This window comes from Phenylobacterium sp. (genome assembly GCF_030645195.1).
Lineage (GTDB): Bacteria > Pseudomonadota > Alphaproteobacteria > Caulobacterales > Caulobacteraceae > Phenylobacterium.
The window spans coordinates 1-54,082 of sequence record NZ_JAUSLW010000030.1 but is presented as its reverse complement, the minus strand read 5'-3'; the positions used below and the strand labels follow the sequence as shown (position 1 = coordinate 54,082).

General features: G+C 69.9%; 56 protein-coding genes and 1 tRNA gene (1 of these 57 cut by a window edge). 35 read left to right on the top strand and 22 right to left on the bottom strand.

Annotated elements, in window-relative coordinates; translation table 11 throughout:
- Positions 1 to 294, bottom strand: partial view of a 2-amino-4-hydroxy-6-hydroxymethyldihydropteridine diphosphokinase gene (gene folK / locus Q7T09_RS02830; RefSeq protein WP_304697450.1) — the 5' portion only. It extends 240 nt beyond the left edge of the window; only the first 294 of its 534 coding nucleotides appear in the window; its start codon is at positions 292 to 294; the stop codon falls past the left edge of the window.
- A 35-nt stretch (positions 295 to 329) separates the two neighbouring features.
- Here folK and Q7T09_RS02825 point away from each other — a divergent pair, with 35 nt between their 5' ends.
- From Q7T09_RS02825 to Q7T09_RS02815, 3 genes are read left to right on the top strand one after another with little or no spacing between them, the layout of a single operon-like run.
- The gene (locus Q7T09_RS02825) at positions 330 to 923 is read left to right on the top strand and encodes an NYN domain-containing protein (RefSeq protein WP_304697449.1); all 594 of its coding nucleotides are present in this window, start codon (positions 330 to 332) and stop codon (positions 921 to 923) included.
- Positions 923 to 1,570 carry a uracil-DNA glycosylase gene (locus tag Q7T09_RS02820; RefSeq protein ID WP_304697448.1) on the top strand — a complete coding sequence of 216 codons (648 nt, stop codon included), beginning with the start codon at positions 923 to 925 and terminating at the stop codon, positions 1,568 to 1,570. Before Q7T09_RS02825 ends, Q7T09_RS02820 begins: the two co-directional genes overlap by 1 nt.
- Before the next feature lie 11 nt (positions 1,571 to 1,581).
- Positions 1,582 to 1,989 carry a GFA family protein gene (locus Q7T09_RS02815; protein ID WP_304697447.1) on the top strand — a complete coding sequence of 136 codons (408 nt, stop codon included), beginning with the start codon at positions 1,582 to 1,584 and terminating at the stop codon, positions 1,987 to 1,989.
- Here the strand turns inward: Q7T09_RS02815 and Q7T09_RS02810 are convergent, their stop codons facing one another.
- Genes Q7T09_RS02810 through dapA form a run of 3 tightly spaced genes read right to left on the bottom strand, consistent with a single transcriptional unit; the run spans position 1,990 to position 4,078 of the window.
- Entirely contained in the window at positions 1,990 to 2,739 is a 750-nt protein-coding gene (locus Q7T09_RS02810) for a GNAT family N-acetyltransferase (RefSeq protein ID WP_304697446.1), read from the bottom strand.
- Positions 2,739 to 3,194: an SsrA-binding protein SmpB gene (smpB, locus tag Q7T09_RS02805; RefSeq protein ID WP_304697445.1), complete on the bottom strand. Its 456-nt coding sequence runs from the start codon at positions 3,192 to 3,194 to the stop codon at positions 2,739 to 2,741. Before smpB ends, Q7T09_RS02810 begins: the two co-directional genes overlap by 1 nt.
- Entirely contained in the window at positions 3,194 to 4,078 is an 885-nt protein-coding gene (gene dapA / locus Q7T09_RS02800) for a 4-hydroxy-tetrahydrodipicolinate synthase (protein ID WP_304697444.1), read from the bottom strand. The genes smpB and dapA overlap by 1 nt, the downstream gene beginning before the upstream one ends.
- A 128-nt stretch (positions 4,079 to 4,206) precedes the next feature.
- Between dapA and Q7T09_RS02795 the strand changes: the two genes are divergently transcribed.
- Positions 4,207 to 6,360 (top strand): lytic transglycosylase domain-containing protein, encoded by a 2,154-nt coding sequence (locus Q7T09_RS02795; RefSeq protein ID WP_304697443.1) that lies wholly within the window; start codon positions 4,207 to 4,209, stop codon positions 6,358 to 6,360.
- Between the two features lie 103 nt (positions 6,361 to 6,463).
- Here Q7T09_RS02795 and Q7T09_RS02790 read toward each other — a convergent pair whose 3' ends face one another.
- From Q7T09_RS02790 to Q7T09_RS02770, 5 genes are read right to left on the bottom strand one after another with little or no spacing between them, the layout of a single operon-like run.
- On the bottom strand, positions 6,464 to 6,976 hold the full coding sequence (locus tag Q7T09_RS02790) for a hypothetical protein (protein ID WP_304697442.1): 513 nt from the start codon (positions 6,974 to 6,976) through the stop codon (positions 6,464 to 6,466).
- Positions 6,973 to 7,734: an ABC transporter ATP-binding protein gene (locus Q7T09_RS02785; RefSeq protein WP_304697441.1), complete on the bottom strand. Its 762-nt coding sequence runs from the start codon at positions 7,732 to 7,734 to the stop codon at positions 6,973 to 6,975. The genes Q7T09_RS02790 and Q7T09_RS02785 overlap by 4 nt, the downstream gene beginning before the upstream one ends.
- Positions 7,731 to 8,717, bottom strand: coding sequence for an iron ABC transporter permease (locus tag Q7T09_RS02780; protein ID WP_304697440.1), 987 nt, complete (start codon positions 8,715 to 8,717; stop codon positions 7,731 to 7,733). The genes Q7T09_RS02785 and Q7T09_RS02780 overlap by 4 nt, the downstream gene beginning before the upstream one ends.
- Positions 8,714 to 9,490, bottom strand: a complete 777-nt coding sequence (locus tag Q7T09_RS02775) for an ABC transporter substrate-binding protein (protein WP_370689192.1) — start codon at positions 9,488 to 9,490, stop codon at positions 8,714 to 8,716. Before Q7T09_RS02775 ends, Q7T09_RS02780 begins: the two co-directional genes overlap by 4 nt.
- An 11-nt stretch (positions 9,491 to 9,501) precedes the next feature.
- Positions 9,502 to 10,134: a TetR/AcrR family transcriptional regulator gene (locus Q7T09_RS02770; protein ID WP_304697439.1), complete on the bottom strand. Its 633-nt coding sequence runs from the start codon at positions 10,132 to 10,134 to the stop codon at positions 9,502 to 9,504.
- A gap of 159 nt (positions 10,135 to 10,293) precedes the next feature.
- Here Q7T09_RS02770 and Q7T09_RS02765 point away from each other — a divergent pair, with 159 nt between their 5' ends.
- Positions 10,294 to 11,196: a class I SAM-dependent methyltransferase gene (locus Q7T09_RS02765; protein ID WP_304697438.1), complete on the top strand. Its 903-nt coding sequence runs from the start codon at positions 10,294 to 10,296 to the stop codon at positions 11,194 to 11,196.
- A complete protein-coding gene (locus tag Q7T09_RS02760; protein WP_304697437.1) occupies positions 11,193 to 11,984 on the top strand; it encodes an RNA methyltransferase in 792 nt (263 codons plus the stop codon). The genes Q7T09_RS02765 and Q7T09_RS02760 overlap by 4 nt, the downstream gene beginning before the upstream one ends.
- Before the next feature lie 11 nt (positions 11,985 to 11,995).
- Here the strand turns inward: Q7T09_RS02760 and hrpB are convergent, their stop codons facing one another.
- Entirely contained in the window at positions 11,996 to 14,431 is a 2,436-nt protein-coding gene (gene hrpB / locus Q7T09_RS02755; protein WP_304697436.1) for an ATP-dependent helicase HrpB, read from the bottom strand.
- A gap of 125 nt (positions 14,432 to 14,556) precedes the next feature.
- Here hrpB and Q7T09_RS02750 point away from each other — a divergent pair, with 125 nt between their 5' ends.
- The 8 genes from Q7T09_RS02750 to Q7T09_RS02715 all read left to right on the top strand — a co-directional run bounded on the left by Q7T09_RS02750 (position 14,557) and on the right by Q7T09_RS02715 (position 22,979).
- Positions 14,557 to 16,098, top strand: coding sequence for an amino acid permease (locus Q7T09_RS02750; RefSeq protein WP_304697435.1), 1,542 nt, complete (start codon positions 14,557 to 14,559; stop codon positions 16,096 to 16,098).
- 75 nt (positions 16,099 to 16,173) lie between these two features.
- Positions 16,174 to 16,845, top strand: a complete 672-nt coding sequence (locus Q7T09_RS02745) for an MBL fold metallo-hydrolase (RefSeq protein ID WP_304697434.1) — start codon at positions 16,174 to 16,176, stop codon at positions 16,843 to 16,845.
- A 52-nt stretch (positions 16,846 to 16,897) separates the two neighbouring features.
- Positions 16,898 to 17,629 carry a response regulator gene (locus Q7T09_RS02740; protein WP_304697433.1) on the top strand — a complete coding sequence of 244 codons (732 nt, stop codon included), beginning with the start codon at positions 16,898 to 16,900 and terminating at the stop codon, positions 17,627 to 17,629.
- Positions 17,626 to 18,981 carry a cell wall metabolism sensor histidine kinase WalK gene (locus Q7T09_RS02735; RefSeq protein ID WP_304697432.1) on the top strand — a complete coding sequence of 452 codons (1,356 nt, stop codon included), beginning with the start codon at positions 17,626 to 17,628 and terminating at the stop codon, positions 18,979 to 18,981. Before Q7T09_RS02740 ends, Q7T09_RS02735 begins: the two co-directional genes overlap by 4 nt.
- A 169-nt stretch (positions 18,982 to 19,150) precedes the next feature.
- On the top strand, positions 19,151 to 20,707 hold the full coding sequence (locus tag Q7T09_RS02730; RefSeq protein WP_304697431.1) for an efflux RND transporter periplasmic adaptor subunit: 1,557 nt from the start codon (positions 19,151 to 19,153) through the stop codon (positions 20,705 to 20,707).
- 10 nt (positions 20,708 to 20,717) lie between these two features.
- Positions 20,718 to 21,401, top strand: a complete 684-nt coding sequence (locus Q7T09_RS02725) for an ABC transporter ATP-binding protein (protein ID WP_304697430.1) — start codon at positions 20,718 to 20,720, stop codon at positions 21,399 to 21,401.
- The gene (locus Q7T09_RS02720) at positions 21,398 to 22,648 is read left to right on the top strand and encodes an ABC transporter permease (RefSeq protein WP_304697429.1); all 1,251 of its coding nucleotides are present in this window, start codon (positions 21,398 to 21,400) and stop codon (positions 22,646 to 22,648) included. Before Q7T09_RS02725 ends, Q7T09_RS02720 begins: the two co-directional genes overlap by 4 nt.
- A 115-nt stretch (positions 22,649 to 22,763) precedes the next feature.
- A complete protein-coding gene (locus Q7T09_RS02715; RefSeq protein WP_215340069.1) occupies positions 22,764 to 22,979 on the top strand; it encodes a general stress protein in 216 nt (71 codons plus the stop codon).
- Positions 22,980 to 23,082: 103 nt separating this feature from the next.
- Here Q7T09_RS02715 and egtB read toward each other — a convergent pair whose 3' ends face one another.
- Positions 23,083 to 25,305: an ergothioneine biosynthesis protein EgtB gene (gene egtB / locus Q7T09_RS02710; RefSeq protein ID WP_304697428.1), complete on the bottom strand. Its 2,223-nt coding sequence runs from the start codon at positions 25,303 to 25,305 to the stop codon at positions 23,083 to 23,085.
- Positions 25,306 to 25,534: 229 nt separating this feature from the next.
- On the opposite strand from egtB, the gene Q7T09_RS02705 reads away from it, so the two are divergent.
- Positions 25,535 to 26,071, top strand: coding sequence for a sigma-70 family RNA polymerase sigma factor (locus Q7T09_RS02705; protein WP_304697427.1), 537 nt, complete (start codon positions 25,535 to 25,537; stop codon positions 26,069 to 26,071).
- A gap of 8 nt (positions 26,072 to 26,079) precedes the next feature.
- Here the strand turns inward: Q7T09_RS02705 and Q7T09_RS02700 are convergent, their stop codons facing one another.
- Complete coding sequence (locus Q7T09_RS02700) at positions 26,080 to 26,943, bottom strand: alpha/beta fold hydrolase (RefSeq protein ID WP_304697426.1); 864 nt, start codon at positions 26,941 to 26,943, stop codon at positions 26,080 to 26,082.
- A gap of 118 nt (positions 26,944 to 27,061) precedes the next feature.
- Here Q7T09_RS02700 and Q7T09_RS02695 point away from each other — a divergent pair, with 118 nt between their 5' ends.
- Entirely contained in the window at positions 27,062 to 28,681 is a 1,620-nt protein-coding gene (locus Q7T09_RS02695; RefSeq protein ID WP_304697425.1) for a peptide ABC transporter substrate-binding protein, read from the top strand.
- A 12-nt stretch (positions 28,682 to 28,693) separates the two neighbouring features.
- On the opposite strand, the gene Q7T09_RS02690 is transcribed toward Q7T09_RS02695, so the two are convergent.
- Positions 28,694 to 28,783, bottom strand: a tRNA-Ser gene (locus tag Q7T09_RS02690).
- Between the two features lie 175 nt (positions 28,784 to 28,958).
- Between Q7T09_RS02690 and Q7T09_RS02685 the strand changes: the two genes are divergently transcribed.
- Genes Q7T09_RS02685 through Q7T09_RS02670 form a run of 4 tightly spaced genes read left to right on the top strand, consistent with a single transcriptional unit; the run spans position 28,959 to position 33,732 of the window.
- The gene (locus tag Q7T09_RS02685; RefSeq protein WP_304697424.1) at positions 28,959 to 30,503 is read left to right on the top strand and encodes an exopolysaccharide biosynthesis polyprenyl glycosylphosphotransferase; all 1,545 of its coding nucleotides are present in this window, start codon (positions 28,959 to 28,961) and stop codon (positions 30,501 to 30,503) included.
- 30 nt (positions 30,504 to 30,533) lie between these two features.
- Complete coding sequence (locus tag Q7T09_RS02680; protein ID WP_370689191.1) at positions 30,534 to 32,045, top strand: polysaccharide biosynthesis C-terminal domain-containing protein; 1,512 nt, start codon at positions 30,534 to 30,536, stop codon at positions 32,043 to 32,045.
- Positions 32,042 to 32,968 (top strand): glycosyltransferase family 2 protein, encoded by a 927-nt coding sequence (locus tag Q7T09_RS02675; RefSeq protein ID WP_304697423.1) that lies wholly within the window; start codon positions 32,042 to 32,044, stop codon positions 32,966 to 32,968. The genes Q7T09_RS02680 and Q7T09_RS02675 overlap by 4 nt, the downstream gene beginning before the upstream one ends.
- Positions 32,968 to 33,732, top strand: a complete 765-nt coding sequence (locus Q7T09_RS02670) for a polysaccharide deacetylase family protein (protein WP_304697422.1) — start codon at positions 32,968 to 32,970, stop codon at positions 33,730 to 33,732. The genes Q7T09_RS02675 and Q7T09_RS02670 overlap by 1 nt, the downstream gene beginning before the upstream one ends.
- Here Q7T09_RS02670 and Q7T09_RS02665 read toward each other — a convergent pair.
- The 3 genes from Q7T09_RS02665 to Q7T09_RS02655 form a co-directional block, all read right to left on the bottom strand.
- The gene (locus tag Q7T09_RS02665; RefSeq protein WP_304697421.1) at positions 33,729 to 34,997 is read right to left on the bottom strand and encodes an O-antigen ligase; all 1,269 of its coding nucleotides are present in this window, start codon (positions 34,995 to 34,997) and stop codon (positions 33,729 to 33,731) included. The two genes, Q7T09_RS02670 and Q7T09_RS02665, sit on opposite strands and share 4 nt — an antisense overlap.
- Positions 34,994 to 35,695 carry a sugar kinase gene (locus Q7T09_RS02660; protein ID WP_304697420.1) on the bottom strand — a complete coding sequence of 234 codons (702 nt, stop codon included), beginning with the start codon at positions 35,693 to 35,695 and terminating at the stop codon, positions 34,994 to 34,996. The genes Q7T09_RS02665 and Q7T09_RS02660 overlap by 4 nt, the downstream gene beginning before the upstream one ends.
- 81 nt (positions 35,696 to 35,776) lie before the next feature.
- Positions 35,777 to 37,198: a GumC family protein gene (locus Q7T09_RS02655; protein ID WP_304697419.1), complete on the bottom strand. Its 1,422-nt coding sequence runs from the start codon at positions 37,196 to 37,198 to the stop codon at positions 35,777 to 35,779.
- 261 nt (positions 37,199 to 37,459) lie between these two features.
- On the opposite strand from Q7T09_RS02655, the gene Q7T09_RS02650 reads away from it, so the two are divergent.
- Complete coding sequence (locus tag Q7T09_RS02650; RefSeq protein ID WP_370689193.1) at positions 37,460 to 38,155, top strand: polysaccharide biosynthesis/export family protein; 696 nt, start codon at positions 37,460 to 37,462, stop codon at positions 38,153 to 38,155.
- A gap of 42 nt (positions 38,156 to 38,197) precedes the next feature.
- On the opposite strand, the gene Q7T09_RS02645 is transcribed toward Q7T09_RS02650, so the two are convergent.
- Complete coding sequence (locus Q7T09_RS02645; RefSeq protein WP_304697417.1) at positions 38,198 to 38,467, bottom strand: sel1 repeat family protein; 270 nt, start codon at positions 38,465 to 38,467, stop codon at positions 38,198 to 38,200.
- Positions 38,468 to 38,816: 349 nt separating this feature from the next.
- Here Q7T09_RS02645 and Q7T09_RS02640 point away from each other — a divergent pair, with 349 nt between their 5' ends.
- On the top strand, positions 38,817 to 39,302 hold the full coding sequence (locus Q7T09_RS02640; RefSeq protein ID WP_304697416.1) for a hypothetical protein: 486 nt from the start codon (positions 38,817 to 38,819) through the stop codon (positions 39,300 to 39,302).
- A 175-nt stretch (positions 39,303 to 39,477) separates the two neighbouring features.
- The gene (locus tag Q7T09_RS02635; protein WP_304697415.1) at positions 39,478 to 39,900 is read left to right on the top strand and encodes an RcnB family protein; all 423 of its coding nucleotides are present in this window, start codon (positions 39,478 to 39,480) and stop codon (positions 39,898 to 39,900) included.
- Between the two features lie 72 nt (positions 39,901 to 39,972).
- Here the strand turns inward: Q7T09_RS02635 and gatB are convergent, their stop codons facing one another.
- Positions 39,973 to 41,469 carry an Asp-tRNA(Asn)/Glu-tRNA(Gln) amidotransferase subunit GatB gene (gatB, locus tag Q7T09_RS02630; protein ID WP_304697414.1) on the bottom strand — a complete coding sequence of 499 codons (1,497 nt, stop codon included), beginning with the start codon at positions 41,467 to 41,469 and terminating at the stop codon, positions 39,973 to 39,975.
- 108 nt (positions 41,470 to 41,577) lie between these two features.
- Here gatB and Q7T09_RS02625 point away from each other — a divergent pair, with 108 nt between their 5' ends.
- Positions 41,578 to 41,892 (top strand): hypothetical protein, encoded by a 315-nt coding sequence (locus tag Q7T09_RS02625; protein ID WP_304697413.1) that lies wholly within the window; start codon positions 41,578 to 41,580, stop codon positions 41,890 to 41,892.
- 60 nt (positions 41,893 to 41,952) lie between these two features.
- Here the strand turns inward: Q7T09_RS02625 and gatA are convergent, their stop codons facing one another.
- On the bottom strand, positions 41,953 to 43,425 hold the full coding sequence (gene gatA / locus Q7T09_RS02620) for an Asp-tRNA(Asn)/Glu-tRNA(Gln) amidotransferase subunit GatA (protein ID WP_304697412.1): 1,473 nt from the start codon (positions 43,423 to 43,425) through the stop codon (positions 41,953 to 41,955).
- 4 nt (positions 43,426 to 43,429) lie between these two features.
- Positions 43,430 to 43,717, bottom strand: a complete 288-nt coding sequence (gatC, locus tag Q7T09_RS02615; protein WP_304697411.1) for an Asp-tRNA(Asn)/Glu-tRNA(Gln) amidotransferase subunit GatC — start codon at positions 43,715 to 43,717, stop codon at positions 43,430 to 43,432.
- A 113-nt stretch (positions 43,718 to 43,830) separates the two neighbouring features.
- Here gatC and ruvX point away from each other — a divergent pair, with 113 nt between their 5' ends.
- Positions 43,831 to 44,304: a Holliday junction resolvase RuvX gene (gene ruvX / locus Q7T09_RS02610; protein ID WP_304697410.1), complete on the top strand. Its 474-nt coding sequence runs from the start codon at positions 43,831 to 43,833 to the stop codon at positions 44,302 to 44,304.
- Between the two features lie 90 nt (positions 44,305 to 44,394).
- Here ruvX and Q7T09_RS02605 read toward each other — a convergent pair whose 3' ends face one another.
- Positions 44,395 to 44,577: a hypothetical protein gene (locus tag Q7T09_RS02605; protein WP_304697409.1), complete on the bottom strand. Its 183-nt coding sequence runs from the start codon at positions 44,575 to 44,577 to the stop codon at positions 44,395 to 44,397.
- A gap of 252 nt (positions 44,578 to 44,829) precedes the next feature.
- Here Q7T09_RS02605 and Q7T09_RS02600 point away from each other — a divergent pair, with 252 nt between their 5' ends.
- The 9 genes from Q7T09_RS02600 to dprA all read left to right on the top strand — a co-directional run bounded on the left by Q7T09_RS02600 (position 44,830) and on the right by dprA (position 51,609).
- Entirely contained in the window at positions 44,830 to 45,333 is a 504-nt protein-coding gene (locus Q7T09_RS02600; RefSeq protein WP_304697408.1) for a MarR family winged helix-turn-helix transcriptional regulator, read from the top strand.
- Positions 45,330 to 46,007, top strand: coding sequence for a hypothetical protein (locus Q7T09_RS02595; RefSeq protein WP_304697407.1), 678 nt, complete (start codon positions 45,330 to 45,332; stop codon positions 46,005 to 46,007). Before Q7T09_RS02600 ends, Q7T09_RS02595 begins: the two co-directional genes overlap by 4 nt.
- Positions 46,008 to 46,099: 92 nt before the next feature.
- Positions 46,100 to 47,077, top strand: coding sequence for an aspartate carbamoyltransferase catalytic subunit (locus Q7T09_RS02590; protein WP_304697406.1), 978 nt, complete (start codon positions 46,100 to 46,102; stop codon positions 47,075 to 47,077).
- Positions 47,077 to 47,658 (top strand): TIGR00730 family Rossman fold protein, encoded by a 582-nt coding sequence (locus Q7T09_RS02585; RefSeq protein ID WP_304697405.1) that lies wholly within the window; start codon positions 47,077 to 47,079, stop codon positions 47,656 to 47,658. Before Q7T09_RS02590 ends, Q7T09_RS02585 begins: the two co-directional genes overlap by 1 nt.
- Positions 47,655 to 48,947: a dihydroorotase gene (gene pyrC / locus Q7T09_RS02580; protein ID WP_304697404.1), complete on the top strand. Its 1,293-nt coding sequence runs from the start codon at positions 47,655 to 47,657 to the stop codon at positions 48,945 to 48,947. Before Q7T09_RS02585 ends, pyrC begins: the two co-directional genes overlap by 4 nt.
- Positions 48,948 to 49,006: 59 nt before the next feature.
- Positions 49,007 to 49,309 carry a helix-turn-helix transcriptional regulator gene (locus tag Q7T09_RS02575; RefSeq protein ID WP_304697403.1) on the top strand — a complete coding sequence of 101 codons (303 nt, stop codon included), beginning with the start codon at positions 49,007 to 49,009 and terminating at the stop codon, positions 49,307 to 49,309.
- Positions 49,310 to 49,321: 12 nt separating this feature from the next.
- Positions 49,322 to 49,855 (top strand): AAA family ATPase, encoded by a 534-nt coding sequence (locus tag Q7T09_RS02570; protein ID WP_304697466.1) that lies wholly within the window; start codon positions 49,322 to 49,324, stop codon positions 49,853 to 49,855.
- A gap of 24 nt (positions 49,856 to 49,879) precedes the next feature.
- Positions 49,880 to 50,521: a glycerol-3-phosphate 1-O-acyltransferase PlsY gene (gene plsY / locus Q7T09_RS02565; protein ID WP_304697402.1), complete on the top strand. Its 642-nt coding sequence runs from the start codon at positions 49,880 to 49,882 to the stop codon at positions 50,519 to 50,521.
- Positions 50,518 to 51,609 (top strand): DNA-processing protein DprA, encoded by a 1,092-nt coding sequence (gene dprA / locus Q7T09_RS02560; protein ID WP_304697401.1) that lies wholly within the window; start codon positions 50,518 to 50,520, stop codon positions 51,607 to 51,609. The genes plsY and dprA overlap by 4 nt, the downstream gene beginning before the upstream one ends.
- Here the strand turns inward: dprA and Q7T09_RS02555 are convergent.
- On the bottom strand, positions 51,606 to 51,803 hold the full coding sequence (locus Q7T09_RS02555; RefSeq protein WP_304697400.1) for a hypothetical protein: 198 nt from the start codon (positions 51,801 to 51,803) through the stop codon (positions 51,606 to 51,608). The two genes, dprA and Q7T09_RS02555, sit on opposite strands and share 4 nt — an antisense overlap.
- A gap of 160 nt (positions 51,804 to 51,963) precedes the next feature.
- Here Q7T09_RS02555 and topA point away from each other — a divergent pair.
- The coding region (gene topA / locus Q7T09_RS02550) for a type I DNA topoisomerase (protein ID WP_304697399.1) at positions 51,964 to 54,082 on the top strand (2,119 nt) is incomplete at its 3' end.

The window sequence follows — 54,082 nt, the reverse complement described above, 5'->3', positions numbered from 1 at the left end:
CCGGGGCGCGTTTTTCTCGCTCCGCACGCGACCGAAGGTCGCCTCGATTGAAAAAAGGGTATGCAGAGCTTCCAGCGGGCTAAGCTTCGTCTCGACAAGCGCGACGCCGTTGCGATACTCGTTGACGGTCGGGTCAGGCCAGGCGGCAGAGCTCCACCAGGATGACCGGGCAACCACAGGCAATCCCGCCTGGGCGAAACGAGCGAGCGCCGCCTCCAGAAGAGCTTCGGACGAACCATAGTCGCCGGCCATATTACCGCCCAGCGCGACGATGACGGTCCCGTCCAGGTCCATGCGCCTCCCGCCCCCTATTTGGATTTCCGATCCCAATGACATTTTATCCCACGGACAGGCTGGCGCTCTTCATCGACGGCGCGAACCTGTATTCGGCCGCCAAGGGGCTCGGCTTCGATATCGACTATCGCAAGCTGCTGGAAGAGTTCCGCAAGCGCGGAATCCTGGTGCGCGCCTACTACTACACCGCCCTGGTGGAGGATCAGGAGTATTCGCCGATCCGTCCCCTGGTGGACTGGCTGGACTATAACGGCTTCCGCCTGGTGACGAAGCCGGCCCGGGAATACACCGACGCCCAGGGGCGCAAGCGCTGGCGCGGCGACATGGACGTCGAGATCGCCGTCGACATGCTGGAAATGGCCGCCCACGCCGACCACCTGCTGCTGTTCTCCGGCGACGGCGACTTCCGCTGCCTGGTGGAGGCGGTCCAGCGCAAGGGCGCGCGGGTGACCGTGGTCTCCACCGTGAAGTCCCAGCCGCCGATGGCCAGCGACGACCTGCGCCGTCAGGCCGACTGCTTCATCGACCTGGCCGACCTGGCCGACATCATCGGCCGGCCCTCGCGCCTGCCCCGCTTCATCCAGGAAAGCCGCACCGGGGCCGACCGCGAGGCGGACGCCGAGGCCTGATGCCGATCACGACCGCCGTGGCCGAGCCGCCACGGGACTGCCCGCTCTGTCCGCGCCTGGTGGCCTATCGGGCGGCCAACCGCGCCGACCATCCCGACTGGTGGAACGGGCCGGCGCCCTCTTTCGGCGATTCGAACGCGCGCCTGCTCGTGGCGGGCCTGGCGCCCGGCCGCACCGGCGCCAACCGCACGGGGCGACCCTTCACCGGCGATGGCGCCGGGATAATGCTCTACGAGACCCTGCTGAAGACCGGCTTCGCCCGCGGGACCTATGAGGCGCGGCCCGACGACGGGCTGGAGCTGACAGACTGCATGATCACCAACGCCGTCCGCTGCGCCCCGCCGGGCAACAAGCCCGAGACCAGCGAGGAGGCGACCTGCCGGCCCTTCCTCAGCGCGCGCCTGGGCGCCCTGCCCCGGCTCAAGGTCATCATCACCCTTGGCGACGTGTCGCGGCGCAATGTGCTCAAGGCCATCGGCCTGAAGGCCTCCGCCGGGCCGCCCGGCCACGGGACGGAGTTCCAGGCCGGGCCCTATGTGATCCTCAACAGCTACCATTGCTCGCGGCTCAACACGAATACGGGCAGGCTGACGGGCGAGATGTTCGAGGCGGTGTTCCGGCGCGCCAGGGCGTTGATAGAAAGCTAGGGAGGGCTGTCATGACGCCGATCAAGGGAAGCTGCCTCTGCGGCGCGGTGACCTTCGAGATCACCGGAACGCCCCTGCACCTGACCTATTGCCACTGCGACCGCTGCCGAAAGGCCTCAGGCCTGTCATCGGCGGTGGTGATGGTGAAGGCCGCCGACTTCCGGCTGCTCACCGGCGCCGACCAGATCAGCACCTATGAACCGCCCGCGCCCTGGACCCACAAGCGCTGCTTCTGTGGGGTCTGCGGATCGTCGCTTGGCGAGCCCCTGGGCGGACACGAGGTCTTCCCGATCGCGGCCTCCGCCCTGGACGATGATCCCGGGATCAGGCCCGTCCTGCACATGAACACGGCGTCCAAGCCCGACTGGCATGGGATCGGCGACGGGGTGAAACAGATCCCGGGAAATTACGGCGCGTAGCTAGCCCGGCCTGCTCCAGTAGAAGTAGCGCCAGGCCTGCTGGAAGCCGGCGCGGCGGTAGAGCGACCTCGCCGGGGCGTTCTTCTCCTCCACCTGCAGGAAGGCGTGGTCGACGCCGCGCGTCAGGGCCTCGGCCGCCAGGCCCGCCAGCACCCGGCCCGCCAGGCCCTCGCCGCGGCGGCCAAGGTCGGTGCGCATGCCGTGGAAGCTGGCCCAGCCGTGGCCCAGGGTTCCGCACCCCACCGCGACTGTGCGCTCGCCATCCCGCACCATGCCGAACCGGGCGCCGGCCGAGCGGCTCAGCGCCTTGACCCGATAGGAGCCGTCGACGGGATCGAACCCCTCCCCCAGAAACACCGCCGCCCAGGCCTCGTCGGGCCGCTCGGCCACCTCGGCGGGGGGATGGTCGGTGACGGCGGCGACCGCGGCGAGCGGCGCGGTCTTCACCAGGGTCGGCTGTTCGGAAACATAGCCGCGGCGGGTCAGCTGGACGCGGACGGCCTCCAGGCCAGGGCCGTCGGCGATCCGGAAGGCCGGGGTCAGGCCGCGACCGGCATAGGCGGCCTCGATGCGGTCGAAGACCTCCAGGTCGGCGGAAAGGTCGTGGCGCAGGGGCACGGCGCTGGCGGCGCGGCGGATGGAGCCGGGGTCCAGGCCCAGCAGCCAGCCCTCGATCTCCAGAACCTCTTCGGGCGCCACGGCGGCCAGGGTGGCGCGCTCGATGGCCTCGACCTGCGACGCCTCGATCATCAGCCCCGGTCGCGCATCAGGCGGGCTTTGTCGCGCTGCCAGTCGCGGTCGGCGGTGGCCTGCCGCTTGTCGTGGGTCTGCTTGCCCTTGGCGAGCGCGATCTCCAGCTTGGCCAGACCCTTCTCGTTCCAATAGAGCTTGGTGGGGACGAGGGTCCGGCCCTCGCGCTGGACGGCGCCGATCAGCTTGTCGATCTGCTTCTTGTGCAGCAGCAGTTTCCGGTGCCGGCGCGGCTCATGGTTGAAGCGATTGGCCTGGCCGTAGGGCGGGATGTCGGCGTTGATCAGCACGATGTCCTTGCCCTCCACCGCGGCGTAGGACTCCGCGATATTGGCCCGGCCCTGGCGCAGGGATTTCACTTCGCTGCCGGTCAGCATCAGTCCGGCCTCGAAGGTCTCCTCCAGGAAGTAATCGTACCGCGCGCGGCGGTTCTCGGCGATGAGCTTGCCGGCCATCAGATCAGGCCGGTGTCCCGCAAGGCGGCCAGGACCTCGTGGCGGGCGGTTTCCGAGCACGGGGCGATGGGCAGGCGCACATGGGCTTCGCAGAGCCCGAGATGGCCCAGGGCGAACTTGGTGGGCGATGGCGAGGCGTCGGCGAACAGCGCCTTGTGCAGGCCGATCAGCCGGTCCTGCCAGTAGAGGGCGGTCTTCCAGTCCTCGCCGAGGGCGGCGTTGTAGAAGGCCGCACAGAGGTCGGGCGCGACATTGGAGGTCACCGAGATGCAGCCGTGGCCGCCGTGGGCCATGTAGCCCAGCGCCGTCAGGTCGTCCCCCGACAGCATCACCCAGTCCAGGCCGCAGAGCAGGCGCTGCATGGTGGCCCGGGTCATGTCGCCGGTGGCGTCCTTGACGCCGACGATATTGGGCAGCTTCGACAGCCGGCCCAGGGTGACGTCGGAGATGTCGACGCTGGTGCGGCCCGGAACGTTGTAGACCAGGACCGGAAGCTGCACCGCCTCGTTGATCGCCGCATAGTGGGCGTAGAGGCCCTCCTGGCTGGGGCGGTTGTAGTAGGGGGTCACCACCAGGGCGCCGTCGGCCCCGACGGTCTTGGCGTGGCGCACCAGCTCGATGGCCTCGGCGGTGGAATTGGAGCCCGCCCCGGCGATCACCGGCACACGCCCCGCGGCGGTGGCGACGCACAGTTCCACAACCCGACGGTGTTCGTCGTGGCTGAGCGTGGCGGTTTCGCCTGTGGTGCCGACGGGCACCAGGCCGTGGACGCCTCCCGCGATCTGGCGCTCGACGAGGGCGACAAACGCCTGCTCATCGACCGCGCCGTCGCGGAACGGCGTCACGAGGGCCGGCATGACGCCCTTGAACAAAGGTTCGGACATGGTCTGCAAAAAGCCGTGAAAGCGAGGCCAGTTGTTGCGGCCTCAAGATTTGGCCGGACAATATGGCGGCCAGGCCCTAAGCCGCAACCAACTCGTTCCGTATTTCGCACGACCCGGAGTAATTCGTTTTGCCGTCACAGGCCCGTAAGGCATTCCTCACCGCCGCCGCCGCCGTTCTGCTGTCGGGTGTCGCCGAGGCGCAACAGCCGCCGGTCAACGGTCCCCGTCCCTATGAAGGCCCTCCGCCCCCGATCGAGCTGACCCAGACCCAGCCGATCGCCTATCGCGGCTCCCTGTCGGACACCGACGGCGCGGCCCTGCGCAGCGCCCTGGAGTCGGCCAAGCGCGCCGACGTCACCGGCGCCCGGTCGGCGATCGCCATGATCAACGATCCGATCGCCAAGAAGATCGCCACCTGGGCGCTGGCCGATTCCGCCGCCGATTCCCTGAGCTTCTTCGAGATCGACCAGGCCCGCCGCGACCTGGCCGGCTGGCCGCGGTCCGGGCGCCGCCAGATGGCGGCCGAGAAGCTGCTGGAGACCTCCGGCCAGAGCCCGCAGCGGATCATCGACTGGTTGGGCGGCGCCGAGCCGGTGACCGCCGAGGGCGCCATCGCTCTGGCCTCGGCCTATCGCGCCACCGGCAGGTCCAAGGAGGCCGCCAGCCTGATCCGCCACTTCTGGCGCGACCGGCTGTTCGAGGCCGATCCGCAGCGCTCGATGCTGGCCCGCTTCGGCGACGTACTGACGGTAGACGACCACGTCCGCCGCGCCGACGTCATCCTGTTCGGCAGCCAGGGGCCCGCCGCGCGGGACATGATCCCCCTGCTGCCGGCCGACCAGGCCCAGCTCGCCCAGGCGCGCATGGCCCTGCGCCAGAATTCCCCCAGCGCCAACGCCCTGGTGAACGCTCTTCCCGCCAGTGTCAGCAATTCGCCGGGCCTGGCCTTCGAGCGCGCCGCCTATATGCGCCGCCGGGGCATGGACCAGATCGCGCTGGGGCTGGTGAAGAGCTTCCCCACCGACATCCCCTTCACCGAGATGGGCGAGCGCATCTGGGACGAGCGTTATCAGCTGGTGATCTCCGCCCTGCGCAACGGCGACTCCCTGGGCGCCTACACCGCCGCCGCCAACACCGGCCTGACCCAAGGCACGGACGCCACCGAGGCTGAATTCTACGCCGGCTGGATCGCGCTCACCCGGCTCAAGCGCCCCGAGGACGCCGACCGCCACTTCGCCGCCATCGAGAAGATCGGCTCCTCGCCCATCACACGGGCCCGCGCCCTCTACTGGCGCGGTCGGGCGGCCCAGGACCGCGGACAGCAGGATCGCGCCCAGGGTTATTATGGCGGTGCGGCTAGGTTCAACACGACCTTCTACGGCCAGCTGGCCGGCGAGAAGATCGGCTATGGCAAGCTGACCCTGGGCCGCGACCCGATCATCACCCAGGCCGACCGCAACCGTTTCGAGGGCCGCGAGACCGTGCGCGCCGCCCGGCTGCTCTACGAGATCGGAAACAAGGACCTGTTCAAGACCTTCGTCCTGACCCTGGACGACATCCTGCCCACCGCCGAGGAGGAGGCCCTGTTGGTGGACCTGGCCCGCGGCTATGGCGACATCGACACCGGCATGAAGGTGGTCCGCGCCGCCGCCCAGCGCGGCTTCATCCTGCCCGAGCGCGGCTATCCCGTGCGCTCGGCGCCCGACGTGCCCGGCGCGCCCGAGCCGGCCCTGGTCCTGGGCATCACTCGCCAGGAGAGTGGCTTCGATCCGACGATCCGCTCCGGCGCCGGGGCGCGGGGCATGATGCAGCTGATGCCGGGAACCGCCTCGGTGGTGGCCCGTCGCATGGGCGCCAGCTATTCGCCGGGCATGCTGGACGATCCGGAATACAACATGCGCCTGGGCTCCAGCTATCTGGGCCAGATGGTGGGGACCTTCTCAGGCTCCTACCCCATGGCCATCGCGGCCTATAACGCCGGCCCCGGACGCCCCATTCAATGGTCGACCTTCTGCGGCGACCCGCGCGGGGCGGCCACCGATCCCATCGACTTCATCGAGTGCATCCCATTCTCCGAGACCCGCAACTACGTCATGCGGGTGATGGAGGGAATGCAGGTCTACCGCGCCCGGCTGAACGGCGGCACGGCGCCGATCACCCTGTCGGCGGACCTGAAGCGCGGCGGCTACGGCACGGGCTACGTGCCCTCGGGCGGCATCGTCCAGTCCCAGAACGCCATTCCGACCCAGGCCAGCGGCGGGATGGCGCCCATCCCCAACTAGAGCCGAGGCCTTCGAGATCGGCATGCCCAAGATCGACATCGACATGATGAGCGCCAACGCCGACGGCCGCTTCGTGCGCAAGGACGGTACGCCGTACTGACGCTCAGGCCTCGTTGACCCAGGCCTCGATCAGCGGCGCGATCAGGTCCAGGTCCTCATAGAGGTGATCGCCGCCCGGGATTTCCACCGCCGTGCAGCGCGGGCGCCGCGCCACGATCTCCGCGAGCGGCGCGTAGGCGCCGTTGAAGTCCTCCGCCTGCTGGATGAACAGGGTGGGGATGGCGTCGCAGTGCGCCTCCAGCAGCGGGATGCGGTCCTCGGCGATCAGGCGGTTCAGAGGCGTGGCGACGAAGACGCAGGCGGTGGGCGAAAAGTCGTGTCGGGCCGCCGCCAGCATGGTGATCAGGGTTCCGATGGACTTGGCTATGACCAGGTCGGCCGAGAGCAGGCAGACAGCGTCAGCCTCTGGAAGCACGTCGGGGTCGGTCCAGTCGGTGTGCCAAAAGCCGTGCCGGCGGACTTCCGTCTCCGTCTGGCCCACCTCCAGGCGGGCCAGCAGAGCCTGCATCTGACCCAGGGTCGCCGGCTCGCGTCCAGGCAGGCCCAGCAGCTTCACGGCCGCGCTCTGCGCGCCGCCAGGGTCAGGCCGGCGGAGGTGGCCTCCAGGGCGCCCTCCAGGCCGAACACCTGGCGCAGGACCGGCGGCGTGAGCGCATCGGCCGGCGCGCCATCGGCGACGATGCGGCCGGAGCCCACCACCACCAGCCGGTCGCAGGTCCGGGCCGCCAGGCCGAGGTCGTGCAGGGTCAGGACCACGGCGGCGCCGCGGGCGGCCTCCTCGCGGAACAGCTCCAGGGCCAGGAGCTGGGCGTCGGGGTCGAGCCCCGCGGCCGGCTCGTCGGCCACCAGCAGCGGGGCGGCGGTGACCAGGAGACGGGCCAGCAGCACCCGCGCCCGTTCGCCACCGGAGAGATCGAGCACACCGCGCTCCGCGAGATTGGAGAGCCCAACCCGTTCCAGGGCCCTTAGGGCGGCGGCCCGGGCCAGGGTTGGCGGTTTGCTGGCCGCCCCCAGGCTGGCGATCCGCCAGGCCGGCAGGCTCCAGCCGACGCGCCGCTCCTGGGGCAGGTAACCCACCAGGGCCGCGCGGCCCGCCTCATCCAGGCTGGAGATGTCGCGTCCGGCCAGTTCGGCGCGGCCCGAGGAGAGCCTGGCCAGGCCGAGCGCCGCGCGCAGCAGGGTGGTCTTGCCCGCGCCGTTCGGGCCTACGACCCCCACGACCTCGCCAGGCAGGACCTGGAAGCTGGCGCATGACAGAACCTCGACCTCGCCGCGCCGAACGGTGGCCTCGTGCAGGGACAGGGCCGCGATCATGCGCGCCAGCTCCGGGCCGCGCGCCAGGCGATCAGGGCGAAGAGCGGCGCGCCGAACAGGGCGGTGACCACCCCCAGCTTCAGTTCCTGGTCGGTGGGGATCATCCGCGCGGCGACATCGGCGGCCACCAGCAGGCCGGCGCCCGCCAGGGCCGAGGGGGTCAGGGTCCTGCCCGGATCGGCGCCCGCCCCGGCCCGCACCAGGTGCGGCGCGGCCAGGCCCACGAAGCCAATGATCCCGGCCATCGCCACGGCGGCCCCGGTCAGCAGGGCTGCGCCCGCCACGGCGGCGGCGCGCAGGCGACCCATGGGCAGGCCCGACAGCGCGGCGGTCTCCTCCCCCAGGGTCAGCATCACCAGGCCGCGGGCGGCGTAGACGCAGAGGCCCGCGCCGGCGGCCATCGGGAGGATCTCGCGGGCGATGTCGTTCCAGCCGCGATTGGCCACCGAGCCCATCAGCCAGGACAGAATCTCCGCCGTGGTGACCGGCGAGGGCGACAGGTTGAAGATCAGGGCGGTCAGGGCCCCGGCGAAGGCCGACAGGGCCACGCCGAACAGGATCAGGGTCTCGGGCTCGCGGAATCGGGCGGCGAGCGCCGTCAGCATCAGGCCGGTGGCGAGCGCCGCCATCAGGGCCGCGACCTCCGTGCCGCCCGGCGTGGCGGCCAGGCCGAGCGCGATGGCCAGCGCCGCGCCAAGGCCGGCGCCCGCCGAGACTCCCAGCACCCCGGGATCGGCCAGGGGATTGCGCAGCAGTCCCTGCATCACCGCCCCGGCGAGGCCGAGCGCCCCGCCCACCACGGCGGCGGCCACGGCGCGGGGCGCGCGGATGGTCCAGAGGATCTCGCCGGGCGCCGAGGCGGGGTCGGCGAAGGCCTGGGCGTACTGGGCGGCGCTCAGCGGAGTCTCCCCCAGCAACAGGCCCAGGGCCACGAGGCCAAACAGGATCAGGACCAGCAGGAGGTTGAGCCTGAGGCTGCTCATCGCGGCGCCCTGGCGGCCAGGATCTCCACGGCCTCGGCGGCGGAGGGATCGGGACAGCCGAGCATGGCGCCGGGCAGGCTGGCCACCGTGCGGTGCGCGGCCAGGCGCTGCATCACCGGATGACGGCCCATGCCCCAGTGGTTGTTGGCCAGCATGAAGCTGTCGAAGAAGCCCAGCACCACCGCCCGAGGCGGCTTCAGGGCCAGTTGCTCCAGGGAGACGGGTTGATAGCCGGGGCCTGGCGACGTCGGGGCGAGGCCGGCGGATATCAGGATCTGATGCACCAAGGTTCCCTGCCCGCCGGTGAAGCCGCCCGGGGTGATATAGAGGGCCGTGGCCCCGCGCCAGGCGCGGTTCGAGCGGGCCAGTCGGGCGTCCATGCGGGCGATCACCGCCTCGCCCTGGGGTCGGCGGTCCAGGGCGGCGGCGACGCGGCGGACATTGGCCCGCACCCCGTCAAAGTCCGAGGCGTCCTCAATGGTCACCACCCGGGCGCCGCGCTGCTGAAGCTGGGCCACGAACCGCGGATCGCCGCCCCAGTAGCGGACGACGAGCTCGGGCCGCACGGCCAGGGCCGATTCCAGGGTGGTGCGGCGCAGGGGGAGGCCCTTGGCCAGGGCGCGCAGGCGGGAGTCCGGATCGTCGGCCCGCGTGGAGAGACCAACGATGGCTTCCCGGGGGCTGAGGGCGAGGACGAACTGGTCGGCGCACTGGTCCAGCGAAAGAACCCGAGGCGCGGCCCGGGCTTGGCCCGCCAGGGCCAAGCCGATCAACGCTGCGACGATCAGTCGACGACGAGACCGTTCATCAGCCCGTCCAAAGTGACCTCGATCAGCTCCTCGGTCGGCGCCCAATCGAAGTTCGGGCGGCTGGTCAGCAGGGCCACCACGCCATGGCAGGCCGCCCAGAGGGCCTGGGCGGCGCTGTCGGCCGTGCCGGTCCGCAGGCGGCCCTCGGCCGCGATCTCGCGCACCGCGCCGCTGAAGATGTCGTAGCATCGCGCGCTCATGTCCGCCGTACCGTCATGCCAGATGGGCGATACGGGATGAACGCCGGCGAACACAAGCAGATAGGCGTTCGGGTGCTCGAAACCCCAACGCATGTAGGAGTCCAGCATCTGCTTGACCCGGGTGGCGGCGTCCAGCGGCTTGGCGGCGATGGCGGCGTTGCGCTCCAGCAGCTGGATGATGGTCCGCTCGCAGATCTCCAGCAGGATGCCGCCCTTGTCGGGGAAGTGCATGTAGAGGGCGGTGGAGGAGACGCCGACCTCGTCGGCGATCTTGCGGATGGTGGCGCCCTCATAGCCCTCCGCCACGAAGATTCGCTCGGCGGCCGTGAGGATTTCTTCGCGCCGCAGGTGGCCGTCACCCTTGGGCTTGCGCGCCGAACGCCGTGTGGTCACTGCCGTGGTCGTCACGGGAATCCTTCCGTCAACCGAACTGCTTGCAGCGGAAACCAAAAGCCCAGCCCGCGCAAGTCAGACCTGAAACAATGCGACATCACGGCGCCCCGCGCCATTCCGCTCCGCCGCCGGTTGACTGGACGGCTGCGCGCCGGACCGGGTAAGGCCAAGGACATGACCAAACCCGCCCCTACCGTCGCCGAGGCCCCCGGCGTCATGCGCACCACCGGCTGGGCCGACTACGCCCTGCTGGACTCTGGCAATGGGCGCAAGCTGGAGCGCTACGGCCGCTATTCGGTGGTCCGCCCCGAACCCCAGTGCCTGTGGGCGCCGTCCCTGGGCGAGGACGTCTGGGCCAACGCCGACGCGGTGTTCGATCCCAGCGACGAGGAGGACGCCGGCCGCTGGCGGTTCCGCGAGCAGCCCAAGGACACCTGGCCGCTGGCCTGGCAGGACGTGAAGTTCAAGGCCCGCTTCACGGCCTTCCGCCACCTGGCCTTCTTCCCCGAACAGGCCGCAAACTGGGCCTGGCTGGACGAGAAGGTACGCGCCGCCCAGGGCCAGCCCCGGGTGCTGAACCTGTTCGGCTACACCGGGGTCGCCAGCCTGGTCTGCGCCGCGGCCGGGGCGGCGGTGACCCATGTGGACGCCTCGAAGAAGGCCATCGGCTGGGCCCGCGAGAACGCCGAGGCCTCGGGGCTGGCCGACAAGCCCATCCGCTGGATCTGCGAGGACGCCCGCCGTTATGTGCAGCGGGAGGTGCGGCGGGGCTCAAAGTACGAAGGCATCATCCTCGATCCGCCGAAGTACGGTCGCGGGCCGGACGGCGAGGTCTGGAAGTTGTTTGAGAACCTGCCTGAGCTTTCGGCCCTATGCGCCGAACTTCTTTCGGATAAGGCGGAATTCCTGCTGCTCAACGCCTATGCCGAGCGCATCTCCGGCGCGGCCCTGGCCGGGCTGCTGGCCGACCGGCTGAAGGACCGCGGCGGCCGCATCGAATGGGGGGAGTTGGCCCTGGTGCAGCAGGACGGCTCGCGCCAGATCGGCATGTCCTTCTACGCCCGGTGGGCCCCGTGAGCGACCGCACCGTCACCTCGCTGACCAATCCCACGGTCAAGGCGGTCCGCGCCCTGCACCTGCGCAAGGAACGCGACGAGACCGGCCTGTTCGTCGCCGAGGGGCTGAAGATCGTCACCGAGGCGGTGGAGACCGGCCACGCCCCGGCCATCCTGATGTACGGCCGGGAGGCCGGCGGCCACCCCCTGCTCCGCCAGGCGATGAGCGCCACCAAGGCCGGCGGCGGCGAGGTGATCGAGGTCACCCCGGAAATCCTCGCCAAGGTCTCGCGCCGCGACAACCCCCAGGCGGTGGTGGGCGTCTTTCGCCAGGTCTTCACCGCCCTGGAGGACCTGAGCCCCCAGTCCTCCTCCTGCTTCGTCGCCCTGTACCGGGTCCGGGACCCCGGTAACCTGGGGACCATCGTGCGCACCGCCGACGCCGCCGGCTGCGGGGCGGTGATCCTGGTGGGAGAATGCTGCGATCCGTTCTCGGTGGAGGCGGTGCGCGCCACCATGGGCTCGATCTTCGCCGTGCCCATCGTGCGGGCCAGCGAGGAGGCCTTCGCCGCCTGGCGTCAGGCCTGGCCGGGCTCGGTGATCGGCACCCTGCTGACCGCCACCGTCGCCCACCACGAGGCCACCTACGCCAAGCCCGCCCTGGTGTTCATGGGCAACGAGCAGCAGGGCCTGACGCCGGAAATGGCCGCCCTCTGCGACGTCAACGTCAAGATCCCCATGCGCGGCCGCGCCGACAGCCTCAACCTGTCGGTGGCGACGGGGATCATGATCTACGCGGCGACGGCATAGGTCGCCCGGCGTCAGGTCCCCCGCGGCTTGGCGCGCGCCGTGGGGGCGGCGTTGGCCGGGTCCTCGGGCCAGACGTGCTTGGGGTAGCGGCCGCGCATGTCGGAGCGGACATCCTTCCAGGAGCCGGCCCAGAAGCCCGGCAGGTCCTTGGTGGTCTGGACCGGGCGATGGCCCGGCGACAGCAGGGAGAGGGTCAGGGGCACGCCGCCGGCGACGGTGGGGTGTTCCTTGAGGCCAAACACCTCCTGGACCCGGACGTCGACGCGGGGTCCACCCTCGGCGGCGTAGTCGATGGCGAAGGCGTTGCCGGTGGGCGCCGCCCAGCGCAGGGGCGCGGCGGCGTCCAGGCGGCGTTGCTGGTCCCAGGGGATCAGGGTGCGCAGGGCGGCGTCGAGGGCGTCGGGCTTCAGGGCGGCCAGGGACCGGACGCCCGACAGCAGGGGGACCAGCCAGTCGTCCAGGGTCTCTATGAGCGCGGCGTCGGAGAGGTCGGGCCAGTCGCCCCCGGCGGCGCGCAGGAAGCCGACGCGGGCGCGCAGCGCCTCCGCGGCAGGGCCCCATCTCAGCGCGCCCAGCCCTTCGCTGCGCAGGCGATCGGCCAGGGCCTGGGCGATGAGGGCGGGATCGGGGTTCTCGTCGATCTGTTCGCGCAGGGTCAGGCGGCCGAGGCGGGTGATCTGCTTGGCGCGCAGGCGGCCCGCCCCGCTCTCCTCCAGCCGGCTCTCGACGACGAGTTGGCCCTGGAAGGCGGCCAGCAGGTCGGCCTCGTCCAGGGGCGCGGCCAGCAGGATGCGGTCGCGGCGGTCGCCGCCCCCCAGTTCGGCGATGGCCAGCCACTTCTCCCTGGCCAAGGCGTCTGTGGGCTCGAGAAAGGCGCCCCGGCCGCTGACCAGCTGGAACTCGCCGGTCGGCCCGCGCGCCTTGGCGATGCGCTCGGGATAGGCGAAGGCCAGCAGCAGGCCGTCGTCCAGGGGCTCCCCCTTCCCGGCCTTGCCCGCCATCCCCGCCCAGCGGTCGGCCAGCGCCCTGGCGTCGCGGGCCCGGGGGGAGCGGTCCCGCTCGAAGGCCTCCAGCCGGTGGCGCAGGTCGGCGTCGCGGCCCCCTAGGCCGCGCTCGGTGACCAGGGCGGCGATGCGGGCGGCGCGGGACGCCTGGCCGGTGGCCGCGGCCTTCAGCACCATGTGGGCCAGGCGCGGCGGCAGGGGCACCTCGCTCAGCGCCTCGCCGTGCGGGGTGAGGACCCCATCGTCAGTGAGCGCCTCGAGCCGACGCAGCAGGGTGCGGGCCTCTGCGAAGGCCGCGGCGGGCGGGGCGTCGAGGAAGGCCATCGCGCCCACGTCCTTCGCGCCCCAGCGGGCGAGGTCCAGGGCCAGGCCCGAGAGGTCGGCGTCGAGGATCTCCGGATCGGCATAGGCCGGAAGCGCCCGGGTCTCGGCCTCGTCCCACAGGCGGTAGGCGACGCCTGACTCGGTGCGGCCGGCCCGCCCTCGGCGCTGGTCGGCGGCGGCGCGGCTGACCCGGACGGTGGCCAGGCGGGTCAGGCCGCTGGCCGGATCGTAGCGGGGCACACGGGCGACGCCGGAATCGATCACGACCCGCACGCCCTCGATGGTCAGGCTGGTCTCGGCGATCGAGGTGGCCAGCACCACCTTGCGCACGCCGGGCGGCGGCGGCGAGATGGCGCGGTCCTGGTCGGCGGGGTCGAGGGCGCCATAGAGGGGCGCGATCAGCACGTCGGGCCGGCGGACGCGCTCTGCCAGCAAGTCGGCGGCGCGGCGGATCTCCCCCTGCCCCGGCAGGAAGACCAGGATGCTTCCGGTCTCCTCGGCGAGCGCCCGCTCGACAGCGCGGACGACGCGGTCCTCCAGCCGCAGGCGGTCGTCACGGCCGAGATAGCGGGTGTCGACAGGATAGGCCCGGCCCTGGCTCTCGATGACGGGGGCGGCCAGCAGCCGGGCGACCGCGGCCCCGTCCAGAGTGGCCGACATCACCAGCAGGCGCAGGTCGTCCCGCAGCAGGCCTTGAGCGTCGCGGGCCAGCGCCAGGCCCAGGTCGGCGTCCAGGCTGCGCTCGTGGAATTCGTCGAAGATCACCAGGCCGACCCCCTCCAGGGTCGGGTCGCCGAGAATCATCCGGCTGAAGACTCCTTCGGTGACCACCTCGATGCGGGTCCTTGCCGAAACGCGGGACTGCATCCGAACCCGGTAGCCGACAGTGTCCCCCACCCGCTGGCCCAGGGTCTTGGCCATGCGCTCGGCCGCGGCCCGGGCGGCCAGGCGGCGGGGCTCAAGCATGATGATCTTGCCCCCGGCCAGCCAAGGGGCGTCCAGCAGGCGCAGGGGGACCAGGGTGGTCTTGCCGGCGCCCGGCGGCGCCACCAGGACGGCGGAGGTCTTTTCGACCAGGGCCGCCTGCAAGTCAGGCACGATTTCCTCAACAGGCAGCATGGAGGGGGTCTATCCGCGCCCAGGGGCCGCGCCAAGCCTTGCCGCTTGACCGCTGGGTGAGCAGACCGCACGGTCCGGCAAGCTTAATTCGCGCGGCGGGGGGACCGCCGCGACTGGGAGGGAATATGTGGCGTGTAAAGCCGCTCGACGCGATCCTCGCGACCGCTGAAAAGAAATCACTTCACCGATCCCTGGGGGCGTTCCAGCTGACCATGCTGGGGATCGGCGCCATCATCGGCACCGGGATCTTCGTCCTAACCGCCGAGGCCGCCCAGAAGGCGGGCCCCGGCATGATCGCCGCGTTCGTCATCGCGGGCTTCGTCTGCGCGGTCGCCGCGCTCTGTTACTCCGAGATGTCGGCCATGGTGCCGGTCTCGGGCTCGGCCTACACCTACAGCTACGCCGTCATGGGCGAGATGGTGGCCTGGATGGTGGGCTGGGCCCTGATCCTGGAATACGCCGTCGCCGCTGGCGCGGTCTCGGTGGGCTGGTCCGGCTATGTGGTCGGCCTGATCGAGAACGCCTTCAGCATCGACATTCCCAACGCCCTGGTCCTGGGGCCGATGGACGGCGGGATCGTCAACCTGCCGGCGGCAGGCATCGCCCTGCTGGTGACCTGGCTGCTGGTGATCGGCACCCGGGAATCGGCCACCGTCAACGCGATCCTGGTGGCCATCAAGGTCGCGGCCCTGACCCTCTTCTGCGTCCTGGCCCTGCCGGTGATGAAGATGGAGAACTTCGAACCCTTCGCCCCCCTCGGCATGGCCGGGATCTCGGCGGCGGCGGCCTCGATCTTCTTCGCCTATGTGGGCTTCGACGCGGTCTCCACCGCGGCCGAGGAGACCAAGAATCCCCAGAGGAACATGCCCATCGGCCTGATCGGCTCGCTGGGGGTCTGCACCATCTTCTACATCCTGGTGGCCTCGGGCGTAATCGGCACGGTCGGCGCCCAGCCGGTGATGGACTCCGCGGGCCTGGGCCTGCGGCCCGGCAGCCAAGAGATGACCGCCGCCTGCGGCGCGCTCGCCGGCGACCATGTCGTCTGCTCCAAGGAGGCGCTCGCCTGGACCCTGCGCAAGATCGGCTGGCCCCAGATCGGCAACCTGCTCGGCCTGGCCGCCGGCCTGGCCCTGCCCTCGGTCATCCTGATGATGATGTTCGGCCAGACCCGGATCTTCTTCGTCATGAGCCGTGACGGCCTGCTGCCGGCGGTGCTGTCCAAGGTCCATCCGAAGTTCCACACCCCGCACGTGATCACCATCATCACGGGCGTCTGCGTCTCGGCCTTCGCGGCCTTCTTCCCGGTGGGCGTGCTGGCCGACATCTCCAACTCCGGCACCCTGTTCGCCTTCGCCATGGTGGCCATCGCGGTGATGGTGCTGCGCAAGACCGATCCCAACCGCAAGCGGCCCTTCCGCACGCCGGCGGTGATGATCGTCGCGCCCCTGGCCGCGGCGGGCTGCATCTATCTGTTCTTCAGCCTGTCGAGGGAAACCCAGCTGCTGTTCGTGATCTGGGCGGCCATCGGCCTGGTGGTCTATTTCCTCTACGGCTTCCGCAACAGCCACATGGCCCGCGGCATCGTCGAGGTGCCCGAGCTGTCGCCCGACGCGCCGCCGGAATCGGTTCCGCCGATGCCTGGCGCGCCGCCGCCCGGCTCGCACTAAGCCCAAGTCCAAGGCGAGGCCCGGGATCACATCCCGGGCCTTTTCTTATGGGCGGCTTGCGCCGATGCTAGGGACATGTCCGAGACGTCCCCGCCCATCCGCGCCATCATCGCGCCGGTCACACCCCTGGCGCAGAACTGCACCATCGTCTGGTGCGTGAAGACCAGGAAGGCGGCCATCATCGATCCGGGCGGCGAGGTCCCGCGCCTGCTCGACGCCCTGAAGGCCCACGACCTGACGCTCGAAAAGATCTGGATCACCCACGGCCACCTGGACCATGCCGGCGGCACGGCGGCCCTGAAGGCCGCCACCGGCGTCCCCATCGAGGGACCCCATCCCGACGACGCCTTCTGGATCGACCAGATGGAGGCCAGCGGCGCCAAGTGGGGCATGCCCGAGGCCCGCAGCTTCACGCCCGACCGCTGGCTGGCGGACGGCGACCTGGTCACCCTCGGCGAGACGCAGTTCGAGGTCTATCACTGCCCGGGCCACACCCCAGGCCACGTGGTCTTCTTCCATCGCGAGGCCCGTTTCGCCCAGGTGGGGGACGTGCTGTTCCAGGGTTCGGTGGGGCGCAGCGACTTCCCGCGCGGCAACCACCAGCAGCTGATCGACTCCATCACCGGCAAGCTGTGGCCGCTCGGCGACGACGTGGCCTTCGTCTCCGGCCACGGTCCAATGTCGAAGTTCGGGATCGAACGGCGGACCAACCCCTTCGTCGCCGACGACGTGCTGGCCGGGGATTAGCGATTTCAGTCGTGAAATCTGTGCGTTACGCGGAGGGCTGAAAATGGCGCGAATGGAACCCAGTACAGACCAGGTCCCCGCGACCGCCCGCATCCTGATGGTCGACGACGACCCCGGTATTCTCGACGTCGTCTCCGACTTCCTGGGCAAGCACGGCTATCTCGTCGACACCGCCTGCGACGCGCGCGAGATGGAGCAGGCCCTGGAGCGGGGGCCCGTCGACCTGATCGTGCTGGATGTCATGCTGCCCGGCGAGGACGGCCTGTCCATCGCCCGCCGGCTGAGCGGCGAAGGCCCGCCGATCATCATGCTCTCGGCCATGGGCGAGGATACCGACCGGATCGTCGGCCTGGAGCTGGGCGCCGACGACTACCTGGCCAAGCCCTGCAATCCGCGTGAGCTGCTGGCCCGGGTCCGCGCCGTGCTGCGGCGGGCCGAGCAACGGGGCGGATCGAACGGCGGCGGGGCCGGCTGCGAGTTCGCCGGCTGGCGGCTGGATCTGGTGCGGCGCGAGCTACGCTCGCCGCCGGGCGTGGTGGTGAACCTGTCCTCGGGCGAGTTCTCCCTGCTGCGCGCCTTCGTCGAGCGGCCCCAGCGGGTCCTGACCCGAGACCAACTGCTGGACTTCGCCCGCGGCCCCGACTCCGACGCCTTCGACCGGGCCATCGACGTCCAGATCAGCCGCCTGCGCCGCAAGCTGGACGACGGCGGCGGCGGCCAGGACCTGATCCGCACCATCCGCAACGAGGGCTACATGTTCACCGCCAAGGTGAAGCGGACATGACGAGCGCGTGGTCGGGGCGGCCGACCGCGTCGCTGTTCGCCCGGCTGCTGACCCTGATCGGCATCAGCCTGGTGGCCTCCCAGGCCATCAGCCTGTTCATGATCTTCAACCTGCCGCCGCCGGCGCCGGACTTCTATCGGCTGAGCGAGGTGGTGCAGACCTTCCGCGGGAACGCGCCGGCCTTCACCGAGCGGCGGCCGCTGGAGCTGAAGATCGTCGCCAAACCGCCCTCCCCGGCCATGGAGGGACGCACGGTGCCGCAGATCCGCGCGGAGCTGGCCCGGGAGTTCGGGGTCACGTCGGACCGGGTGGTGATCTCCGCGCCGTCCCGCCTGCCGGTCTCCGACCGCCGGGTCTTCCGCATCATCCGCGACCGCATGGCCCGGGCCGGGGGCGAGCGCGAGGAGCATTTCCTGATCGCCCCCTTCGACGTGGCGGTGCAGCGTCCCGACGGGCGATGGGACATGGTGCGTCCGACCCCTGGCCTGGGCCTGGATCCCTGGCAGCGCCGCATCGTGCTGTGGCTGTTGCTCTCGGGCCTCGCCCTGGCGCCGGTGGCCTACATCTTCGCGCGCAGGCTCGCCCAGCCGTTCCAGATGTTCGCCGACGCCGCCGAGCGGCTGGGCCGCGACCCGCGCGGCGCCCGCCTGCCGGTCTCCCTGAAGGGGACGGCGGAGATCAATGTCGCCGTGCGCGCCTTCAACGACATGCAGGACCGGCTGCGGCGCTACGTCGAGGATAGGACCGCGATGGTCGGCGCCATCGCCCACGACCTGCGCACGCCGCTGACCCGCCTGCGCTTCCGCATCGAGAACGCGCCGGAGGAGACCCGCGCCAAGATGGCCGCCGACATCGACCAGATGGAGGAGATGATCGCCGCGGCCCTGACCTTCGTGCGCGACGCCAGCCGGCCAGCCGACCGCACGCCCCTGGAGCTCTCCTCCCTGCTGGAGAGCGTCTGCGACGAGATGGCCGAGACCGGCTTCGACACCGAGGTTGAGCGCGGCGACAAGGTGGTGATCGAGGGCGACCCCGTAGCCCTGCGCCGCCTGTTCACCAACCTGCTGGAGAACGCCGTGAAATTCGGCGGTCGCGCCCGGGCGCGGGTCTACCGCGAGGCCGCCAGCGCCATCGTCGAGATCGAGGACGACGGTCCGGGCATTCCCCCGGAGGACGCCGAGCGGGTGTTCGAGCCCTTCTACCGCCGCGAACCCTCCCGCAGCCGCCAGACGGGCGGCATCGGCCTGGGCCTGGCGGTGGTCCGTTCGGTAGCGCGCGGCCACGGCGGCGACGTGGTGATGGTCAACCGCGCCGGGGGCGGCCTGACCGCGCGGGTGCAACTTCCGCTCTAGGTCTTTGTTGCCAGGCCGCAAGACTTGGAACCGGGCTGAAATTGTCGCGTAACGCCTGTCTGATCTTGGACAAAGCAGGTCATCCCCGGTTCAGCCGGACTTTCCTAACCTGCCGGCCCCTGCGTCGTGGAGACACCTCTTGAGCCCGAACCCGACCCGACCCTCCAGGATGCGGCTGCCTCGCCCGGTCATGATCGGACTGGCGGTGCTGCTCCTGGCGCTGCTGACCGTGGTCGGCTGCCGGGTGCTCAAGAAGGACGAACCCAAGGACCCCTACCGCACCGCGGCGGTGGACCAGGGCGCCATCACCCGCTCGGTCTCGGCCTCGGGCACGCTGGAGGCTCTGGTGACGGTGGAGGTGGGCTCGCAGATCTCCGGCCAGATCCGCCAGGTGCTGGTGGACTTCAACGACGAGGTGAAGGCCGGCCAGACGCTGGCCATCCTCGATCCCCAGACCTACGAATCCCGCGTCGCCCAGGGTCAGGCCGACATCGCCGCCGGCGCCGCGGCGGTGCGCCAGGCCCAGGCCCAGGCCGCCAACGCCCAGGCCGACTACAATCGCAAGAAGATCCTGGTGGAGAAAGGGTTCTACGCCCCCTCGGTCCTCGACCAGTCCCAGGCCACCTACCGCGCCGCCGCGGCCAGCGTCGAGGCCACCCGCGCCCGGGTCGGCCAGAGCCAGGCGGCCCTGCGCAGCACGCGGGTGGACCTGTCGCGCACGATGGTCGTGGCCCCCATCGACGGGGTGATCGTCGACCGCCAGATCGAGCCCGGCCAGACCGTGGCCGCCAGCCTGTCGGCCCCGGTGCTGTTCCGCATCGCCCAGGACCTGTCCAAGGTGCAGGTAAAGATCTCCGTCGACGAGGCCGACATCGGCCAGGTCAAGGAGGGTCAGGCCGTCAAGTTCACCGTCGACGCCTTCCCGGATGACAACTTCACCGGCATCGTCACCCAGGTCCGCAAGCAGCCGGTCACCGACCAGAACGTGGTGGCCTATACGGTGATGGCCGAGGCCGACAATCCCAGGGGCAATCTCCTGCCCGGCATGACCGCCAACGCCGACATCGTCATCGAACAGAAGGCCGGCGTCATGAAGGTCCCGGCCGCGGCCCTGCGCTGGCAGCCGGCCAGCGCCAACGCCCAGGCCGCCCGCCCCGCCGGGGGCTTCGGCCCGCCCGGCATGGGCGGAGGCTTCGGCGGCGGCCAGCGGGCCCAGGGTGGCGGCGGTCAGCGCGGCGGCATGGGCGCGGCCCGTCTGGTCCAGCAGCTGGACCTGGACGCCGCCCAACAGAAGGCCTGGGCGCCCATCGAGGCGGACCTGCGCACCAAGACCGCCGCGGCCTTCGCCAGCGCCGGCGGCGACCGCAGCGCCATGCGCGAGACCATGCGCAAGAACACCGAGGCGGCCATGGCCAGGCTGGAACCCCTGCTGCGCCCCGATCAGAAGCAGAAGCTCGCCGTCCTGCGCGCCACGATGGCCCAGGGCCGCGGCGCGGGCGGCATGACCGGGGGCGTGGTCTATGTGCTGCGCGACGATAAGCCGGTCCCCGTCCCCGTGCGGGTGGGGGTCACCGACGGCTCCTTCACAGAGATCCGCAGTCCGTCCCTGAAGGCCGGCGACCAGGTGATCACCGGCGGCGGGCCCAAGCCCAAGGTCAAGGCCGCCTCGCCCTTCGCCGGCGGCGCCCCCGGAGCCGCCGGCGGCTCCGGCCGGCCCCGGACGTGAAGCGCGGCCGATGATCGACATCAAGGACCTGCGCAAGGTCTTCGTCATGGGCGAGGAAGAGGTGGCGGCCCTGGCCGGCGTCACCTTGAGCATCGCGCGCGGCGAGAACGTCGCCGTCATCGGGCCCTCGGGCTCGGGCAAGTCCTCGCTGATGAACATCCTGGGGGGCCTCGACCGCCCCACCAGCGGGTCCTACCTGTTCGATGGCGAGGACGTGGGCAGCTTCGGCGACGACGAGCTGGCGAGCTTCCGCCGCCGGCGGATCGGCTTCGTCTTCCAGTCCTTCCAGCTCCTGCCCCGCCTCACCGCCCTGCAGAACGTCGAGCTGCCGATGATCTATGCGGGCCTGGAGCCCCGCGAACGCCGTGAGCGCGCGGCGGCCATGCTCGACCGGGTGGGTCTGGGCCCCCGCAAGGGTCACCGCCCCACCCAGCTCTCCGGCGGCCAGCAGCAGCGGGTGGCCATCGCCCGGGCGCTCGCCAACTCCCCCGACCTGCTGCTGGCCGACGAACCCACCGGCGCCCTGGATACCCAGACCGGCCTGGAGGTCCTGGCCCTGTTCAAGGAGCTCAACGCCGGCGGCCTGACCCTGATCCTGGTCACCCACGACCTGGACGTGGCCGCCGCCGCGCGCCGCCGCGTCTCCTTCCGCGATGGCCTGATCGTCAGCGACGAACGGGACGCCGCCGCATGAAGTTCATCGAACTCCTGCGCTTCGCCACCGGCGCCATCGTCGCCCACCCCATGCGCTCGGTCCTCACCTCGCTGGGGGTGGTGATCGGGGTCGCGGCCGTCGTGATGATGACCTCCATCGGCCTTGGGGCCCAGCAGAGGGTCACCAGCACCATCGCCGGCCTCGGCTCCAACCTGATCATCGTCAGCCCCGGAGCGGCCCGCGGCGGCGCCATGGGCCCTGGCGGCGGCCTGGTGCGCGGGGCGGCGGGCTCGGGCCAGACCCTCACCGACGCCGACGCCGAGGCCATCGGCAAGCAGGTGGAGGGTGTCGCCGCCGTGGCCCCCGTGGTCCGCGGCCAGGCCCAGCTCACCGCCGACGGCGCCAACTGGAACAGCCGCATCGAGGGCGTCACCCCGCCCTATCTCATCGCCCGCGATCTGGAGATCGCCCAGGGCCGGATGTTCGACGACCGCGAGGCCCGCCAGGGCAAGAAGGTTGTGGTGATCGGCCCCACCGTCGCCACCCAGCTCTGGGGCGACGACGACCCCATCGGCAAGCGTGTGCGGGTGCGCAGCGTCCCCTTCGAGGTGATCGGGGTCCTGGCGCCCAAGGGCCAGTCCAGTTTCGGCCAGGACCAGGACGACGTGCTGCTGGGCCCGCTCGAGGCGGTGCGCTCGCGCATCGTCGGCCGCCGCGCCCGGGGCGACACCGTCCAGACAATCTATGTGAAGGCCGCCGACGCCGAGGTCCTGGACCGGGTGCAGGAGGACACCACCAACCTGCTGCGGGAGACCCACCGCATCCGCCAGGGGGACGACGACGACTTCTCCACCCAGAACATGGCCTCGATCCTGGCGGCGTCCCAGGCGGCCATCGGCACCTTCACCGTCCTACTGGCCGCCGTGGCCGGGGTCTCCCTGGTGGTGGGGGGCGTGGGGATCATGAACATAATGCTGGTGGCGGTGACCGAGCGGACCCGCGAGATCGGCCTGCGCATGGCGGTCGGCGCCAGGCGCTCCGACATCCTCATCCAGTTCGCCCTGGAGTCGATCACGCTATCGTTGGTGGGGGGGCTCCTGGGTCTCTTGATCGGCGTCCTGGGGGCGATCGCCATCGCCAGGATCGGGTCCTGGCCGGCCGCAATCCCCGTCTGGGCCGGGCCCGTGGCCCTGGGCTTCTCCAGCCTGGTGGGCCTGGTGTTCGGGGCCTATCCGTCCTGGCGAGCGGCCCGGCTGGACCCCATCGAGGCCCTGCGCCGCGAATAAGACGCAACTTTTCGCGCAACCTCTCCTGCATCTTGAGGGTTTGCCTGAGCGTAACCGTACGTGAAGCGGCCCCCAACCGCCTCCCCGGCACGCACGCATCATCAGGAGTAGCCCCATGGACCTCGATCCCAACGCCAAGCCGAAGTCCCGTCGCGGATTCGCCGCCATGAACCCCGAGCGCCGGCGTGAGATCGCCCGCAAGGGCGGCGCCAGCGTGCCGGGGGAGAAACGCAGCTTCGCCAAGGACCGCGACCTCGCGGCCTCGGCCGGGCGCAAGGGCGGCGAATCTTCCCGCGGCGGCGGTCGCACCCGCGGCCCGCTGGAAGGCTGATCGTCCCGACCCTCGACTGAGACAAGGCACGGCTCCGACCTCCCTCGGAGCCGTTTCTTCACGAGCATCAGGAATGGATGGCCTCGTCGGCCTTCCGGCCGCGCTAGGCCCTCAGCAGCACCATGGCGAAGCTCGGCGCCGCGCTTTCCCAGCGCTGCTCCAGCCGCCACCCCGCCGCCGCCGCCAGCTTTCCGAAGCCATCGACCGTGAACTTGTAGGAGTTCTCGGTGTGCAGGGTCTCCCCGGCCGCGAAGGCGAAGCTGCGCCCCGCCACCGAGACGCTCTGGGCGCGCGTGCTCACCAGGTGCATCTCCATCCGGCTCTCCTGGGCGTTCCACACCGCGCGGTGCTGGAAGGCGTCCAGGTCGAAGTCGCCGTCGAGCTCGCGGTTGATGCGGGTCAGCAGGTTGAGGTTGAAGGCCGCCGTGACGCCCCGGGCGTCGTCATAGGCCGCCACCAGGGTCGCCTCGTCCTTGACGATGTCCATCCCCACCAGGAAGGCCGCGCCATGGCCCAGCAGGCGGCGCGCCCCGGCCAGGAAGGCGATCGCCTCGTCGGGGCGGAAATTGCCGATGGTGGAACCGGGGAAGAAGCCGACGCTGGTCATGCCCGACACCTCGGGCGGCAGGCTGAGGGCGGTGGTGAAGTCGTCCACCAGGGGCGCCACCACCAGATCGGGATAGTCGCGACCGATAGCCTGCGCCGCGGCGTCCAGGGCGGCCTTGCTGATGTCGATGGGGACGTAGGCCGCCAACTGCGGCGCGGCGTCCAGCAGGAGACGGGTCTTGGTGCTGGCCCCGCTGCCGAACTCCACCAGGGCCGCGCCGGCCGGGATCGCCGCGGCCATCTCGCCGGCCTTGGCGCGCAGCAGGGCGGCCTCGGTGCGGGTGGGATAGTATTCCGGCAGGTCGCAGATCTCCTCGAACAGCCGTGAGCCCTCGGCGTCGTAGAAGTATTTGGCCGGGATCGACTTCCGCGGCTTGGCCAGCCCCGCCAGTACGTCGGCGGCGAAGCTGCCATCCTCGGCCAGGGCCTGCTTCGGGGGGCGGTCCCAGGCCAGGCGCAGGCCCGAGAACATCCAGCGTTGCTGCGGGTGGAAGAAGTTGCGGTAGGTCGCCCGCACATGGTGCTCCGGTGTGGCGCAGCCGCCGCCGCGCAGCACCATCTGGCCGATCATGAACTTGCCGTTGTACTCCCCCACCGCGCCGGCGGCCGGATGGAAGCCCGGATAGGGGGAATAGGCGCTGCGGGTCCATTCCCAGACGTCGCCGAACATCTGGCGCAGCCCCTCCCCGGCCTGGGTGGCGGCCGGGCCGAGCTGGCCCGAGCCCATGAAGTTGCCGGCGATGGGCAGGCCCGCCGCGGCGTGCTCCCATTCGGCCTCGGTGGGCAGGCGGGCGCCGGCCCAGGTCGCATAGGCGTCGGCCTCGTAGAAGCTGATGTGGGTGACCGGGGCATGGGGCGCGACGGCGCGCAGGCCCTGCAGGGTCATGGCCAGCCAGCCGTGGGCGGCCTCCTGCCAGTAGAGCGGCGCGCGCCAGACCTGGGCCTGGACCTGGGCCCAGCCCTCGGCCAGCCAAAGTTCCGGGCGGACGTAGCCGCCGTCGGCCATGAAGGCCAGCCACTCGCCATTGGTCACCAGCCGGTCGGCCAGCTTGAAGGGCTGGAGGAAGACCTGGTGGCGCGGCCCCTCGTTGTCGAAGGCGAAGCCCCCGCCGCCATGGCCGATCTCCACCAGACCGCCATCGAAGTCCACTGTCCCGGCCGGCCCCGGATCGCCGCTCACCGGCAGGGCGGTGGTGGGGGAATAGGCGGGCTTCAGGGGCGACTGGGCGAAGAGGTGCAGGATGTCCATCAGGATCAGTTCCTGGTGCTGCTCCTCATGGGCCAGGCCCAGGTCCAACAGCTCGGCCAGGCCCGGCGTCCCGGAGGACAGCAGGTCGTGCATCGCTTCGTCCACGTGGGCTCGGTAGGCCAGGACCTCGTCGCGGGAGGGCCGGGTCAGCAGGCCGCGCTCGGGCCGCGGCTGCCGCGGGCCCAGGGCCTCGTAATAGGAATTGAACAGGTAGGCGTAGCGGGGATCGAAGAGGCGGTAGCCCGGCAGGTTCGGCGCGAGCATGAAGGTCTCGAAGAACCAGCTGGTATGAGCCAGGTGCCACTTGGCGGGGCTGGCGTCAGGCATCGACTGGGCGGCCATGTCCTCGCTGGACAGGAACCGCACGAGATCCTCGGTGGCCTGGCGGACACGGTGATACCGCCCCACCGACTGGTCAAGGACGCCGCGGAGCGGGGCGGGCAACGGACCTGCGTCATCGGAGGGCGCCATGGATACTCCTTCGAACTGAACGCGTGTGAGATGTCGCGGTGCGAACCACGAGGAAGCCTGCCCCCAGGTTTCCGTCAACGACCGAAGGTCGTTCTTCGTTCCCTAGATTGGGGGCCGCGCGCTCAACCGCAAGGCGGAACAGATGGAGTCTGCGCGCGTTGAGTGACCAACGGGGCGCGGCGGTGAACACCGTCTTCCCAACTGACGGCGGGGCGGATCGAGGAAACCCATGTCCGGCGACACCTGGCGCGACGACGTCGTGCGCATGATCCCTGCGCTGCGAGCCTTCGCCTGGTCCTTGAGCCACAATGGATCCGACGCCGACGACCTGGTCCAGGACACCCTGATCAAGGCCTGGACCAACCGCGACAAGTTCGAGGACGGCACCAACCTGCGAGCCTGGCTGTTCACGATCCTGCGCAACACCTACTACACCCAGGTCATCCGCCGCCGCCGCGAGGTGCGCGACGAACAGGGCGAGTATGCCGGAACGCTCAGGTCGGCCCCGACCCAGGAGTGGAGCGTGGCCATGCACGCCATGCAGGACGCCCTGAAGTTGCTGCCCGATGAGCATCGCGAGGCCCTGATCCTGGTGGGGGCGGCGGGGCTTTCCTACGAAGAGGCCGCCAGCATCTGCGGCTGCGCGGTTGGCACCATCAAGAGCCGGGTGAACCGCGCCCGGATCCGGCTGCTGAAGATCATGGACGCCGACGACGCCTCCGACGTCATGGCCGACGAGACCCTGGGGATCGCCAGCGGGGCTTAGCGGCCCCTCTATTCCACCGTCTTCCGCAGCCAGGCCAGCAGATCGGCCACCACCTCGTCGCGGTTGGTTTCGTTCAGCATCTCGTGGCGGCCGCCCTCGTAGACTTTCACCTCCATCCGAGTGAGGCCCGCAGCCTTGTAGCGGTTCACCAGCGGATGCAGCAGCGCCAGCTCGCGGTTGATGGGGTCCTGGTCGCCCACGAAGATGTAGAGGGGCAGGTCCTTGGGGATCTTGGCGATCTCCACCTCGTCGCGCAGGCGGGCGCTGACCCGGGCGAAGCTCGCCGCGGCGCTGGGCTGGCGGGAGAAGCCGCACAGGGGGTCGGCGATGTACTTGTCCACCTCGGCCTCGTCGCGGGAGAGCCAGTCATAGGGGGTGCGCGGCGTGGGCCCGTCGGCGTTCATCTCGTCCAGCTTCTTGGCCGGCCCCGTGCGGTCGCCGAAGGCCGCCGTGCCCGACAGCACCAGGCCGTCGATCTTGTCGGCATGGTCGAAGGCGTAGGCCTGGGCGAAGAAGGACCCAAGGCTGTGGCCCAGGAGGATTAGCGGCAGGCCGGGATTCTCGGCTCGCGCCAGGTCGGTCAGACGGGCGATATCCTCCACCACCAGCTCGGCGCCGTTCTCGCCGAAGTCGCCCAGGGCTTCCTTGGAGGGCGCGGTATAGCCATGGCCGCGATGGTCGTCGGCATAGAGGACGAAGCCGTCGGCCATGATCGGGATCAGGGGCTCGGGGTATCGCCGGGCGTGCTCGCCCATGCCGTGGGCGATCTGCAGGATGGCGCGCGGCGCCACGCGGTCGTCGGCCCAGCGGAACCCGGCGATGGAGACGCCGTCGGCGCCGTCGAACCGGAACGGCTTTTCGGAATAGCTCATCATCCCCTCCCGCATGCTCTGGCGGCATGGCGCGACCGGCATAGCGCGCACAGCCGGGGACGCACGCGGTTTTTCGCCCCGCCCTCGACAGGCCGGTCGCGCGATGGGACGACTAGGCATGAACCCCACGAGTCTCCACCCCGTCCTGATGGCCGCCCTCGGCGCGGCGGTTCTGCTGCTCAGCGCCTGCCAGGCCAGGGTCAGCCGCCCGCCCTGCCCCGCTGGCGAGGTCTGCCTGGCCTATGGCAGCAACCAGGAGGCCGGCACGCTGGATCCGCAGACCAGCAACCTGGTAGACGAGTTCACCATCATCGCCGACCTGATCTTCGGCCTGACCACCGACGCCCCGGATGGCGCGCCGATCCCGGCCATGGCCACCTCCTGGGAGACCAGCCCCGACGGCCTGGTCTGGACCTTCCACCTGCGCGACGCCAAGTGGTCGGACGGGGTCGCGGTGACCGCAGACGACTTCGTGTTCGCCTATCGCCGCATCCTCGATCCGAAGACCGCCTCGATCTATGCCTACCTCGTCTACCTGCTGAAGAACGGCCAGGCGGTGAACGAGGGCAAGGCTCCCCTGGTCGCCCTGGGCGCGCGCGCCATCGACCCCCGCACCCTGGAACTGACCCTGGAGCACCCCGCCCCCTACCTGCCGGAACTGCTGAAGCACCAGAGCTTCTTCCCGGTGCCCAAGCACGCCGTGGAGACGTGGGGCGACGCCTGGGTCAAGCCCGGCCGCTATGTCTCCAACGGCCCCTTCAAGCTGATGAGCTGGAAGTTGGGCGACCACATCGAGGTGGTGAAGAACCCCAACTTCTACGACGTGGCCAATGTCTGCGTGGACCGCATCGACTATTTCCCGACCCCGGACTCGGTGATGGCTGAGCGGCGCATCCAACGCGGCGAGCTGGACGTGAACACCTCGTTCCAGTCCAACCGGATCGGGCGCCTGCGGCAGACCATGCCTGCCTATGTGCGGGCCAAGAACTCGCTGGCCACCGCCTATCTCTCCTTCAACACCCGGGAGATCGCGGCCTTCCGCGACATCCGCGTGCGCCGCGCCCTATCGGAGGCCGTCGACCGCGAGTTCATCACCGCCAAGCTGCTGCGGGCGGGGCAGTTGCCGGCCTACGCCTTCGTGCCGCCGGGCACGGCGGGCTACGCCCAGGGCCCGCAGACGGTGTGGGCCCACAAGCCGCTCGCCGAGCGCCAGGCCGAAGCCAAGCGGCTGCTGGCGCAGGCGGGCTATGGGCCGGGCCACCCCCTGAGCTTCGAATTGAAGATCGGCAACAGCCCCGACACCATCCTGCTGGCCAGCGCCGTCCAGGCCGACTGGGCCAGCATCGGGGTGGACGCCAAGATCGTGCAGAACGAAGGCCAGATCGCCTTCGCCGCCTATCGCAACCGCGACTTCGGGGTCGGCGCCATGAGCTGGTTCGCCGACTTCAACGATCCGGTGACCTTCCTGGGCCTGATGAAGTCCGACACCGGCGGCCAGAACTACGGCGACTACAAGAACCCGGCCTATGACGCCCTGCTCAATCAAGCCGACAACGAGCCGGACGCGCGAGAGCGCGCGGATATCCTGCAGCGCGCCGAACAGCTGATGCTGGCCGACGAGGCCATGATCCCTGTCTACTTCGTGGTGAACCGCAACCTGGTCAGCCCCAAGGTCACCGGCTGGGTCGACAATGTCGGCAACTTCCACCGCGCGCGGTGGCTGTGCGTGAAGAAATGAGGGGAAAGGTCTTGGCGGTGACGCAGGGATTCGAACCCTGGATACGCTTTCACGTATGACGATTTAGCAAACCGTTGCCTTCAGCCACTCGGCCACGTCACCATCAAGGCCGGGACGGATAGCGGTTTCGAATGCGGCTGGCAATCGAGTCGCACGCTTTCGGCGCGGGCCCCTCAAATCCCTTGGCGTTCAACGAACACGCTGCGCCGTTAACCCGACGATCAGACCCCTGCGTCACATTGCAGCGACCCAATTCCGTGTGCGTGGCCCCCGTTCCATGTCTTCGATCGTCCAGTTCCAGCGCAAGGCCCGCCCCAAGGCCGAGGTCGAGGCTGAAGCCGATCGCCGCGCCGAAGCGCCCGACCTGCCGCCGCCTGAGTCGGAGGTGTCCGCCGACCGCCGCGGTCCGTTCCGTCCCAAGGCCCTGATCCCGACCCGCGCCCGCCTGCAGGGCCGGGTGGTGGCCCGCATGTTCCAGGGCGGCGACGCGGTCGTGCTGATCCTCGCCGGCCTGGCGGCCCATAGCCTGGGGGCGATCGGCGCCGCGGCCCTATCGGTGACCTGCGCCGGGGCGCTGGCGGTTCTCCTCGCCCTCTCGGTGTTCCGCGCCTACGGATTTGGCCGCCGCGAGGGCCTGGCCTACCATCTCGCCCGCCTGAGCGGGGCCTTCGCCGTCGGCGCGGGCGCGGCCTTCGTCGCCCTCATCCCCTTCGTGCCGCTGGCGGCGCTCGGCCAGGCCATGGCCATCTGGGGCCCGCTGGCCTTCGCGGCCACCTACGGCCTGCACATCGTCTGGTGGCTCTGCGTCCGGCGCTGGCGGGCCAGCGGCCGGCTGACCCCCAACATCGTCGTGGTCGGCGCCACCGGCGCGGCCGAGCGCCTGATCGTCGCCACCCTGCTGAGCCGGGAGGCCAATATCCTGGGGGTGTTCGACGACCGCGCCGCCCGCAGCCCGGCCGGCATCCGCGGCGTCCCCGTGCTGGGCGACACCAACGCCCTCGTCGCCCACCGCATCATGCCCTATGTCGACCGCATCGTGATCACGGTGCCCTCCCAGGCCCGCGCCCGGGTCGGCCAGGTGATCGAGCGGCTGCGGGTCCTGCCCAACGAGGTCAGCCTGCTGCTGGACGGCGAGGACGCCGCCCACGAGGCCGCCGCCATCAGCCGCATCGCCGACGTCCCCCTGGCCCACATCTCCGGCGCGCCGCTGGACGACCGGCGGGTGATCGTCAAACGTATTCAAGACCTTGTGGTCGGCTCCTTGGCCCTGGTGGTCGCCGCCCCGGTCATGGCCCTGGTGGCCTTCGCCATCAAGCTCGACAGTCCCGGCCCCGCCCTGTTCCGCCAGCGTCGCCACGGCTTCAACAACGAGGAGATCGTGGTCTGGAAGTTCCGCTCCATGCGCGTCCAGGCCACGCCCCAGACCAAGGTGCGCCAGACCCAGGCCGACGATGACCGCGTCACCCGGGTCGGCCGCTTCATCCGCAAGACCTCGCTGGACGAGCTGCCGCAGATCTTCAACGTGCTGGCCGGTGAGATGTCCCTGGTGGGGCCCCGGCCTCACCCGGTGGGCATGATGACCGGCGACGTGGAATCCGCCCGCCTGGTGGCTGAATACGCCCATCGCCACCGCATGAAACCCGGCATGACCGGCTGGGCCGCCATCCACGGCTCGCGGGGTCCGGTGGACACCCCGGAGCTGGTGAAGCGCCGGGTCGCCCTGGACGTGGAGTACATCGAGCGGCAGTCCTTCCTGCTCGACCTCTACATCATCGCCATGACCCTGCCCTGCCTACTGGGCGACCGCGAGAACATCCGCTGAGGCCCGTGGCCTTAACCGTTTGAAACCGCCTTGTGGGGCAAGCTGAGCCTCAATCTCGGCGGCCTGATCGCCGGAGTTACAAAGAGGCGTGCGGCGATGTTCTGGCGAGGGGTGGTCGGCTATCTGCCCGTCAATATCGTGCAGGGTGTCGTGGGCCTGCTCACCATCGTGGCCTTCACCCGCCTGATGACCCCGGCCCAGTTCGGCGACTACGCCCTGGGCTTCTCGGTCATGACCCTGACCCACACCGCCGTCTTCACCTGGAACGAGGCGGCGATGGCGCGGTTCTGGGCCCGGGAGGCCGACCGCAACGGCGGGGCCGACCACGCCGCCACCGTCTACCGCACCTGGCTGCTGCTGATCGCCCTGGTGCCGGTGGTGGCGGGACTGACCGTCCTGTGGCCCATGACCCCGGGCCTTCGGATGGCGGTGCTGGCGGGTCTCGCCGCTGTGCCCTTCCGCACCTTCGCCAAGCTGGCCCAGGAGCGCCGCCGCGCGGCGGGCGAGGTGGGCGGGGCCGCCAGCCTCGACATCGCCCAGACCCTCGGCGGCTTCCTGCTCGGCGCCGGCCTGGCCTGGATGGGCTTTGGCGGGGCCGCGCCGATGATGGGCTACGGCCTGGCCGCGGCCCTGTGCACCCTGTGGTTCCTGCCCGGCGAGTTCGCCCGCGCCAGGCCCGGCGCCTTCGCCGCTGATCGGGCCCGCGAGCACGCCGCCTATGGCGCGCCGGTGGCCCTATCCCTGATCCTGGCCCTGGTGCTGGCCACCACCGACCGGTTCCTGCTGGCCGCCTTCCTCGATCAGGCGGCGGTGGGCGTCTATCACGCGGGCTATAGCCTGGCCAACCGCACCCTGGACGTGGTCTTCATCTGGCTGGGCGCCGCCGGCGGCCCGGCCCTGATCATGGCCCTGGAGCGCGGCGGCCGCGGCGCCCTGGCCCAGGCCGCCCGCGAGCAGGCCCAGTTGATGATCCTGCTCACCGTCCCCGCCGCCGCGGGCCTGGCCCTGGTGGCCGCTCCCCTGTCGCAACTGATGATCGGGCAGAACCTCAGTCCTGGAGCCGCCCACGTCACCCCCTGGATCGCGCTCAGCGGCCTGCTGGCGGGCCTGACCACCTACTACTTCCACCAGGCCTTCACCCTGGGACGGAAGACCGGCTTCCTGCTGGTGGCCATGATCGTGCCAGCTGGCGCCAATGTGGTCCTCAACCTGATCCTGATCCCCCGTTTCGGCCTGGACGGCGCCCTCTGGGCGACCCCGGCCAGCTACGCGCTGGGCCTAGCCGCCTCCGCCCTGCTAGGACGGCGAACGCTCATTCTGCCGATCCCCTGGCTGACCCTGGGCCAGGCCCTGGGCGCCAGTCTGCTGATGGCCCTGGCGGTCAGCCGCATCCCGGCCCTGGGCGGCCTGCCGGAACTGGCCCTCAAGGCCCTGGCCGGCGCAGTGGTCTATGGCCTGGTGGTAGCCCTGGTGGACGCCGGCGCCCTGCGCAGCCGCGGCCGCGAGGCCCTCCGCACCTTCCGCGCCCGGAGCGCCACATGACCGCGCAAGCCGAGATCCTGTTCGACAATCCCCTGTGGCCCAGGGGCCGCCCGGCCCTCTCCATCCTGATCCCCTTCAAGGGCGATGATCCCACCCCGCTGCTGGCGGCTCTGGCGCGCGAGACCGGCGACGCCGAGGTGGTGATCCTGGACGACGGCTCGCGCGACCCGGCTCTCGCCGCCCGCGTCGAGGCCGCCATCGCCGCCCTCCCCCTGCCCGCCCGCTTCGCCCGGCTGGCGGCCAATGAGGGCCGCTCCAAGGGCCGCAACCGGCTGGTGGCCCACGCCAGGGCCGGGCACTTCCTGTTCCTCGACAGCGACATGCTGCCGGACTCGCCCACCTTCATCGCCGCCTGGCTGGACCTGATCGCCCGGGAAAACCCGGCGGTGGCCTTCGGCGGCTTCTCCCTAGACCAGGCGCCTGCGCGGGCCGACCACGCCCTGCACCGGGCCATGGCCGGCCACTCCGATTGCCTGCCCGCGACCGAGCGCGCCCTGACCCCGGAGAAAATCTTCACCTCCAACCTGCTGGTCCGCGCCGACGTCTTCGCCGCCGAGTCCTTTGACGAAGGCTTCGCCGGCTGGGGCTGGGAGGACGTGGAATGGGGCATGCGGGTGGCCCGCTGCTGGCCGATACTGCACGTGGAGAACACCGCCACCCACCTGGGCCTCGACACCGCCAGGACGCTTGCCGACAAGTACGAGCAGTCCACCGGCAACTTCGCGCGAATCGTGGCGACCCATCACGCCGTCATCAGCCACTATCCCAGCTACAAGGTCGCCCGCGTGCTGAAGCGCGCGCCGCTGCGCAGCCTGTGGCGGCCGATGCTGAAGGCCTATGCGCTGACAGAGGGGCCGCCGCTGAAAACCCGCGCCTTCGCCCTGCGCCTCTACCGCGCCGCCCTCTACGCCGAGGCCGTGTGATGGCGACCTATGCAGAGGCCTACTCCGCCGACCGTTCGCTCAAGGGCAAGCTGCGCCGTCGTCTGGTGCGCCTGGTCCATCGCCGCCCCCTGGCCAGGGGGCCGGAGCGGCCGATGGTCTCCTTCACCTTCGACGACGCCCCCCTGACCGCCGCGGTGGCCGGGGCCGCCCTGCTGGAGACCCGCGGCCTGGCCGGGACCTACTATGTCTCCGCCGGCCTGGCCGGGACCGAGGCCCCCATGGGGGTCTGCGCCGAGCCGGTGGACTATCGCCGCCTGGCCAAGGCGGGCCACGAGATCGCCTGCCACACCTATTCCCATCTCGACTGCGGCCAGGCCACCGGCCCCGGGGCCCTGGCCGACGTGGAGCGCAACGCCCAGGCGATGGCCGAATGGGGCGTCGAGGACCGGGTGAGCTTCGCCTATCCCTATGGCGACGTCGCCGGCGGCCCCAAGCAGGCGCTCGCCAGGCGGTTCTCCACCCTGCGCGCCCTGCATCACGGCCTGATCGAGAAGGGCTGCGACCTGAACCAGACGCCGGCCGTCGGCATCGAGGGGCCCGATGGCGAGATCGTCGCGCGCCGCTGGCTGGACGAGGCCAAGGCCAGGACCGCCTGGCTGATCCTCTACACCCACGACGTCCGTCCAGACCCCTCCCCCTGGGGCTGCACGCCCGAGGTCCTGGCCCGGCTGATCGACCAGGCGGTGGCCGACGGCTTCGAGGTGGTGACGGTGCGCGAGGGCGCGCGGCGCTTGGGCCTCTAGGTCCTGACCTCGCGGTCGGGCCAGCAGAGCTTCACCGCCAGGGCCACGAAGATCACCCAGCGGAAGTCGTTGTAGTTCACCGCCACGCTCTCGGTGAGCGAAGTCACGCCGTAGACCAGCAGGAACGGCAGGGCCAGGTAGGCGCCCTTGTCCCGGAACACCGAGACGACGGCGAGCACCATGGTCTGCAGGAAGCACAGGCCCCAGGCGGCCAGGCCGAAGACCCCCAGGCCCAGCCACTGCTCGATCCAGGTGTTGTGGGAGTGGTGCGGCTTCCAGCCGGCCTCCTGGACGATCTTGGGCAGCGGGCCCCAGCGGCTGGTGTCGTCCCAGACGGCGCTATAGCCGTAGCCGGTCCAGGGCCGCTTCTCGATCTGACGGAGGGCGGCGTCCCAGATCTCGGTCCGCCCGGTGAGGGTGGCGTCCTTGCCCAGCAGGTCGAAGAACAGGTCGGCGGCGAAGATCGCCACGCTGGCCACCATCACGATCCCCAGGACGGCGAGCCAGCTGGTGGCCACACCGGCGGCGGGACTGCGCCGGGCCAGGCCGACGAACATCAGGCCGCCCAGGGCCATCATCACCGTGACCAGCGAGGTCTTGGAGGTGGACATGATCACCAGCAGGACGGCCAGGGCCGCGAAGGGCCACCAGATCTTGGCGCGCTGCGGATTGAGCATGGCCGCCGCCGCCAGGACGGCGAAGCCCAGGGACATGATGCCCCCCATGGCGTTCTTGTCGGCCCAGACTCCCCGCCAGGCGCCGGGGAACAGCTCGTGCATCACCCCGATGGAGGGGACCGCCAGGGGCATGATGAAGGAGATGGTCACCAGGACAGCGAAGGCCGTGGCGACGATCTCCGCCAGCTCCGCCCATCGATAGCGGGCGGCCAGGACGACCCCGCCCAGGGTGGTGGCGTAGACCGCTACGACCCGGCGCACCGTGATGTCCGGCGCTGTGGACCAGAAGATCGACAGCCCCACGATCAGCATCAGGATGATCAGGAAGGGCTGGCGGATCACGGCCCGCAAGACGCTGATCGGGGTCAGGGCCATCAGCAGCGCCGCCGCCGCATAGGCCGGCAGGTAGCCCAGCGGGATCAGCTTGTCGAAGGCGGTGTTGTTGGCGTCGCCCCGCAGGGGGAAGACCCAGCCTTCGCTGAAGATCAGCAGGATCGAGACGCTGGCGGCGAAGATCGCCAGGTCCCAGATGCTGATCTGCCGCCGCCCCGAGACGTCGGCGCCGGACCAGGCGGCGTCGGCGGTCATGGGAGGATGGCCTTCAGGAACCCCGGCTGGGTCACCGTGGCGCGGTTGAAGAAAATGCCGGTCACCGTCCCGCCGGCGCCGGTGATGGCGTCGCGCAGTTGGGCCGGGGCCCGCACGTCGGCCTCGTCGGCCGCCACCACCAGGACCGTCTGGTCCATGAAGGGGGCGACGGTCAGGGCGGCCTGGGACCTTTCCGGCGACGGGCAGTCGACGATGATCAGGTCGGCGTACTTGCGCAGCGCCGTCCAGTAGTCGCCGGTGGGCAGGATATGGACGCTCTGGCGGCCCTTCAGCCCCTCGCGGCGGAAGCGGGTGACCCACCAGCGGGCCGCCCCCACCCGATGGGCGCAGAGATAGCGGGCGTCGGGCCAGGGCTGGCCGTCGGGGCCGTGGGACGCGGGCTGGACGGTGAAGAAGATGGAGCCGTCGGGACTGGCTGCGGCGGGTTCGCCCAGCGCGCCGTAGCGGTCGCTCTCTGCGCCGATGGCCGCGTGCTGTGGCGAGGCCAGCAGGTCGAGGTCCACCAGCCAGACGGATCGGCCCGCGCGCTTGGCCGCGAAGAAGGCGAGTTCCCGCGCCACCGTGGAGGCGCCCTCGCCCCGGCGCGCGGCCACGACTTGGACGATACGCGCGCGGCCGGCGGCCGGCGCGCCCAACGACGCCCACAGGTCGGCCATCTCGGCGTTCAGGTCCACCATCCCTCGAATCGATACGCGCGCAAGCTGTTCAAACTATCGCAAGTTCAGGGGGAGCGAACGGCGGCCGTTCGCCACCCCCGGTCACCGGACCTTCATCGGCGCGGTGGCCAGCACCGGCAAGTCAAGGGTGCGGGAGGCCGACTGCGCCGTGGGCAGGCCCGGCCGCAGGAACATGCGCAGCAGGCCCGCGCACAGGGCGGTGAAGGCGGCGAACAGGAAGGCCAGCACGATCACCGGCTTCTTCAGGCTCTTGCCCTTCGTGGGGGGCGTGGCCCGGCTGACAATGCGGATGTTGTCGTTGGTGGTCGAGGCGATCTCGCTGGCGGCCCGGCTCTGCTGTTCCTTGACCGTGAAGTCGCGGACGCTGGCCTGCAGGACGTCGCGGTCCAGGGACAGGGCCTGGAACTTCGGCTCCAGCTCGGCCAGGCGCATCCGGCGCTCGGTGAGCTGGGCGACCTGATTGGCCAGAGTCACCTGGGACTGCTTCAGCGCCGCCACCTCGGCCGTGAGCTGGATCTTGTCGGTCTGGATCGTCTGATAGACCGGATTGACGCCGATCCGCCGGGCGCCTTCGCCCTGGGTGCGGCCACTGGAGATACCGGCCTCCAGCTGGGCGATCTGGGCGTCGAGCTCCTGCACGGGCCGGGCGTCGTTCTTGTAGCGTGACAGCAGGTCCTCCCGCTGCAGCTTCAGGGTCATCAGCTTGTCGTTGGCGGCGCTGGAGATGTCGCGATAGAGACCCACCTCCTGCGAGACCTGGCCCATCTGGGATTCCAGCATGGCCAGCCGGCCCATGCGATCCTGGAGCTGGGTGTCGGTCTGGTATTTCTGCTGCTCGATCTGCTGCTGCAGTTGGCCCAGGGAGGTCTTCTCGGCCACGAAATCGCCGATGCGATTGTTGTTCAGGAAGTCCTCATAGGCCGCGTCGGCCTGTTGCAGCCGGGCCTCGAAGGCCTCGCGCTGCCGGCCGAGCGCCGGAGAGGTGGGGTCGGTCAGCACCGCGCGGCGGTAGATCAGGTACTCCTCCAGCAGGGTGTTGAGCACCAGGGCCGCGGTCTCGGGGTTCTCGTGGGTGAAGCTGATGCGGATGATCGGGGTGTCCGGGGCGGTCTCGATCTTGGTGGAGGAGTCCAGGTTGCGGATGGCCTGGCCCAGGATCAGCTTCTTCTCGGTGGCGTCGGCTCCGGCGTACTTGGCCGCCAGGGTCGGATAGATCCGCGCCAGGCCCAGCTTGTCGATCACCCGCTGCTTGAGTTGGCCCGAGCCGAGGATCTCGGTCTCCGACTGAATCACCTGGTCGGAGTCCGGCACCGCGCCGCGGCCGGCGTCGCCGGAGCGCGGCTCATAGACATATTCCTGGCCCAACCGAACCAGGACGCTGGAATAGGCGGGATAGGTGGTCTTCATGGTGAAGGCCGCCGCGGCCCCGAGGACGAAGATGATCGAAAACACCGCCACCATGAGGTAGCGTTCGCGCCACAGAAGGGTCGCGAAGTCCGACACGGCGTAGCGCGGTCGCGCGGCCCAGTCGGGGCGCGACGCTTGATCGTGCGGTCTGATTGTCCAAGCCCCTGGCGCGGCCATGCGATTCCGACTGTTCTAGCCCTACGGAGGGAACGTGGCGGGGGACGATTAACGTTCCATTACCCATTCTCGTTAAGGTTTGCGGTCATGCGTCCCAGCCTGAAATTCGCGTCCGTCCTGCTGGCCTGTGCGAGCCTCGTGGCCAGCGGCTGCGCCCCTCACCTGCCGCGCCTGCCGCGGATGGATCTGCTGGGCCGCATCGACGAGCCAGAGCCCCGCGGCGCGAGGGCGCAGCGCGAGGGTCAGGGGACTTTCGGCGACATTCCCTATGCGACCTGGAGCGACTACGAGCCGCCCTATCGGTTCTATCCGGGCGACGAGATCGAGGTCAGCCTGCCCTCGGCGCCGGAACTCAACAAGACGGTGACGGTGCAGCCCGACGGCCGCATCTCCCTGCCCCTGATCGGCGGGGTGATGGCGGCCGACCGAACGGGACCTGAGCTGCAGGGCGCGCTGTCGGAGGCCTATGCCAGCCAGTTGCTGCGGCCGGCGGTCGACGTGACCCCGAAAGCCGCGCCGCTGAAGGTGTTCGTGGGCGGCGAGGTGGGCAATCCCGGCATCTACGACATGGTGGGCGACACCGACGCCCTGCGCGCCGTCATCCAGGCCGGCGACTTCAAGCCAAGCGCCGACCGTGACAAGGTCATCATCTTGCGGCGCGGCCCGGACGGGCGCGGCATGATGCGGACGGTGAAATTGGGGAAGGGCCTGAAGAATCCGGCCGCGGACCTCGTGCCCCTGCGCCGGTTCGACATCGTCTATGTGCCGCGCAGCGGCGTGGCCAACGCGGCCCTGTTCGTTCAGCAGTACTTCCGCGACCTGTCGCCGATCCAGTTCGGATTCAGCTACGCCCTGGGCGCCCAAGTCGGTCAGTAGCCCAAGCCCGATGCTGGCGGTCGCCAGCATCGCATCGACGCCTCAGCCGTGGGCGAGCCATTCGCGCGCCTGGCGCTGGGCCTCGGCCACCTCGTCGGAGGCCATCTCCTGGCTGAGTTCCTTGCGGTAGATCTTGGCTTCCATCGAGCCGCGCATGGCGGCCAGGTTGAACAGCATGTGAGCCGAGACATAGTCCAGCGGCGCGCCGCCCTGCCCCGTCGAGTACAGCAGACCCATGCGGAACAGTTCGTCCCCGGAGGCATCGGCGCCTGGCAGCGGAAGGCCGCCCTCCGATTCCACGCTCGTAAGCATGATTTTCGTTCCCTCTTCTGGCCGGCAGGCCCCGTTCTGGGGCGCATCACCGACCATCGTGGGATCAGAGAAGTCGATAGCCACTGAACATATGGTTAAACTCAAGGACTGCGGTGTTCAGCCGCAGGTGGAAACAGCATTCGCCGGCGTTACTGCCCGGAAATCTCCACGCCGAATGTAAACCCAAAATGGGTTCCCCCTTCCCGCCACACCCGTTAACGCCAAGGGCGACCAGCCGCTCCCGTCACGCGCGAGGGTGGCAGACGGCCAAGCTTGGATTGAGTAGGTCTTGAGACACATCTCTTGGCTGCGGTCGAAGAGAGTCGACCTGGCGGCTGGAGAGACCTGAGTGAAGAGCACCATCCTGAGCATGACCGCCCTGGCGGCGATTTGTGGCGGTTTCGCCCTGTCCGCCACCGGCGCCCAGGCGCAGTCCTGGGATCCCCACGCGGGCTATTCCAGCCAACGGCGCGAGGAACGCTGCGATTGCTACGACTATGGCGCGCGCCAGGACCATTACTATTCGTATGAGGAGCGCCGGGGCGGCGGCTATCAGGACAACCGCCAAGCCTACGGCCCGCCGCCGCCGGCCGGCGCCAGCTACTATGCGCCGCCCGCGGCCGGTCAGAACAACATGGGTTATTTCGAGCAGTACGAGCCCGGCCGCAGCGTCTGGCGCCCCGGTCTGCTGCTGCCGCCCTACTTCCGCGGCTACATGGTCACCGACAACCGCCTGGCTCGCAAGCGCGGCTACGCCTGGTACCGGGTCGGCAACGAATACATCCTGGCCAGCACCTCCACCGGCGAGGTCCTCCGGATCGTCACCTTCCCCTGACGCCGGCCTGGCTCCGCGGGCGGCCCCTCGCCGATCGGGCGGGCCGCCCGCGGAGCTGCTCTCCGACCTCCCCGTTCCCTTCCAGCTTGGCGTTCAGGCGCGGTTCAGCCTGCCGGCGCCACCGTGACGCACGAGGGATGTCCGCCCGTCAGGGCGTGGTGAAGGAGACGTGGGCATGAAGCGTCTGATCTTGAGCCTGGCCGCCATCGCGGCCGTCGCCGGCCCCATGGCCACCGCCGCCCAGGCGCAGTCCTATCATCGCGATCGCTACGAAGACCGGTATGACCGCCGGGACTATCGTCACGACCGCCGCGACTGGGATCGGGGCCGCTATAACGGCTACTACGCGGGAAGCCGCTGGAACTACGGCCCGCCGCCGGCCGCCTATTACGGCAACCCCTACTATCGCCCCGGCTACACCCAGTGGCGCCGCGGCGCGGCCTTGCCGGCCTACTACCGGGGCTATCCGGTCTATGACTACGGGCGCTACCGCCTGCGCCAACCGCCGCGCGGCTATGCCTGGTATCGAACCGGCAACGACTATGTCCTGGCGGCCATCGCCACCGGGATCATCTTCGAGGTCATCAGCAACAACTGAGGCTCAGGCCTGACTCGAAGGGCCCCGGAGTTCACACTCCGGGGCCCTTTTCATGGGTGCGCCACAGCGGCGTCAGCCGATGCCAAGTTTCGCCTTCAGCAGTTGATTGACGGTCCCAGGATTGGCCTTGCCGCCGGTCTCCTTCATCAGCTGACCGACGAACCAGCCGATGGCCTGGGGCTTGTCCTTCACCGCGGCCGCCTGGCCCGGATTGGCGGCGATCAGCTTGTCGATCATGGCCTCCAGGGCGCCGGTGTCGGAGACCTGTTGCAGGCCCTGCTTCTCGACGATGGCGCGCGCCCCGCCCTCCCCGGCCCACATGCGGTCGAAGACATCCTTGGCGATCTTAGAGGAGATGACGCCCTCCTCGATCAGGGTCACCAGTTCGGCGATGTCGGCGGGCTTCAGCGGGCTGTCGCCGATGTCCTGGCCGGCGGCCGTGAGCCGGGCGGCCAGTTCGTTGGTCACCCAGTTGGAGGTCAGCTTGGCGTCGCGGCCCTTGGCGGCCTCCTCGAAGAAGTCGGCGCGAGCCTGCTCGGTGATCAGGACGCCGGCGTCATAGGCCGACAGGCCGTACTGCGACTGCAGCCGGGCCTTCTTGGCGTCGGGCAGTTCGGGCAGCGAGTCCTGAATCTTCTTCACCCAGGCCGGATCGAGGATCAGGGGCAGCAGGTCGGGATCGGGGAAGTAGCGGTAGTCGTGCGCCTCTTCCTTCGAACGCATGGAGCGGGTCTCGATCTTGTTGGGATCGAACAGCCGGGTCTCCTGGATGATCTTGCCGCCGTCCTCAAGGATCTCGATCTGGCGCCGCGCCTCGTACTCGATGGCTTGCTGGATGTAGCGGTAGGAATTGACGTTCTTGATCTCGCAGCGCGTGCCAAGGTGGCTGAAGCTGCCGGTCTCGCGGAACTTCTCGTAATCGCCGGGGCGGCAAACCGAGACGTTCACGTCAGCGCGCAGATTGCCCTTCTCCATGTCGCCGTCGCAGGTGCCCAGATAGACCAGGATGGTGCGGACCTTCTTCACATAGGCCGCGGCCTCGGCGGCCGAGCGCATGTCGGGCTTGGAGACGATCTCCATGAGCGCGGTGCCGGCGCGGTTCAGGTCGACATAGGTGGCGTTGGGGTCCTGGTCGTGCAGCGACTTGCCGGCGTCCTGCTCCAGGTGCAGGCGCTCGATGCGCACGGTGAAGGTGGAGCCGTCGTCATGCTCGACGATGACCTCGCCCTCGCCCACCACGGGATCCTTGAACTGGCTGATCTGATAGCCCTGGGGCAGGTCGGGATAGAAGTAGTTCTTGCGGTCGAAGGTGGAGCGCAGGTTGATCTGGGCCTTGAGACCAAGGCCCGTGCGGACCGCCTGCTCGACGCAGAAGCGATTGATCACCGGCAGCATGCCGGGCATGGCGGCGTCCACCAGGCTGACCTGCTCGTTGGGTCCGCCGCCAAAGCCCACGGCCGCCCCGGAGAACAGCTTGGCCTTGGAGGCCACCTGGGCGTGGATCTCAAGCCCCAGGACCATTTCCCACGGACCGGTGCGGCCCTCGATCACTTTGGAGGTATCAGTCATGCCGCCTTCCTAAACCGGGCCGCGCGCCAACGAAAGCACCTTGCGCGGTCGGCGATTTTGCAGCTTTGCTGGCGGCGCAAAAACACCCCCTCGGGGAAGGGAAACACCATGAAGACATCACTCGCCGCCGGCCTCGTTGGCCTGTCGCTCTCGTTCGGCCTGATGGCCGCCGCCCCGGCCCTGGCCCAGGCGCCCGCCGCCTCGGGGCCGCTCTCGGTCGAAACGACCCCGATCGAAACCCTGGCGTCCAATCCGGCGGCCAAGGCCGTCCTCGACAAGGACATTCCCGGCCTGACCAGCCATGAGGCCTATGACCAGTTCAAGTCGATGAGCCTGAAGCAGGTCCAGCCGATGTCGCAAGGCGCCCTGACCGACGACATGCTGGTCGCCGTCCAGGCCGACCTGGACAAGCTGTCGAAGTAGGATCGCCTGGAAGTCGAATACAGAAGGCCCCCGCCGGCGACGGCGGGGGCCTTTTCATTGTCACCACCAGCGGGCGGGCTTGGCGCGGAAATCGGCGGCCTTTTCAAGGGCGCCGCCGAGGGAGAACAGGGTCCCCTCGTCCAGGGCCTTGCCGATCAGCTGCAGGCCGAGGGGCAGGCCCTTGTGATCGACGCCGGCGGGGATGCTCATGCCGGGCAGGCCCGCCAGGTTCACCGTCACCGTGAAGATGTCGTTCAGGTACATGGCCACCGGATCGTCGGCGTTCTCGCCGAGCCCGAAGGCCGCCGAGGGGGCTGTGGGGGTCAGCAGGGCGTCGACCTTCTGGAAGGCCTGGTCGAAGTCGTCGGCGATGCGGCGGCGCACCTTGAGCGCCTTGACGTAATAGGCGTCGTAATAGCCGGCCGAGAGCACGTAGGTGCCGATCAGGATGCGGCGCTTGACCTCGGTCCCGAACCCAGCGGCCCGCGTGTTCACATAGGTCTCGGTGAGGTTGGCGCCCTCGACGCGCAGGCCGTAGCGCATGCCGTCATAGCGGGCGAGGTTCGAGGAGGCCTCGGCCGGGGCGACGATGTAGTAGGCCGGCAGGGCGTACTTGGTGTGCGGCAGGCTGACCTCGACGATCTCGCAGCCGGCGTCCTTCAGCCAGGCGATGCCCTTTTCCCAGAGTTCGTCGATCTCGGCGGGCATGCCGTCGACCCGGTATTCCTTCGGGATGCCGATCCGCAGGCCCTTCACCGACTTGCCCACGAAGCTCGGGAAATCGGGGACCTCGATGTCCAGGCTGGTGGAGTCCTTGGCGTCGTGGCCCGACATCGACTTCAGCAGGATGGCCGCGTCCTCCACCGTCTTGGCGATGGGGCCGGCCTGGTCGAGGGATGAGGCGAAGGCCACCACCCCCCAGCGCGAGCAGCGGCCGTAGGTCGGCTTGATGCCGACGGTGCCGGTGAAGGCCGCCGGCTGGCGGATCGAGCCGCCGGTGTCGGTGGCCGTGGCGCCCAGGCAGAGGTCGGCGGCCACCGCGGTGGCCGAGCCCCCCGACGAGCCGCCCGGCGTCAGCTTGGCGTTCTGACCCTCGGCCCGCCAAGGATTAACCACCGGCCCGAACGCGCTGGATTCGTTGGAGGAGCCCATGGCGAACTCATCCATGTTGAGCTTGCCCAACATCACCGCCCCGTCGCGCCACAGATTGGCGGTGACGGTGGATTCGTAGGTGGGCACGAAATTGCCCAGGATGTTGGAGCAGGCCGTCGAGCGGACGCCTTCGGTGCAGAACAGGTCCTTGATGCCGAGCGGCGCGCCTTCCAGGGCCCCGGCCTCGCCCCTGGCCCGGCGGGCGTCGGCGGCGCGGGCCATGTCGAGGGCCTTTTCCGGGGTCTCCAGGACGAAGGCGTTGAGGGGCTTGGCCGCGGCGACCGCGTCGACATGGGCCTGGGTCAGCTCCTCCGAGGAGAAGGACTTGTCGGCGAGGCCGGCCAGCGCCGCCTTGAGGGTGAGCGAGGTCAGTTGGGACATGGGTTTACTCGACCACCTTGGGCACGACGAAGAAGCCGTCCTTGGTCTTGGGGGCGTTGGCGAGGATCTTGGTGACGTCGCCGCCCTCGGTGACCACGTCTTCGCGCATGGGGGCGGCCACGGCCACGGCCGAGGTCATGGGCTCCACGCCGTCGGTGTCCACCTCGGACAGCTGCTCGATCCAGGCCAGGATGCCGCTGAGCTCGCGGGCGAGCGGCTCCAGCCGTTCCGGCGGCTCGGCGATGCGGGCAAGTCTGGCGACCTTGCTGACGGTCGCCGCGTCGATGGCCATGAGGGCCTCCTGATGTTTCGAGCCAGGGGTTAGCCGTGCGGCCCCGCCTTTGACAAGCGATCCGTCGCGAAACTCCCGGTCGCCGCGCCCTTCCCCACCCGTTATGTAGCCCCATGGCCGTCGTCGATCTCACCGAACTCCCAGCCCTGCTGCCACGCTACGGCGCCCTGGTGGGGCTCGACCTCGGGGAGAAGACCATCGGGGTGGCGGTGTCGGACCCGACGCGGATGGTGGCCAGCCCCCTGGAGCTGATCCGCAAGACCAAGTTCACCGACGACGCCAAGGCGTTGTTCAAGCTGATGGACGGCCGCGAGGTCGCCGGGATCGTCATCGGCCTGCCGGTGAACATGGACGGCACGGAAGGGCCCCGCGCCCAGTCCAGCCGCGCCTTCGCCCGCAACCTGCTGCGCCTGCGCCCCGAGCTGGTGATCGCCTTCTGGGACGAGCGGATGAGCTCCATGGCCATCAACCGCTTCCTGATCGACGAGGCCGACATCAATCGCGCCCGCCGCGCCGAGGTGGTGGACAAGATGGCCGCCGGCTGGATCCTGCAGGGGGCGCTGGAGCGGCTGCGGGGGCTGGCTTAGGGGGCGGGGGACCACGGCTGCATTCGACCTGAGCGGACTACCGTGAAGGACGGCCCCTGCCCATCGCGGCCGTCGCCAACCATGCCCGACCTACGTCGCACCGTGCAACTGCGCCGCCACTTCGACCGCGAAGACCAACGTGACCGCGCAACAGTCGACCAGAAGCGCGATCCGGAACAACAGGAGCAGGCCGCGCTGATAGCGCCCCTCCGCCTGCCAGGCCTTTTTGCTGAACGCATAGCCCCAGAACCAGAAATGCTGCCCCGGGAACATGGGAAAGGCCGGAACGGGCGGGGTCTTAGATCGGGCGTAGGGCCACGTGCGACCGCAATCCACCCGTGGCAGAGCGGGCGCGGCCACGGTGATTGGAGACCTGATCACCCCCCTCACATTTGGCCCTTGCGGCGATATCTTGCCATCAAGCTCCGCGTTGACAAGATGATATGCCTCCGTACTATTAGGTGCCTAATTACTTCTGAGGCGCAACCGGTGGTCCCAGATCTCACTCTTCGCGACACGCCAGCCTTGGAGGTCCTCAGCCGCCGGCGCGAGGCGCTGGGCCACATCGACCCCGAGGCGCTGGTGGCCGCCCAGGACTTCCTGCGCGTCGCAAAACGCATGCTTGGCGCGTTCGGCGAGGCTTTCAGCGCTCACGGCCTCTCGCCCAGCCGATACGCGGCGCTGATCGCCCTGGACGTCCAGCGGCCGTCCATGGCGCCATCCGAGATCGCCGATCGCGTGGGCGTGACCCGCGCAACGGTCACCGGGCTGATCGACGGGCTGATGCGGGACGGCCTCGTGACCTATGCGGCAGAGGGGACAGACCGCCGCCGCAAGTCCATCGCCCTGACCCGCAAGGGCGAGGCGCTGATCGACGTCGTGGTTCCCGACATCTTCAAACGCATGGCCGAATTGACGGCCCCGCTGTCTCCCGACGAGCGCCGCCTGGCGGTCCGTATCCTCGGCAAGGTCGAGGACGGTCTGGCCTCGGCGCGCCTTGCTGAAACCAAGGAGGAAACACGCTCATGACCCTCGCCGCCGCTGGAGGCCGCGCCCGGCCCAAGTCCGTCTGGCTGGCCGCCGGCCTGATCCTTCTGGCCTACGCCGCCCTTGGCAACTGGCTGGTGCTGCCCGGCTATCATCGTTTCCTGGCCCATGGTCATTCGAGCGCCGATAGGGCGGGGCTGGACCTGGCGCTGATTTGGGGTGCGAGCAAGACCATCGTTTGGATGCTCTCCTTCCATCTCGGCGCCTTCTGCGTGACCTGGGCGGCGCTTCACGCAATCGGCGAGCGGTCACGGACTTTCCGGCGATGGTTCGCGCTGGGCGCCCTGGTCTGGATCGGACTTTGGACGATCCCCACCCTGCCGGGCCCCTACACCGCGATGTTCGCCGGGGTCGGCGTGCTGATCCTGCTCCTGATAGCCATCGCGTTCGGTCGCGCCGCCCTGACCGGTGAGGCGTTCGCCCACGCCGGTGGCGCGCACTGGCGGATCGCCAGCGCCTTCTTCTTCGCCCTCGCCACCTGGGACATGTGCGGACTGGGCAGCGTGGGCGAAATCCTGCACCCCGACGCCGCGGCGCGCGTGGCCAATCAGGCGCTGGTGGTGGCCCAGACCACCAAGCTCATCGTCGAACTCGCGATCGCCTGGGGTCTCCTGGCGATCTCCGCCTTCCCCGCCCGGACCCGCAGCGCCGCCTAGGGTGACGAACGGGGGTCGCCGCTGCTGATACCTGTGCGCGCTTTCGGGTCGCCCTTGTGGTCAACCGCGGCCTCGGTTACCACCCCCCTTTAATGACATCCCTGCCCCCTGGTCTGAACGAGGTTCTCGGAAGAACCTTCCCGTTCCCGCGGCGACACTTCCTATCGGTGCTCGATCTGAACGAGGTGGAGGTGGCCAACCTCCTCGACCTCGCCGACGGCTTCGTGTCGCTCAACCGTCAAACCTCCAAGAAGCTCGACCTGCTCAAGGGCCGGACGCTGATGAATCTCTTCTTCGAGAATTCGACGCGGACCCAGAGTTCCTTCGAGCTGGCCGGCAAGCGGCTGGGGGCCGACGTGGTCAATATGAGCCCGCGCTCTTCGTCGATCTCCAAGGGCGAGACTCTGATCGACACCGCCGTGACCCTGAACGCCATGCAACCGGACCTGCTGGTGGTGCGGCACGGCTCCTCGGGCGCGGCCTCCCTGCTCTCCCAGAAGGTCACCTGCTCGGTGATCAACGCCGGGGACGGCCAGCACGAACACCCGACCCAGGCCCTGCTGGACGCGCTCTCCATGCGCCGCGCCTTCGGCCGGATCGCGGGACTGCGGGTCGCCATCTGCGGCGACGTCCTGCACTCCCGGGTGGCGCGGTCCAATGTCAGCCTGCTGCAGATGCTGGGCGCCGAGGTGCGCCTGGTGGGCCCGCCGACCCTGATGCCGGCGGCCGTCGACCGCTGGAAGGTCGAGGTCTTCCACAACATGCGCGAGGGCATCGCGGGCTGCGACGTCGTCATGATGCTGCGCCTGCAGCTGGAGCGCATGGACGGGGTGATGGCCCCCTCCCAGCGCGAATATTTCCGCTTCTACGGCCTGGATCGCGAGAAGCTGGCCTGCGCGGCCCCCGGCGTGCGGGTCATGCACCCGGGCCCGATGAACCGCGGCGTCGAGATCGACTCCGACGTGGCCGACGACCTGTCGGTCAGCCTGATCCAGGACCAGGTGGAGATGGGGGTGGCCGCCCGGATGGCGGTCCTGGCCTCCCTGGCCGCCCGGCTGGACAACGTCTGATGCGCTCGGTGGGCGTGTTCTGCGGCGCGAGCCCCGGCGGCGACCCGGCCTATACGGCCGCGGCCAGGGCCATGGGAAGCGCCGTCGCCGGACGGGGCCTGACCCTGGTCTATGGCGGCGCCAAGGTGGGCCTGATGGGCGCCGTGGCCGATGCGGCGCTCTCCGCCGGCGGCGAGGTGTTCGGGGTGATGCCCGAGGCCCTTATGGACAAGGAGATCGCCCACGAGGGCCTGACCCGGCTGGAGGTCGTCCCCTCCATGCACGAGCGCAAGGCGCGGATGGCCGAGATGGCCGACGGCTTCGTCGCCCTGCCCGGCGGCGCCGGCACCCTGGAGGAGATCTTCGAGATCTGGACCTGGGGCCAGCTCGGCTTCCACGCCAAGCCGGCGGGGTTCCTGAACGTGATGGGCTATTTCGACCACCTGCGGGCCTTCGTGGACCACGCGGTGGGCGAGGCCTTCCTGAAGGCGCCCCACCGCGACATGCTGATCTTCAAGTCGGAGAGCGGCGAGATGCTGGACGCCCTGGCGGCCTACAAGGCGCCGGTGACGGAGAAATGGATCGGACGGCCGGAACTATGAGCGCGCGTCCCACAGCCTTCCTCAACGCCCGCATCGTCGACCCCGCCAGCGGCTGGGACGGCCCCGGCGCCCTGCTGGTGCAGGGCGGCAGGATCGCCGACGTAGCCCATGGCGGCGACCTGGGGGCCCTGTCGGCCGACATCGAGGTCATAGATGCGAGAGGCGCGATGCTGGCGCCGGGCCTGGTGGACCTGAGGGTCAAGACCGGCGAGCCCGGCTCGGAGACCAAGGAGACGCTCAAGTCGGCGGGCCTGGCCGCGGCCGCCGGCGGGGTCACCTCCATCGTGCTGCAACCCGACACCGATCCGGTCATCGACGAGGCCTCGGTGGTGGACTTCATCCTGCGCCGGACCCGCGACATCGAACTGGTCCACGTCTATCCCGCCGGCGCCGCCACCAAGGGCGCGCGGGGCGAGCGGATGGCCGAGATCGGTCTGATGGCCGAGGCCGGTTGCGTCTATGTCACCGACGCCGACCGCCCGATCGTGGACTCCAAGGTCATGCGGCGGGTGCTGTCCTACGCCAAGAGCTTCGGCGTTCTGGTGGCCCACCGGCCGGCCGATCCCTGGCTAAGCCACGGGGCGGCGGCGACGGAGGGCGAGTTCGCCGGGCGCATGGGCCTGCCCAGCACCCCCACCTTCGCCGAGAAGATCATGCTGGAGCGGGACCTGGCCCTGGTGGAGATGACCGGGGCGAACTTCCTGGTGGACCAGGTGACCACAGCCTGCGCGCTGGAGAGCCTGGCGCGGGGCAAGGCCAAGGGTCTGCCGGTCACGGCCACCACCTCCATCAACCACCTGTCGTTCAACGAGATCGACATCGGCGACTACCGCACCTTCATGAAGTTCGACCCGCCGGTGCGCGGCGAGGACGACCGCCAAGCGGTGATCGAGGCCCTGGCCAGCGGCCTGATCGACATCGTGGTCTCGGCCCACGCGCCGGCGCCCGCCGAGGACAAGCGCCTGCCCTATGATGAGGCCACCCCCGGCGCCATCGGCCTGCAGACCCTGCTGCCGGCCCTGCTGGCCTTCCACCACGAGGGGCGAATCCCGCTGATCGATCTGATGCGGGCGGTGACCAGCAAGCCCGCCCAACTGCTGGGCCTGAACGCCGGGACGCTCGCCAAGGGCGCGCCGGCCGACCTGGTGCTCTGCGACCTCAACGCCCCCATCGTCATCGACGCCGACAAGCTGCGGTCGAAGTCCAAGAACTCGCCCTTCGACGGGCGTCGGCTGCAGGGCGAGATCCGCATGACGCTGGTGGATGGACGAGTCGTCTACCAAGCCTGAGGTTGCCTGAAGCGGCGGCGGCGCCTAGGGTCCGCGCAGCAACTTAGCCAATTGGCGATATGACGAACGCACTCGCCTTCAAGGCCCTCGGCAACGACCGCCGCCTGCAGATCCTGGCCTGGCTGAAGGACCCTCGCGCCCACTTCCGCGAGCAGGTGGACGGCGACCTGGAGGAGGATGGTGTCTGCGGCGTGCTGATCGCCGAGAAGCTGGGGGTCAGCCAGCCGACCCTCTCGGAACACATGCGGGTCCTCACCCAGGCGGGCCTGGTGACCCCCAAGCGCATCAAGCAGTGGACCTTCTATCGCCGGAACGAGGCCCGGCTGGCGGCCCTGACCGCGGCCCTGGCGGGCGAGGTTTGAGCGTTGCGCCAGGTGGTGATGGTCTCCGGCGCCCCGGGGGCGGGGAAATCGACCCTGGCCGGGCCCCTCGCGGAGGCGCTCGCCCTGCCCCTGCTCTCAAAGGACGTGATCAAGGAACGGCTGGCCGACGTGCTGGGCCAGAGGGACGAGCCGGAGGTCTGGACCAAGGCCCTGGGCAGCGCCGCCATGGAATTGATCTGGACCCTGGCGGCCCTATCGCCCGCCGTGGTGCTGGAGGCCAATTTCCGTCCCAAGAGCGCCTATGAGCGCCGCATGCTTACGGGTCTGGGCGGCGCGCTGGTAGAGGTCTATTGCCGCTGCCCGCCGCAGGAGGCGAGCCGGCGCTATTCGGCCCGGTCCATGATCGGAGATCGTCACCCCATCCATACCCTGCGCGACCTGCCCGCCGACCTGTTGGCCGAGTATGATGGCCCCGTCGGCCTGGGCCGGGTGATCGAGGTCGACACCACCGGGCCGGTGGATGTCGTCACCCTGGCCGCCGCCGTCCGCGCGGCGCTGGATGACGAAACCGCTGGAGGCGGGTAGGACTCCTCTCAAGGGGGAACCGCCATGTTCGAGTCACTCAGTCCCGTGCTGATCGCCGCCACCGTCATCGGGGGCTACTTGCTGGGCTCCATTCCCTTCGGCGTCATCGCCACCCGCCTCGGCGGAGCCGGCGACGTGCGCGACATCGGGTCGGGCAATATCGGGGCCACCAACGTCCTGCGCACCGGCCGCAAGGACCTGGCGCTGATCACCCTGCTCGGCGACGGCGGCAAGGGCGCGGTGGCGGTGCTGATCGCCTGGCTTGCCACGCGGGAGAACACCAAGGACGCCCAGGCGGTCCTGACCTCCATCGCAGCGGCCAGCGCCTTCCTGGGGCACCTGTTCCCGGTCTGGCTGAAGTTCAAGGGCGGCAAGGGGGTCTCGACCTTCTTCGGCGTCATGCTGGCGGCGGCCTGGCCGGTGGGCCTGGCGGCGGGGGTCACCTGGCTCGCGGTGGCCTTCCTGCTGCGCCTCTCCTCCCTGGCGGCCCTGGTGGCCGTGGCGCTCGCGCCGATCTACGTCTTCGTCTTCGACCGCCCCCTGCCCATCGCGTGGCTGGGCCTGTTCATGGCGGCGCTTGTCTTCATCCGCCACGCCGACAACATCGCCCGCCTGCTCAAGGGCCAGGAGCCGAAGATCGGGGCCAAGGGGAAGGACGCCGCTTGACCCGGACGCTCACCGACGCCGCCCGTCGCGACTGGCTGCGGCTGGCGCGCACCGAGAACGTCGGGCCGGTCACCTTTGACCAACTGATCGCCCGCTATGGCGAGGCCTCCCTGGCGCTCGCCGCCCTCCCCGACCTCGCCCGGCGCGGGGGACGGATATCCCCCCTGGGCGTCCCCACCCTCGACGAGGTCGAGCATGAGCTGGCGGAGGGCGCGGCCCTGGGCGCGCGGCTGATCTGTTCCTGCGAGGCCGACTTTCCCCAGCCCCTGGCGGCCCTGGACCCGCCCCCGCCGATCCTCTGGGCCTGGGGGAACCTCCACCTGCTGCAGGGCTCCTGCGTGGCGGTGGTGGGCGCGCGGGTGGCCTCGGCGGCGGGACAGAGGTTCGCGCGAGGGCTCGCCGCCGACCTGGGCGCGGCCGGACAGATCATCGTCTCTGGCATGGCGCGCGGGGTGGACGGGGCGGCCCACGAGGGCGCGCTGCCCACCGGGACCATCGCCGTCCTCGGCGGCGGGATCGCCGACATCTATCCGCCCGAGCACCGCGACCTGCACGCCCGCATCGTCGAGGCCGGCTGCGTGGTCTCCGAGAGCCGGCCGCGCCAGACCGCCCAGGCCAAGGACTTCCCCCGCCGCAACCGGATCATCTCCGGGTTGTCGCGCGCCGTCGTGGTGGTGGAGGCCGAGATCCGCTCCGGCTCGCTGATCACCGCCCGCCTGGCCGCCGAGCAGGGCCGCGAGGTCCTGGCCGTGCCCGGCTCGCCCCTGGACCCGCGGGCCAAGGGGACCAACGACCTGATCCGTCAGGGCGCGGCGATCTGCGAGGGGGCCGAGGATGTGCTGCGGGCCTTGGAGGGGTTCGGCGGCTTCCGCGAGCCGGGGCCCGAGCGCTATGCGGGCGGACCGGCCGAGGTCCCCGACGCCCTGCGCGAACAGGTGGCCGACCTGCTCTCCCCCACCCCGGTGTCGCGCGACGAGATCGTGCGCGCCGCCAAGGCGCCGGCGCCTCTGGTGCTGGCGGCCCTGATGGAGCTCGCCCTGGCCGGCCGCGCCGAACTGCTGCCCGGCGGCATGGTGTCACGGGCCTAGTGGGGAGGGTCCGGCGGTCCGGCGGCGGCGCGAGCGGCGTCGAGGGCGGCCATCATCAGGGTCGTGGCCAAGGAGCGGTAGCCCCGGGTGGCGGCCAATTCCGCCAACTGGTTCAAGACCTCCTCGATGAAGGCCGCGGTCGCCTGAGGCGAGCCCTTTGGGTTCCACTGTTCCATATGTTTGAAGCAGGACATTACCCGATTCCGACTCAACACGCGCGGAAAGGTTGTAGGTCAACCGCCAATTGTAGAGCTTGAAGATGAACAGGGCCCGTTGACATGGGCTAGGCGCACACCCCACCTTCCGGGCCCTTGAATTTCGGGCGCTTCGCCCCTGGACCGCCCTTAAAATCGCATGAACCTCGTCGTCGTCGAGAGCCCGGCCAAGGCCAAAACCATCAACAAGTACCTCGGGTCGGACTATAAGGTCCTGGCCTCGTACGGCCACGTCCGCGACTTGCCGGCCAAGGATGGCTCGGTGAAGCCCGACGAGGATTTCCTCATGCTGTGGGACGTGGACGCCAAGTCCGCCAAGCGGCTGTCGGAAATCGCCGACTTCGCCAAGTCCGCCGACAAGATCATCCTGGCCACCGACCCCGACCGCGAGGGCGAGGCGATTTCCTGGCACGTCCTGGAGGTGCTCCAGAAGAAGAAGGCCATCAAGGGCGCCACGGTGCAGCGGGTGGTGTTCAACGCCATCACCAAGTCCGCCGTCACCGAGGCGATGAAGCATCCCCGTGACATCGACATGGAGCTGGTGGAGGCCTATCTCGCCCGCCGCGCCCTGGACTATCTGGTGGGCTTCACCCTCTCGCCGGTGCTCTGGCGCAAGCTGCCGGGCTCGCGTTCGGCCGGACGGGTGCAGTCGGTGTCCCTGCGCTTGGTGGTGGACCGCGAGATCGAGATCGAGCGCTTCAAGAACCAGGAATACTGGACCGTCGAGGCCGACGTCACCGCCGGCAGCGACCCCTTCCTGGCCCGCATGGTCAAGCATGACGGCAAGCGGCTGACCAAGTTCGACCTGGGCGACGAGGCCACGGCCATGGCCGCCAAGGCCGCCGTGGACGGCGCGGTGCTGAAGATCGCCTCCGTCGAGAAGAAGCCGGCGCGCAGGTCCCCTGCCCCGCCCTTCACCACCTCGACCCTGCAGCAGGAGGCCGCCCGCAAGCTCGGCTTCTCCACCCAACGCACCATGCAGGCCGCCCAGAAGCTGTACGAAGGCATCGACATCGGCGGCGAGACCGTGGGTCTCATCACCTATATGCGGACCGACGGCGTGCAGTCGGCGCCCGAGGCGCTGGACGAGGCGCGCGTCGTGATCGGCGGGCTCTACGGCAAGGAGTACGTCCCCGAGGCCGCCCGGATCTACAAGACCAAGGCCAAGAACGCCCAGGAGGCCCACGAGGCCATCCGCCCCACCAGCCTGGCCCGCAACCCCGGCTCCCTGCGCCTGGAGAGCGACCTCGGCCGGCTCTATGAGCTGATCTGGAAGCGGATGATCGCCTCCCAGATGGAGGCCGCCCGCATCGAGCGGACCACCATCGAGCTGGAGAGCGCCGACGGGAAGACCGGCCTGCGCGCCACCGGCCAGGTGGTGCTCTTCGACGGCTACCTCGCCGTCTATGAGGAAGGCCGCGACGACGAGGGCGACGAGGAGAGCGGCCGCCTGCCGATGGTCAAGGAAGGCGCCGACGCCAAGGTCATCAAGGCCCGCGCCGACCAGCACTTCACCGAGCCGCCGCCGCGCTATTCGGAAGCCAGCCTGGTGAAGAAGATGGAGGAGCTCGGCATCGGCCGGCCCTCCACCTACGCCTCGGTGCTCACCGTGCTGCGCGACCGCGAATACGTCCGCATGGACAAGAACCGGTTCATTCCCGAGGACAAGGGACGGCTGGTCACCGCCTTCCTGGAACAGTTCTTCGCCCGCTACGTCGAATACGATTTCACCGCCGGCCTGGAAGAGAAGCTCGACCTGGTCAGCGACGGCAAGCTCGACTGGAAGGCGCTGCTGCGCGAGTTCTGGACCGACTTCCACGCCGCCGCCGACGACATCGGCGAGCTGCGCGTCAGCCAGGTGCTGGACGCACTCAACGAGAGCCTCGGCCCGCACATCTTCCCGGCCAAGGAAGACGGCTCCGATCCGCGCCTCTGCACCACCTGCGGCACCGGGCGGCTGTCGCTGAAGACCGGCAAGTTCGGCGCCTTCATCGGCTGTTCCAACTATCCCGAATGCCGCTTCACCCGACCCATCGCCCAGTCGGAAGGCGACGGCGACGCCGCCGAAGTCACCGACCGCGAGCTGGGGGTGAACCCCAAGACCATGCAGGCGGTCTGGCTGAAGAACGGCCGCTTCGGCCCCTATGTCCAACTCGGCGACGGCGAGAAGCCGAAGCGCTCCAGCCTGCCCAAGGGCTGGTCGGTGGCGGCCATGGACCTGGAGAAGGGTCTGCGCCTGCTGCGCCTGCCCCGCGAGG

What these genes read in the sequence shown, in the direction of transcription:
- Q7T09_RS02825 (WP_304697449.1), top strand. Translation starts at nt 330, where the DNA reads ATGACATTTTATCCCACGGACAGGCTGGCGCTCTTCATCGACGGCGCG.
- Q7T09_RS02820 (WP_304697448.1), top strand. Translation starts at nt 923, where the DNA reads ATGCCGATCACGACCGCCGTGGCCGAGCCGCCACGGGACTGCCCGCTC.
- Q7T09_RS02815 (WP_304697447.1), top strand. Translation starts at nt 1,582, where the DNA reads ATGACGCCGATCAAGGGAAGCTGCCTCTGCGGCGCGGTGACCTTCGAG.
- Q7T09_RS02810 (WP_304697446.1), bottom strand. Translation starts at nt 2,739, where the DNA reads ATGATCGAGGCGTCGCAGGTCGAGGCCATCGAGCGCGCCACCCTGGCC.
- smpB (WP_304697445.1), bottom strand. Translation starts at nt 3,194, where the DNA reads ATGGCCGGCAAGCTCATCGCCGAGAACCGCCGCGCGCGGTACGATTAC.
- dapA (WP_304697444.1), bottom strand. Translation starts at nt 4,078, where the DNA reads ATGTCCGAACCTTTGTTCAAGGGCGTCATGCCGGCCCTCGTGACGCCG.
- Q7T09_RS02785 (WP_304697441.1), bottom strand. Translation starts at nt 7,734, where the DNA reads ATGATCGCGGCCCTGTCCCTGCACGAGGCCACCGTTCGGCGCGGCGAG.
- Q7T09_RS02780 (WP_304697440.1), bottom strand. Translation starts at nt 8,717, where the DNA reads ATGAGCAGCCTCAGGCTCAACCTCCTGCTGGTCCTGATCCTGTTTGGC.
- Q7T09_RS02765 (WP_304697438.1), top strand. Translation starts at nt 10,294, where the DNA reads ATGACCAAACCCGCCCCTACCGTCGCCGAGGCCCCCGGCGTCATGCGC.
- hrpB (WP_304697436.1), bottom strand. Translation starts at nt 14,431, where the DNA reads ATGCTGCCTGTTGAGGAAATCGTGCCTGACTTGCAGGCGGCCCTGGTC.
- Q7T09_RS02750 (WP_304697435.1), top strand. Translation starts at nt 14,557, where the DNA reads ATGTGGCGTGTAAAGCCGCTCGACGCGATCCTCGCGACCGCTGAAAAG.
- Q7T09_RS02745 (WP_304697434.1), top strand. Translation starts at nt 16,174, where the DNA reads ATGTCCGAGACGTCCCCGCCCATCCGCGCCATCATCGCGCCGGTCACA.
- Q7T09_RS02740 (WP_304697433.1), top strand. Translation starts at nt 16,898, where the DNA reads ATGGAACCCAGTACAGACCAGGTCCCCGCGACCGCCCGCATCCTGATG.
- Q7T09_RS02735 (WP_304697432.1), top strand. Translation starts at nt 17,626, where the DNA reads ATGACGAGCGCGTGGTCGGGGCGGCCGACCGCGTCGCTGTTCGCCCGG.
- Q7T09_RS02730 (WP_304697431.1), top strand. Translation starts at nt 19,151, where the DNA reads ATGCGGCTGCCTCGCCCGGTCATGATCGGACTGGCGGTGCTGCTCCTG.
- Q7T09_RS02725 (WP_304697430.1), top strand. Translation starts at nt 20,718, where the DNA reads ATGATCGACATCAAGGACCTGCGCAAGGTCTTCGTCATGGGCGAGGAA.
- Q7T09_RS02720 (WP_304697429.1), top strand. Translation starts at nt 21,398, where the DNA reads ATGAAGTTCATCGAACTCCTGCGCTTCGCCACCGGCGCCATCGTCGCC.
- Q7T09_RS02715 (WP_215340069.1), top strand. Translation starts at nt 22,764, where the DNA reads ATGGACCTCGATCCCAACGCCAAGCCGAAGTCCCGTCGCGGATTCGCC.
- egtB (WP_304697428.1), bottom strand. Translation starts at nt 25,305, where the DNA reads ATGGCGCCCTCCGATGACGCAGGTCCGTTGCCCGCCCCGCTCCGCGGC.
- Q7T09_RS02705 (WP_304697427.1), top strand. Translation starts at nt 25,535, where the DNA reads ATGTCCGGCGACACCTGGCGCGACGACGTCGTGCGCATGATCCCTGCG.
- Q7T09_RS02700 (WP_304697426.1), bottom strand. Translation starts at nt 26,943, where the DNA reads ATGAGCTATTCCGAAAAGCCGTTCCGGTTCGACGGCGCCGACGGCGTC.
- Q7T09_RS02695 (WP_304697425.1), top strand. Translation starts at nt 27,062, where the DNA reads ATGAACCCCACGAGTCTCCACCCCGTCCTGATGGCCGCCCTCGGCGCG.
- Q7T09_RS02685 (WP_304697424.1), top strand. Translation starts at nt 28,959, where the DNA reads ATGTCTTCGATCGTCCAGTTCCAGCGCAAGGCCCGCCCCAAGGCCGAG.
- Q7T09_RS02675 (WP_304697423.1), top strand. Translation starts at nt 32,042, where the DNA reads ATGACCGCGCAAGCCGAGATCCTGTTCGACAATCCCCTGTGGCCCAGG.
- Q7T09_RS02670 (WP_304697422.1), top strand. Translation starts at nt 32,968, where the DNA reads ATGGCGACCTATGCAGAGGCCTACTCCGCCGACCGTTCGCTCAAGGGC.
- Q7T09_RS02665 (WP_304697421.1), bottom strand. Translation starts at nt 34,997, where the DNA reads ATGACCGCCGACGCCGCCTGGTCCGGCGCCGACGTCTCGGGGCGGCGG.
- Q7T09_RS02660 (WP_304697420.1), bottom strand. Translation starts at nt 35,695, where the DNA reads ATGGTGGACCTGAACGCCGAGATGGCCGACCTGTGGGCGTCGTTGGGC.
- Q7T09_RS02650 (WP_370689193.1), top strand. Translation starts at nt 37,460, where the DNA reads ATGGATCTGCTGGGCCGCATCGACGAGCCAGAGCCCCGCGGCGCGAGG.
- Q7T09_RS02645 (WP_304697417.1), bottom strand. Translation starts at nt 38,467, where the DNA reads ATGCTTACGAGCGTGGAATCGGAGGGCGGCCTTCCGCTGCCAGGCGCC.
- Q7T09_RS02635 (WP_304697415.1), top strand. Translation starts at nt 39,478, where the DNA reads ATGAAGCGTCTGATCTTGAGCCTGGCCGCCATCGCGGCCGTCGCCGGC.
- gatB (WP_304697414.1), bottom strand. Translation starts at nt 41,469, where the DNA reads ATGACTGATACCTCCAAAGTGATCGAGGGCCGCACCGGTCCGTGGGAA.
- Q7T09_RS02625 (WP_304697413.1), top strand. Translation starts at nt 41,578, where the DNA reads ATGAAGACATCACTCGCCGCCGGCCTCGTTGGCCTGTCGCTCTCGTTC.
- gatA (WP_304697412.1), bottom strand. Translation starts at nt 43,425, where the DNA reads ATGTCCCAACTGACCTCGCTCACCCTCAAGGCGGCGCTGGCCGGCCTC.
- gatC (WP_304697411.1), bottom strand. Translation starts at nt 43,717, where the DNA reads ATGGCCATCGACGCGGCGACCGTCAGCAAGGTCGCCAGACTTGCCCGC.
- ruvX (WP_304697410.1), top strand. Translation starts at nt 43,831, where the DNA reads ATGGCCGTCGTCGATCTCACCGAACTCCCAGCCCTGCTGCCACGCTAC.
- Q7T09_RS02605 (WP_304697409.1), bottom strand. Translation starts at nt 44,577, where the DNA reads ATGTTCCCGGGGCAGCATTTCTGGTTCTGGGGCTATGCGTTCAGCAAA.
- Q7T09_RS02595 (WP_304697407.1), top strand. Translation starts at nt 45,330, where the DNA reads ATGACCCTCGCCGCCGCTGGAGGCCGCGCCCGGCCCAAGTCCGTCTGG.
- Q7T09_RS02590 (WP_304697406.1), top strand. Translation starts at nt 46,100, where the DNA reads ATGACATCCCTGCCCCCTGGTCTGAACGAGGTTCTCGGAAGAACCTTC.
- Q7T09_RS02585 (WP_304697405.1), top strand. Translation starts at nt 47,077, where the DNA reads ATGCGCTCGGTGGGCGTGTTCTGCGGCGCGAGCCCCGGCGGCGACCCG.
- pyrC (WP_304697404.1), top strand. Translation starts at nt 47,655, where the DNA reads ATGAGCGCGCGTCCCACAGCCTTCCTCAACGCCCGCATCGTCGACCCC.
- Q7T09_RS02575 (WP_304697403.1), top strand. Translation starts at nt 49,007, where the DNA reads ATGACGAACGCACTCGCCTTCAAGGCCCTCGGCAACGACCGCCGCCTG.
- plsY (WP_304697402.1), top strand. Translation starts at nt 49,880, where the DNA reads ATGTTCGAGTCACTCAGTCCCGTGCTGATCGCCGCCACCGTCATCGGG.
- Q7T09_RS02555 (WP_304697400.1), bottom strand. Translation starts at nt 51,803, where the DNA reads ATGTCCTGCTTCAAACATATGGAACAGTGGAACCCAAAGGGCTCGCCT.